Source organism: Lutibacter sp. (genome assembly GCF_021647475.1).
Classification (GTDB): Bacteria; Bacteroidota; Bacteroidia; order Flavobacteriales; family Flavobacteriaceae; genus Lutibacter.
Genome location: NZ_JAKIUR010000007.1, coordinates 1 through 57,671, shown reverse-complemented (window position 1 = coordinate 57,671; position 57,671 = coordinate 1). Strand labels below are relative to the sequence as shown.

Annotated in this window: 50 protein-coding genes and 2 tRNA genes (1 of these 52 running past the window's edge); 31 read left to right on the top strand and 21 right to left on the bottom strand. The window is 29.5% G+C overall.

The annotated features are described in order from the left end of the window. Positions 1-401: the 5' portion of a diaminopimelate epimerase gene (gene dapF / locus L3J60_RS02970; protein WP_291973996.1), read on the bottom strand. 379 nt of this gene lie to the left of the window's left edge; 401 of the gene's 780 nt are visible here — the first part of the coding sequence; its start codon is at positions 399-401; its stop codon lies beyond the left edge, outside the window. 160 nt (positions 402-561) lie between these two features. Here dapF and L3J60_RS02965 point away from each other — a divergent pair, with 160 nt between their 5' ends. The 3 genes from L3J60_RS02965 (at position 562) to L3J60_RS02955 (ending at position 4,522) form a co-directional block, all read left to right on the top strand. Continuing rightward, positions 562-1,968 (top strand): Do family serine endopeptidase, encoded by a 1,407-nt coding sequence (locus tag L3J60_RS02965; protein ID WP_291973995.1) that lies wholly within the window; start codon positions 562-564, stop codon positions 1,966-1,968. A gap of 129 nt (positions 1,969-2,097) precedes the next feature. After that, the gene (locus L3J60_RS02960; protein ID WP_291973994.1) at positions 2,098-3,543 is read left to right on the top strand and encodes a glyceraldehyde-3-phosphate dehydrogenase; all 1,446 of its coding nucleotides are present in this window, start codon (positions 2,098-2,100) and stop codon (positions 3,541-3,543) included. A 55-nt stretch (positions 3,544-3,598) separates the two neighbouring features. Beyond that, on the top strand, positions 3,599-4,522 hold the full coding sequence (locus L3J60_RS02955) for a DMT family transporter (protein WP_291973993.1): 924 nt from the start codon (positions 3,599-3,601) through the stop codon (positions 4,520-4,522). Between the two features lie 185 nt (positions 4,523-4,707). Here L3J60_RS02955 and L3J60_RS02950 read toward each other — a convergent pair whose 3' ends face one another. From L3J60_RS02950 to L3J60_RS02935, 4 genes are all read right to left on the bottom strand, one after another. Continuing rightward, a complete protein-coding gene (locus L3J60_RS02950) occupies positions 4,708-5,211 on the bottom strand; it encodes a DsrE/DsrF/DrsH-like family protein (protein WP_291973992.1) in 504 nt (167 codons plus the stop codon). 175 nt (positions 5,212-5,386) lie between these two features. Then, positions 5,387-5,698, bottom strand: a complete 312-nt coding sequence (locus L3J60_RS02945) for a TusE/DsrC/DsvC family sulfur relay protein (RefSeq protein ID WP_291973991.1) — start codon at positions 5,696-5,698, stop codon at positions 5,387-5,389. 20 nt (positions 5,699-5,718) lie between these two features. Beyond that, on the bottom strand, positions 5,719-6,399 hold the full coding sequence (locus L3J60_RS02940) for a DUF1641 domain-containing protein (RefSeq protein ID WP_291973990.1): 681 nt from the start codon (positions 6,397-6,399) through the stop codon (positions 5,719-5,721). A 17-nt stretch (positions 6,400-6,416) separates the two neighbouring features. Further along, on the bottom strand, positions 6,417-7,649 hold the full coding sequence (locus L3J60_RS02935; protein ID WP_291973989.1) for an FAD/NAD(P)-binding oxidoreductase: 1,233 nt from the start codon (positions 7,647-7,649) through the stop codon (positions 6,417-6,419). Between the two features lie 196 nt (positions 7,650-7,845). Here L3J60_RS02935 and ligA point away from each other — a divergent pair, with 196 nt between their 5' ends. Beyond that, complete coding sequence (gene ligA, locus L3J60_RS02930; protein WP_291974027.1) at positions 7,846-9,843, top strand: NAD-dependent DNA ligase LigA; 1,998 nt, start codon at positions 7,846-7,848, stop codon at positions 9,841-9,843. Here the strand turns inward: ligA and L3J60_RS02925 are convergent, their stop codons facing one another. The 8 genes from L3J60_RS02925 to L3J60_RS02890 form a co-directional block, all read right to left on the bottom strand. Further along, positions 9,844-10,494 (bottom strand): Crp/Fnr family transcriptional regulator, encoded by a 651-nt coding sequence (locus L3J60_RS02925; RefSeq protein WP_291973988.1) that lies wholly within the window; start codon positions 10,492-10,494, stop codon positions 9,844-9,846. A 101-nt stretch (positions 10,495-10,595) separates the two neighbouring features. Beyond that, on the bottom strand, positions 10,596-11,204 hold the full coding sequence (locus L3J60_RS02920; protein WP_291973987.1) for a rhodanese-like domain-containing protein: 609 nt from the start codon (positions 11,202-11,204) through the stop codon (positions 10,596-10,598). 24 nt (positions 11,205-11,228) lie between these two features. Then, positions 11,229-11,879 carry a rhodanese-like domain-containing protein gene (locus tag L3J60_RS02915; RefSeq protein ID WP_291973986.1) on the bottom strand — a complete coding sequence of 217 codons (651 nt, stop codon included), beginning with the start codon at positions 11,877-11,879 and terminating at the stop codon, positions 11,229-11,231. A gap of 12 nt (positions 11,880-11,891) precedes the next feature. Beyond that, the gene (locus L3J60_RS02910; protein WP_291973985.1) at positions 11,892-12,482 is read right to left on the bottom strand and encodes a DUF6691 family protein; all 591 of its coding nucleotides are present in this window, start codon (positions 12,480-12,482) and stop codon (positions 11,892-11,894) included. A gap of 21 nt (positions 12,483-12,503) precedes the next feature. Next, positions 12,504-13,034 carry a YeeE/YedE thiosulfate transporter family protein gene (locus tag L3J60_RS02905; RefSeq protein ID WP_291973984.1) on the bottom strand — a complete coding sequence of 177 codons (531 nt, stop codon included), beginning with the start codon at positions 13,032-13,034 and terminating at the stop codon, positions 12,504-12,506. A gap of 16 nt (positions 13,035-13,050) precedes the next feature. Then, positions 13,051-14,016, bottom strand: coding sequence for an NrfD/PsrC family molybdoenzyme membrane anchor subunit (gene nrfD, locus L3J60_RS02900; protein WP_291973983.1), 966 nt, complete (start codon positions 14,014-14,016; stop codon positions 13,051-13,053). A 10-nt stretch (positions 14,017-14,026) separates the two neighbouring features. After that, positions 14,027-14,566, bottom strand: coding sequence for a 4Fe-4S dicluster domain-containing protein (locus L3J60_RS02895; protein WP_291973982.1), 540 nt, complete (start codon positions 14,564-14,566; stop codon positions 14,027-14,029). Further along, positions 14,563-16,803: a molybdopterin-dependent oxidoreductase gene (locus L3J60_RS02890; RefSeq protein ID WP_291973981.1), complete on the bottom strand. Its 2,241-nt coding sequence runs from the start codon at positions 16,801-16,803 to the stop codon at positions 14,563-14,565. Before L3J60_RS02890 ends, L3J60_RS02895 begins: the two co-directional genes overlap by 4 nt. A gap of 249 nt (positions 16,804-17,052) precedes the next feature. Here L3J60_RS02890 and L3J60_RS02885 point away from each other — a divergent pair, with 249 nt between their 5' ends. Then, positions 17,053-18,948, top strand: coding sequence for a hypothetical protein (locus tag L3J60_RS02885; RefSeq protein ID WP_291973980.1), 1,896 nt, complete (start codon positions 17,053-17,055; stop codon positions 18,946-18,948). A 6-nt stretch (positions 18,949-18,954) separates the two neighbouring features. Then, the gene (locus L3J60_RS02880) at positions 18,955-19,614 is read left to right on the top strand and encodes a lysoplasmalogenase (protein WP_291973979.1); all 660 of its coding nucleotides are present in this window, start codon (positions 18,955-18,957) and stop codon (positions 19,612-19,614) included. Here the strand turns inward: L3J60_RS02880 and L3J60_RS02875 are convergent. After that, positions 19,611-21,152, bottom strand: a complete 1,542-nt coding sequence (locus L3J60_RS02875) for an SLC13 family permease (protein WP_291973978.1) — start codon at positions 21,150-21,152, stop codon at positions 19,611-19,613. The two genes, L3J60_RS02880 and L3J60_RS02875, sit on opposite strands and share 4 nt — an antisense overlap. A gap of 233 nt (positions 21,153-21,385) precedes the next feature. On the opposite strand from L3J60_RS02875, the gene citD reads away from it, so the two are divergent. The 5 genes from citD to L3J60_RS02850 are packed head-to-tail and all read left to right on the top strand — an operon-like array spanning position 21,386 to position 26,596. Then, complete coding sequence (gene citD, locus L3J60_RS02870; RefSeq protein ID WP_291973977.1) at positions 21,386-21,676, top strand: citrate lyase acyl carrier protein; 291 nt, start codon at positions 21,386-21,388, stop codon at positions 21,674-21,676. Between the two features lie 11 nt (positions 21,677-21,687). After that, complete coding sequence (locus L3J60_RS02865) at positions 21,688-22,566, top strand: aldolase/citrate lyase family protein (protein WP_291973976.1); 879 nt, start codon at positions 21,688-21,690, stop codon at positions 22,564-22,566. Positions 22,567-22,576: 10 nt separating this feature from the next. Next, complete coding sequence (gene citF, locus L3J60_RS02860; protein WP_291973975.1) at positions 22,577-24,136, top strand: citrate lyase subunit alpha; 1,560 nt, start codon at positions 22,577-22,579, stop codon at positions 24,134-24,136. Beyond that, positions 24,133-25,521: a triphosphoribosyl-dephospho-CoA synthase gene (locus tag L3J60_RS02855; protein WP_291973974.1), complete on the top strand. Its 1,389-nt coding sequence runs from the start codon at positions 24,133-24,135 to the stop codon at positions 25,519-25,521. The genes citF and L3J60_RS02855 overlap by 4 nt, the downstream gene beginning before the upstream one ends. Then, positions 25,511-26,596, top strand: a complete 1,086-nt coding sequence (locus L3J60_RS02850; protein ID WP_291973973.1) for a hypothetical protein — start codon at positions 25,511-25,513, stop codon at positions 26,594-26,596. The genes L3J60_RS02855 and L3J60_RS02850 overlap by 11 nt, the downstream gene beginning before the upstream one ends. 20 nt (positions 26,597-26,616) lie before the next feature. On the opposite strand, the gene L3J60_RS02845 is transcribed toward L3J60_RS02850, so the two are convergent. The 4 genes from L3J60_RS02845 to L3J60_RS02830 all read right to left on the bottom strand — a co-directional run bounded on the left by L3J60_RS02845 (position 26,617) and on the right by L3J60_RS02830 (position 29,419). Then, a tRNA-Lys gene (locus tag L3J60_RS02845) sits at positions 26,617-26,689 on the bottom strand. A gap of 7 nt (positions 26,690-26,696) precedes the next feature. Continuing rightward, positions 26,697-27,737, bottom strand: coding sequence for a GMP reductase (locus L3J60_RS02840; RefSeq protein WP_291973972.1), 1,041 nt, complete (start codon positions 27,735-27,737; stop codon positions 26,697-26,699). A gap of 13 nt (positions 27,738-27,750) precedes the next feature. Then, positions 27,751-28,659 carry a bifunctional UDP-sugar hydrolase/5'-nucleotidase gene (locus L3J60_RS02835; RefSeq protein WP_291973971.1) on the bottom strand — a complete coding sequence of 303 codons (909 nt, stop codon included), beginning with the start codon at positions 28,657-28,659 and terminating at the stop codon, positions 27,751-27,753. Between the two features lie 7 nt (positions 28,660-28,666). Further along, positions 28,667-29,419 (bottom strand): 5'-nucleotidase, encoded by a 753-nt coding sequence (locus L3J60_RS02830; protein ID WP_291973970.1) that lies wholly within the window; start codon positions 29,417-29,419, stop codon positions 28,667-28,669. A gap of 52 nt (positions 29,420-29,471) precedes the next feature. Here L3J60_RS02830 and L3J60_RS02825 point away from each other — a divergent pair, with 52 nt between their 5' ends. From L3J60_RS02825 to L3J60_RS02760, 14 genes are all read left to right on the top strand, one after another. Further along, on the top strand, positions 29,472-29,993 hold the full coding sequence (locus tag L3J60_RS02825) for a hypothetical protein (RefSeq protein WP_291973969.1): 522 nt from the start codon (positions 29,472-29,474) through the stop codon (positions 29,991-29,993). Further along, positions 29,993-30,868, top strand: coding sequence for a 4-hydroxy-tetrahydrodipicolinate synthase (gene dapA, locus L3J60_RS02820; RefSeq protein ID WP_291973968.1), 876 nt, complete (start codon positions 29,993-29,995; stop codon positions 30,866-30,868). The genes L3J60_RS02825 and dapA overlap by 1 nt, the downstream gene beginning before the upstream one ends. 32 nt (positions 30,869-30,900) lie before the next feature. Then, positions 30,901-31,422 (top strand): ferritin, encoded by a 522-nt coding sequence (locus tag L3J60_RS02815; RefSeq protein ID WP_291973967.1) that lies wholly within the window; start codon positions 30,901-30,903, stop codon positions 31,420-31,422. Positions 31,423-31,743: 321 nt separating this feature from the next. Further along, on the top strand, positions 31,744-32,571 hold the full coding sequence (gene bamD / locus L3J60_RS02810; RefSeq protein WP_291973966.1) for an outer membrane protein assembly factor BamD: 828 nt from the start codon (positions 31,744-31,746) through the stop codon (positions 32,569-32,571). After that, positions 32,561-32,887 carry a DNA-directed RNA polymerase subunit omega gene (locus L3J60_RS02805; RefSeq protein ID WP_291973965.1) on the top strand — a complete coding sequence of 109 codons (327 nt, stop codon included), beginning with the start codon at positions 32,561-32,563 and terminating at the stop codon, positions 32,885-32,887. Before bamD ends, L3J60_RS02805 begins: the two co-directional genes overlap by 11 nt. After that, positions 32,888-34,102 (top strand): bifunctional phosphopantothenoylcysteine decarboxylase/phosphopantothenate--cysteine ligase CoaBC, encoded by a 1,215-nt coding sequence (coaBC, locus tag L3J60_RS02800; protein WP_291973964.1) that lies wholly within the window; start codon positions 32,888-32,890, stop codon positions 34,100-34,102. Then, positions 34,095-34,985, top strand: a complete 891-nt coding sequence (locus tag L3J60_RS02795) for a DUF4835 family protein (RefSeq protein WP_291973963.1) — start codon at positions 34,095-34,097, stop codon at positions 34,983-34,985. Before coaBC ends, L3J60_RS02795 begins: the two co-directional genes overlap by 8 nt. A 23-nt stretch (positions 34,986-35,008) precedes the next feature. Then, positions 35,009-36,661: a DNA repair protein RecN gene (locus L3J60_RS02790; RefSeq protein WP_291973962.1), complete on the top strand. Its 1,653-nt coding sequence runs from the start codon at positions 35,009-35,011 to the stop codon at positions 36,659-36,661. A 49-nt stretch (positions 36,662-36,710) separates the two neighbouring features. Then, on the top strand, positions 36,711-37,571 hold the full coding sequence (locus L3J60_RS02785) for an SDR family oxidoreductase (protein WP_291973961.1): 861 nt from the start codon (positions 36,711-36,713) through the stop codon (positions 37,569-37,571). Between the two features lie 190 nt (positions 37,572-37,761). Beyond that, complete coding sequence (locus tag L3J60_RS02780) at positions 37,762-38,643, top strand: electron transfer flavoprotein subunit beta/FixA family protein (protein WP_291973960.1); 882 nt, start codon at positions 37,762-37,764, stop codon at positions 38,641-38,643. A 26-nt stretch (positions 38,644-38,669) separates the two neighbouring features. After that, positions 38,670-39,689 carry an electron transfer flavoprotein subunit alpha/FixB family protein gene (locus tag L3J60_RS02775; protein WP_291973959.1) on the top strand — a complete coding sequence of 340 codons (1,020 nt, stop codon included), beginning with the start codon at positions 38,670-38,672 and terminating at the stop codon, positions 39,687-39,689. A 54-nt stretch (positions 39,690-39,743) separates the two neighbouring features. Next, the gene (locus L3J60_RS02770) at positions 39,744-41,471 is read left to right on the top strand and encodes an acyl-CoA dehydrogenase family protein (protein WP_291973958.1); all 1,728 of its coding nucleotides are present in this window, start codon (positions 39,744-39,746) and stop codon (positions 41,469-41,471) included. Between the two features lie 87 nt (positions 41,472-41,558). Beyond that, entirely contained in the window at positions 41,559-43,352 is a 1,794-nt protein-coding gene (locus tag L3J60_RS02765) for a T9SS type A sorting domain-containing protein (RefSeq protein ID WP_291973957.1), read from the top strand. A gap of 70 nt (positions 43,353-43,422) precedes the next feature. After that, complete coding sequence (locus tag L3J60_RS02760) at positions 43,423-44,391, top strand: glycosyltransferase (RefSeq protein ID WP_291973956.1); 969 nt, start codon at positions 43,423-43,425, stop codon at positions 44,389-44,391. Between the two features lie 90 nt (positions 44,392-44,481). Here L3J60_RS02760 and L3J60_RS02755 read toward each other — a convergent pair whose 3' ends face one another. After that, positions 44,482-47,019, bottom strand: a complete 2,538-nt coding sequence (locus L3J60_RS02755) for an ATP-dependent Clp protease ATP-binding subunit (RefSeq protein WP_291973955.1) — start codon at positions 47,017-47,019, stop codon at positions 44,482-44,484. A gap of 257 nt (positions 47,020-47,276) precedes the next feature. Between L3J60_RS02755 and gyrA the strand changes: the two genes are divergently transcribed. Both gyrA and L3J60_RS02745 read left to right on the top strand, forming a co-directional pair. Then, a complete protein-coding gene (gene gyrA / locus L3J60_RS02750; protein WP_291973954.1) occupies positions 47,277-49,787 on the top strand; it encodes a DNA gyrase subunit A in 2,511 nt (836 codons plus the stop codon). 10 nt (positions 49,788-49,797) lie between these two features. Next, positions 49,798-51,081, top strand: coding sequence for a tetratricopeptide repeat protein (locus L3J60_RS02745; protein ID WP_291973953.1), 1,284 nt, complete (start codon positions 49,798-49,800; stop codon positions 51,079-51,081). Positions 51,082-51,124: 43 nt separating this feature from the next. Here L3J60_RS02745 and L3J60_RS02740 read toward each other — a convergent pair whose 3' ends face one another. Both L3J60_RS02740 and L3J60_RS02735 read right to left on the bottom strand, forming a co-directional pair. Then, positions 51,125-51,895 (bottom strand): C40 family peptidase, encoded by a 771-nt coding sequence (locus tag L3J60_RS02740; RefSeq protein WP_291973952.1) that lies wholly within the window; start codon positions 51,893-51,895, stop codon positions 51,125-51,127. A gap of 3 nt (positions 51,896-51,898) precedes the next feature. Then, positions 51,899-53,074, bottom strand: coding sequence for an acetyl-CoA C-acyltransferase (locus tag L3J60_RS02735; RefSeq protein ID WP_291974026.1), 1,176 nt, complete (start codon positions 53,072-53,074; stop codon positions 51,899-51,901). A gap of 151 nt (positions 53,075-53,225) precedes the next feature. Here L3J60_RS02735 and L3J60_RS02730 point away from each other — a divergent pair, with 151 nt between their 5' ends. The 4 genes from L3J60_RS02730 to L3J60_RS02715 all read left to right on the top strand — a co-directional run bounded on the left by L3J60_RS02730 (position 53,226) and on the right by L3J60_RS02715 (position 57,527). After that, positions 53,226-54,626, top strand: coding sequence for an FAD-dependent oxidoreductase (locus L3J60_RS02730; RefSeq protein WP_291973951.1), 1,401 nt, complete (start codon positions 53,226-53,228; stop codon positions 54,624-54,626). Between the two features lie 199 nt (positions 54,627-54,825). Next, complete coding sequence (locus tag L3J60_RS02725) at positions 54,826-56,880, top strand: HDIG domain-containing metalloprotein (protein ID WP_291973950.1); 2,055 nt, start codon at positions 54,826-54,828, stop codon at positions 56,878-56,880. Between the two features lie 102 nt (positions 56,881-56,982). Continuing rightward, positions 56,983-57,066, top strand: a tRNA-Ser gene (locus L3J60_RS02720). A 224-nt stretch (positions 57,067-57,290) separates the two neighbouring features. Continuing rightward, on the top strand, positions 57,291-57,527 hold the full coding sequence (locus L3J60_RS02715) for a GIY-YIG nuclease family protein (protein WP_291973949.1): 237 nt from the start codon (positions 57,291-57,293) through the stop codon (positions 57,525-57,527). Positions 57,528-57,671 lie beyond the last annotated feature (144 nt).

Sequence of the window (57,671 nt, the reverse complement as noted above, 5' to 3'; positions counted from 1 at the left end):
GTGTTTAAAAAAGTATGGTTATCAAACTCTTCAATAGTATCAATATCCATCATTTTTAAACTTATTAAACCTTTTTTTAAAGTAGCAGTATGTTCTCCATCTATCGCCTCAAAAGTGGTGCTAATTTCAATAATATTCAATTCTTTTGCAAAAGCAACAATACATCTTCCGCCGTTACCACACATAGTTCCTTCTTTTCCATTGGCATTAAAATATGTCATTTTAAAATCATAATTTATTGAATTTTCTAATAATATTAAGCCATCAGCTCCAATTCCAAATCTTCTATCACACAATTTGTTTATTAGAGATTGGTTATTTTTGGGAAATAATAAGGCTCTATTATCCATCATAATAAAATCATTTCCTGCACCTTGATATTTATAAAAATGTAAATTCATTATTGCAAATGTACTAAAATTAGTCCTAGTTTGTTTCAAAAATTAAAGCTGTAAAATTAAATGTTAAAATGAGTTAAATAAGCGTTAACAAAGCGTTAAAGTAATTTTTTAGTGTAAAATTAGTTATAATTTTGAATAGTAATTTAAAACATATTAAAAAATGAAAAAACTAATAAGTATTGTGTTGTTTTCAGCTTTAGGAGGTGCTATAACATTAAGTGCTTATAAATTATTTATTGAAAAACCTCAAATTGTTATTGAAAAATCGGTTAAAACAAAACCAGCTGTAGTTCAAACTACTTATGCTAATAATACAAGCAAATCGTTTGAAAATACTGATTTTACGGTAGCTGCTGAAAAAACTTTAAATGCAGTAGTTCATGTAAAAAACACATCAATACAAACCGTTAGAGATCCGTTTTCAGAATTTTTTTATGGACAAGGAAATGCAACTAAGAAATTTTCTCAAGTAGGTATGGGAAGTGGTGTAATAATTTCTCCAGATGGATATATTGTAACTAATAATCACGTAATTAGAAATGCAACAACCTTACAGGTTACTTTAAATGATAAAAAAATTTATAAAGCAAAAATTATTGGTGCAGATCCTACTAATGATATTGCTCTACTTAAAATAGATGCTAAAAACTTACCTCATATTGTATTTGGAGATTCTGATGCTGTAAAAGTTGGAGAATGGGTTTTAGCAGTAGGAAATCCATACAATTTAACTTCTACAGTTACGGCTGGTATTATTAGTGCAAAAGGAAGAGATTTGGACGGAAATGGAAATATTGATTCGTTTTTGCAAACAGATGCAGCTGTAAACCCTGGAAATAGTGGTGGAGCATTAGTAAATAGTAGAGGAGAACTGGTAGGCATAAACACGGCAATTTCTTCTCAAACAGGTTCTTTTATTGGCTACTCTTTTGCAATTCCTTCAAATATAGTTAAAAAAGTAGTTGAAGATTTAATGGAATATGGTAATGTGCAAAAAGCTGTTTTAGGAGTTATGGGAGGCGAATTAACCAATAATGCTGCTCAAAAGTTAGGAATTGATTTTACAGAAGGATTCTATATCTCTAATGTAAATGATGGTTCTGGAGCTAAAAAAGCAGGCTTAAAAAAGGGAGATATTATTACAAAGGTAAACACTGTTAAAATAAATTCATTTGCAGATTTAACAGGTTTTTTAAGAACAAAAAGACCAGAAGATACTGTTACAGTCACTTATTTGCGTGATGGAGAAGAAAATACCACCAATGTTAAATTATCTAAAAATGTAGTTAGTGCAATTTCTACACTTGGTTTAAGTTTAAAAAATTTAAATAAAAAAGAATTGAGTAAATTAAATATTGATAATGGAGTTAAAATTGATGGTATTACCAATAAAGAACTTTTGCATTATGGTGTTCAAAAAGGATATATTATAACTTCTATTAATAATCAAAAAGTAAGTTCTGTTGATGATGTAAATAACATTATTGCTAATAGAAATCACGACGAAGTACTGTACATTGAAATGAGAAATTTAAATGGGCAACAAGAACGATATATTTTTAGATAAATAAATTTTTATAAATAGATTTTTGTTTAAAATCCTTCTCAATATGAGGAGGATTTTTTTTACAAATAAGTGTTGCGAAAACGTTTGAAATTGGTACTTTTGCAACAAAATAACAACACAATTTAAAAAATGAAAGATAACAAGCTATACGAAAAAGAAGTCTCTTTTCAAGCAAAAAGACGAAGAGCAACTATAGAACTAATTCGGTTAATTAGTGATCTATGGTATGATGATACCGTTGAATTGGTTTTATTTAGAAATCAATTATTAGACAGAAATGTTAGTGAAATTTTAAACTTAATTGAATATGCAAGCGATTTTGTAGAAAAGCCAATATCTATTTTTGATACCGTGTTAATTGCTAATGAAATTAAGAAATATAAGTTAGCACCTTCTGAAATAGATTTAGGAAAATTAGTATATGAGTATCATTTAGGAAATAAAAAGCCAAAATTAAATGAATTTGTAGCTGAAAAATTAAATGCTGCTAAAAACGAAAATGGAAATGTACCAAAAGATGTAGTTTTATATGGATTCGGAAGAATAGGACGGTTGTTAGCCAGAGAGTTAATGACTCGTATGGGAAAAGGAAAATTATTACGATTAAGAGCTATTGTTGTTCGCGGAGAAATAAATAAGACTATTTTAGAAAAAAGAGCAGCCTTACTAAGAAATGATTCTGTTCATGGAGATTTCCATGGAACAGTTAACGTTGATACTAACAAAAATGCACTTATTATTAATGGAACAACAGTTTATGTAATTTCATCAAAAAATCCAGAAGATATTGATTATTCTTCTTATGGAATAGATGATGCACTTTTGATTGATAATACTGGGGCATTTAGAGATAAAGAAGCATTGGAACGGCATTTAAAGGCAAAGGGTGTTTCTAAAGTTTTATTGACAGCCCCAGGAGAAGGAATTCCTAATATTGTTTATGGAGTTAATGAAAATGAATATAATCCAGACGAAGTAAATATATTTTCAGCAGCTTCTTGTACTACCAATGCAATTACACCAATTTTAAAGGTTATGGAAGATAATTTTGGAGTAATTAATGGACATTTAGAAACTATTCATGCCTATACAAACGACCAAAATTTGGTGGATAATATGCATAAAAAATATAGAAGAGGTAGAGCAGCCGCTTTAAATATGGTAATTACTGAAACTGGGGCAGGAAAAGCAGTCTCTAAAGCATTACCCTCTTTTAAAGGCAAACTAACTTCGAGTGCAATACGGGTTCCCGTACCTAATGGTTCATTAGCAATTTTAAATTTACGTTTAGAAAATGCGGCAAGTAAAGAAACTGTTAACCAAATAATGAAAAAGAATGCTTTAGAAGGTAATTTGGTTGAACAAATTAAATATTCATTAAGTAACGAGTTGGTTTCTTCTGATATTGTAGGTACAGCATCTCCAGCCATTTTTGATAGTCATGCAACCATTTCAAGTAATGATGGTAAAAATGTAATTTTATATGTTTGGTACGATAATGAATATGGGTATAGTCATCAAGTTATGCGTTTGGCACGCTATGTTGCACAAGTAAAAAGATTCGCTTTTTATTAAAAATATAGCAACTTATATTGCTTAAATAGATAAATATTAAAATTATCTTTGTTAGATGAAATTTTCAGAAGCTACCAAAGGTTTTTTATTGGCATTTATTTCAGTTATTGCTGTTTCTAATGTATATATTTTTAGCAAAGCAGCCTTAATGGAAGTACAAATTGCTCAATTTGGAGTGTATTGGTTTGGCTTTGGATTACTTTGGATTTTAATTTTTGCATGGTTTAAAAAAACGTATTCTAAAATTAAAGATCTTTCATTAAGAAGTTATTTAATTTTAATTATTTTAGGAATAAATCAGGTTTTTGGAACTTATTTTTTCTTTAAAGCGTTATACACTATTTCGAACCCTTCTATAGTTTCTTTTATTGCTAATTTATCTCCAGTACTAGTTGTATTTTTAAGTTTTTTAATATTAAAAGAACGATTTAACAAGATTGAATTAGCAGGAATGCTATTGGCGTTATTTGGAGCTTTTATCATTAGTTATAAAGGAAATACAAATTTAAATACGATGTTTATAAATGGCACTCAGTTTATTTTGTATTCAAGTATTTTTGGAGCTACAAATGCAGTAATTGTTAAAAAAAATGTGGCGATTATTAATCCTATTATTTTAACAATAAGTAGGAGTTTTTTCTTATTGATTTTCTCCTTTTTTTTACTGAAATACTTGAATCTATCTTTAGAAATACCTGTGAGTGCATTAAAAAATATTTTTATCGGCTCAATTTTGGGACCATTTTTAACCGTAATAACAGGGTATATTTCCTTAAAATATATTCCGCTTTCTCATAAGGCAATAATAATGAGTACAAAAGGATTGTTTGTATTGTTTGGTTCTTATTTATACTTTGGAAATTTCCCAAAAACTATTGCTATAATTGGAGGGTTTATTACAATTATAGGTGTTTTATTAATTGCTTACGGAAAAATAAAAAAGAAACAAAAGTTGAAATATATAAATACTACTATGTAAAAAAGGCTATCTAAAAAGTCTTGAAAACTGTCATTCTAAACCTGCCAGTAGCAGGTGGGCTTGATTGAGAATCTCTTACTGATTACCAGTTGTTATGAGAACCTGAAACACCCCGATAGTCAGGGTAGATTGACGAAAATTCCACTTTTTAGATAGCCTTTTTTATAATAAATTTTATTAAAAAATTAGGTGAAAATTATTTGAGTTCTATCACCGTCACAAAGTTCATAGAATTGTCCAATAGTTATAATATCAGAAACTTCATCTGATAAGTCTTCTTTCTTTAATTTAAACATGTCAACAGCTAGTTTGCAAGCATAAATTGTACCACCACCAGCAGTAATCATTTCTAAGAATTCATCAACAGGAGGCATATCTAATGCTTCCATTTGTTTACGCATCATCCCAGAAACTGCAGATTCAACTCCAGGTAATCCACCAAGTACGGTAGGAAAAGGTAGCCCGCCAGGCATACGCATTGCTGGGTTTCCAGTGGTTGCGGTATGTAAATGATTCATTGTTTTTTTTGTAATGCCATCCAATCCAAAAAAGGTGAAAAACACATTGGTTTCAATACCTTCCATAACAGCACCATTTGCCATAACTAAAGTTGCATACACATCTTCTAAAGATCCTTTTGCACAAATCATGCAAACTTTTTCTAAAGGTTTTTTTTCTTGATTTTCCATAATAAAGAGTTATTTGTTAACTCGTTGTGCGTTTTTTTGATAAAAAAATGTATTGAGAACAACTGTTTTTAAATAAAAAACCTATTCTCGATACTAATTTTAAGCCTAAAAAGGCTAAAATTCACTCGAATTGACGAAATTTTATCAAAATGCACAATGGGTTATTTGTTAATAATTAAATGCAACTAGTTGGTTTTGGAATTCCTGCTATTTTTGATGAGAATTTTAAAGGTCCTTTAGGAAATAATTTATAAAGTTCTTTAATATCTACCACTCCAGATTTACCTACTTTTCTAATTGTCAATCCTTCTCCTGCTTTTGTTTTCTCACGTAAATAATTGATTACTTCAAAATGTTTATCGGTTAATTCAATACCTAGTTCTTTCGCAATTTCTTTTGCGATATCTTCGTTCCATTGATTCATATCTTCAAGATATCCATCATCTGTAACTTGTACTTGAGCGTTTGCTATTGTTTTTACTGCCATAATTTTAGTTATTTTATTGATTATTTTTCTTTTATTTTTACATCTTTAGATACGTTTTTCATAAAGGTAATGCCATATCCAAGTGCTTTTTTCATTTCTGGGCTATTCATTTCTTTTAGAACTCTCCAAACTGAATAAGAAGGTACACTTTCGGTTTCCATACTATTAAATGCTTTTATTGCATTTTGCATAGTACCTAAAACTTCTGGTTGTGTCATTTCCTTAATAACTGAAAGTATTGAAACTACATTATCTGCTAGTTCTTTAATGTCTTCTGGGGTAAAGCCTGTTATAATATTATCTATGACAGGACCAAGTTCTTTGAAGAATGAGAAGTAGCCTTTTTGATTATAAACTTGTAGTTGCTTAGTAAAATCAATAATAGCTTCATTTGCAATTGGACCTGCTTCTTTTGAGAAGTCAAAAGCCATTTCAAAAAGATTCATAACAGTTTTAAAATGTCCTATGTTTTTAAGTATAGTAACTACTAAATCTGTAACTTCTGCAGGATTTATTTCTACCTGTCTTTTATCTAATTCTTCAACGGTAGTGTCGTAAACATCTTTACCAATAATTGATAAATCACTAACTAAATCGTCAACTACAGTTGAGTTTAGTCTTTGCTGATTAACATATTCTAAAATTAAATCTAGTTTTTTGTCTAGCACATCTATTTGCGATTGTACATTTTGTTCTTTCATTACAGATCACTTATTAGTTATACACGTTGTTTTCCTGCCATGGTCATATCTGCTTCAATAGGAAGTTCTTTACCTTTTACTAATATGTGCCAATAAATCCAGCGGAATAATATTTTTCCATAATGGTTCATTTTTGTATTTTTTAGCAAACCGAAAGGCCCAATTCCAGGTAGTGGAAAGGTTCCTGGCAAAGGTTCTGTTATATAATTAAAATCGATTAAAGCACCTTTACCATAGCCTGTTTCAATATAGCAGTTTGCATGTCCATCAAATTTAGCTGGTAATTCTCTACCTTCCATTGCAGCAAGAATATTTTCCATTAAAATTTCTCCAGCAAAATGTGCTACAGAACCCGCTTTAGAAGTTGGTAAATTGGCGGCATCACCAATAACAAAAATATTTTCAAACTGATCAGATTGTAACGTGTATTTATTTGTTTTTACATAATTCATATCGTCACCTAAACCACTTCTTTCAATCATGTCAGAACCCATATTAACAGGTACAATAGTTAAAATATCAAATGGGATTTCACGTTCATCATAAGAAACAATTTTTTTATTCTCATTATCAACATGTTCTAAATAGAAATCTGGAACCACTTTAATATTTTTTTCTTCCAATAATTCTCCTAACATTTTTGAAGCTACGGGTTTTGTGAAAGCACCAGACATTAAGGTAACATAGGTTATATTTACTTTGTCTCTAATTCCTCGTTTGGTAAAATAAGCTTCTGCCAAACAAACAAATTCAATTGGAGCAACTGGGCATTTATAAGGTAATTCTGCAATACACATCACTAAATTTCCTCCTTTAAAATCTTTAAATCTTTTGTGTAATGCCAGTGCACCGTCAATGGTATAGAAATCAAAAATATCTTTATACCATAATTTATCTTTTAAACCTGTTGTTTCTGAAGGTCGTGTTTGTGTACCTGTTGCAATAATTAAAAAATCATAATTTAAAACTTTACCACCTTCTAAATAAACTTTGTTTTCCTCGCCAACAATTTTATCTATTGGGCTAAAAATTACTTCGGCTCCAGCAGGGAAAAAATCGTATTTTGGTTTGGTTACATCTTCTTTTTTATAAACACCAAATGGAATAAATAGAAACCCAGGTTGGTAATAATGTGTTTTATATTGGTCAACTATAGTTACTTTCCATTCTTCTTTATCTAATTCTTTGTATAATTTATTCAGCATCATAGTGCCTGCAGTACCTGCACCTAAAATTAGTAAGTTTTTCATATTTAGTTATTTGTATTTATTATTCTTTTATTTTACGCTGTAAAGTTACTAAGGTTACATATAGATTTATATGACAAATATCATATTGAAATGTAACTAAAGTTACGTTAATAAAGTATTTAAAGAAGCTATAATTTCAAATAAATATTGTAAAAAATAATGTTTATTTTTAGCGAAGAAAATTTATGATATGTCATTGAATATTGAAAATAGAATAAACCAATTAAGAGAAGAGCTTAGAACTCATAATTATAATTATTATGTGCTTGATAATGCAACTATTTCTGATTTTGAATTTGATACTAAATTGAAAGAATTAGAAAAGTTAGAAAATGAAAATCCTCAATTTTTTGATGCAAATTCTCCTACACAAAGGGTTGGAGGTGAAGTTACTAAAAACTTTAAAACAGTTACGCATAAAAACAGAATGTATTCTTTAGCAAATTCCTATTCATTAGAAGATTTAAAAGATTGGGAAACAAGAATTAGAAAATTGGTTGATGATGAAAATATTGAATATTCATGCGAGCTAAAATATGATGGTGCTTCTATAAATTTGGTATATGAAAAAAGAATTTTAGTTAGAGCAGAAACTCGTGGAGACGGCTTTCAAGGTGATGATGTTACTACAAATGTAAAAACTATAAAATCTATTCCATTAATATTAAAAAGTGATTTTGTTCCTAATTTTGAAATTCGTGGTGAAATTATTCTTCCTTTAAAAGGTTTTAATAAAATGAATGCCGAAAAAATGGAAGCAGGTGAAGATCCATATAGTAATCCAAGAAATACAGCAAGCGGTAGCTTAAAAATGCAAGATAGTGCCGAAGTTGCAAAGCGACCTTTAGATTGTTTATTATATCAAATTGTAGCGGATAAATTACCTTTTAATACTCATTTTGAAGCATTAAAAGAAGCAAAAAAAGCAGGATTTAAAGTGCCTAATACCATACAAGTTTGTAAATCTATAGATGAAGTTTTTAAATTTATAAATTCCTGGGAAGAAAAAAGACACAATTTACCTTATGAAACTGATGGAATTGTAATTAAAGTAAATTCTTTACAGCAACAAGATGAATTAGGCTTTACGGCAAAAACGCCACGTTGGGCAATTGCCTATAAGTTTAAAGCAGAGCAAGTAAGTACCATTTTAAACGAAATAACCTATCAAGTTGGTAGAACAGGTGCCATAACACCAGTTGCCAATTTAAAACCCGTACAATTAGCTGGAACCATTATAAAAAGAGCATCCTTGCATAATGCAGATCAAATTGCAAAGTTTGATATAAGAGTTGGTGATACGGTTTATGTTGAAAAAGGAGGCGAAATTATCCCTAAAATTGTAGGTGTAGATTTAACTAAAAGACCAATAAATTCTGTACCAACGGTGTATATAACATATTGTCCGGATTGTAATACGGAATTAGTTAGAACTGAAGGTGATGCCAAGCATTATTGTCCTAATTTCTATGGCTGTCCAACACAAATTACAGGTAGAATTCAACATTTTATTAGTAGAAAAGCTATGAATATTGATGGATTAGGAGCAGAAACTGTTGAGTTGTTATTTAAAGAAGGACTAATTAATAATTATGCCGATTTATATGAATTAGAAGCGTCACAAATAATTCCTTTAGAACGAATGGCAGAAAAATCAGCCGAAAATATTATTTTAGGAATAAAAGCTTCTAAAAAAGTACCTTTTGAAAAAGTTTTATTTGCCTTAGGAATCCGATTTGTTGGTGAAACTGTCGCTAAAAAATTAGCTAAACATTTTAAATCGATTGAAAATTTAAGTAAAGCTTCTTTTGATGAATTAATTAATGTGGATGAAATTGGAGATAGAATTGCTGAAAGTGTACTTGAGTTTTTTAGAAATTTGGTAAACATACAATTAGTAGAACGATTAAAATTCTATGGTGTTCAATTAGAAATTAAGGAAAGTGATTTAGAAAACACTTCCAATAAACTAGAAAATAAAGTATTTGTTGTCTCTGGGGTTTTTGAAAATTTCAGTAGAAATGAGTTAAAAAAATCAATTGAAGATAATGGAGGAAAAGTATCAAGCTCTATCTCTAAAAAAACGGATTATATTATAGCAGGCGATAAAATGGGACCAAGCAAAAAACAAAAAGCAGAAAACTTGGATATTCCACTAATTGATGAAATAACTTATAGTAAAATGATTGAATAACTAGAAATTAACGATTATTCTATTTCGTCTAATAGTTATTTTACCTTCATTTTCTAAATGTTTAAGCATTCTAGAAACCACCACTCTAGAGGTGTTTAAATCATCAGCAATTTCTTGATGCGTAATTTTCAGTACGCTATCTTTCATTATTTTTACCTTATCTGATAAAAATTTGTAAAGTCTATCATCTAATCTCATAAAAGCCAAACTATCAATAGCTTCTACCATTTCAATTAAACGAACGTGATAACTATCAATAATAAAATGTCGCCAAGTTTCGTATTTTTTTAACCACTCATCAATTTTATTTACAGGTATAAATATTGCTTCAGTTTCTTTTTCAGTTATAGCTTTTAAAATACTTTTTCGTTTGTTTATACAATTTACAAATGATATGGCACAAGTATCTCCTTTTTCTAAAAAATAAAGCGTTATTTCATCACCTTTTTTATCTTCTCTAATTACTTTAACGGCTCCATTTAAAATAAGTGGAATGTGAGTCATATTGTCTCCAATATTAATAATTAACTCACCACTTGTTAGTTCTCTATAAGTTCCTAATTCGCAAATTTCATTAATCAATTCTTTTTCAAAAATATGTGAGTAATAATCGGAAAGTTTTTCTTTGATGAATGCTTTTTCGGTTGTCATTAGTATAAAATTAGATGATTTACACAAAGATACGATATATCAAAAATAAAACTCTTGATAAATGTCAAGAGTTTTATTAAAATTTAATTTTTTATCAAAAATTAGCAACCTCCTTCAGCTACTTTCTTTTTCTTTTTGGTAAGTTTAATTACTTTTTTACGAACAATTTTTTTAGTTTTAATTCCTCCTGAACTTGCCTTTTTCATATAAGCTGCATAATTATATTGCTCTTTTTCTAAAGGATAATCACTTATGGAAAATTTATTGTTAATATAATTTGTTTTGACACATAATAATTTTACATTTTTATATCCCATTTGTGTTAATAGCATCCAAGCTCCACTAGCTTCACCAGGTTCTGAACCATACAAAACTATAGTTTTATGTTGTGTTTCAAGGTGCTTCAAATATTCCTTATTCTTTTTTTCTAATAAATTAGCTGTGTAAATGTTTTTAGAATTTTTTAAATGACCTTTACTATATTTAAAAGCATTTCTAATATCTATAAATGCTAAATTATTGATAGTAGTAGCAAAGATATCTTTTTGATAAAGTATATAATTTTGAGAAGCTATTGGTTTTAAGGTTAATTCTATATTTTTTTTGAAAATATTATTTGGTTTTTTAAAACTTAATACACCAATAAGTACAGCTAAAATAATAATTACTGCTGAAAATGAAATTCTTTTTGTTTTTTCTAATTCTTTCATGATTTTAAACTATTAAAATTTGTATTAGCAGCCACCTTCAGCAACTTTCTTTTTCTTTTTGGTAAGCTTAATCACTTTTTTAGGCTTTACTTTTGTTGTTGTAGTTTTGTTATTTCCAACACCAAAATACATACCTGCAGCTTTTCTAAAATCATATTGTTTAAAAGCTAATTCAGGCTCGGTTACTTTAGGTTCTTTAGGGTTAATAATAGTATTAAACCATTCATTTAATCCTCCTTTTAAAACATAAATGTGTTTGTATCCCATTCTATTACACAATTGCCAAGCTTGATCAGCATAGAAATTATCGTTTGAAAATAAAACAACATCATATTCATCTTGATTTAAATACGCTTCTGAATCTGAAGATAATACATCTTCTAAAGGAATGTTTACGGCATTTGGTAAGCTAAAAGAATCGTAATCTTCTTTTTTACGTACATCAATTAATAATAAGTTAGGATCTTGTTTTATTATTTTATCTGCAATTTGGTCTGTGGTAATATAACGTTCTGTACTCATTATGTTAAGTAGAAAAGATTCAGGTTTTATTCCTGAATTTTTTTCATATTTAGGTAATAAAACTAATCCACCAGCTAATATTATAAGTAAAGCAGCAAGTACTTTGTACTCCGTTTTTACTATTACTTTTTTTATTTTATAGGTCTTTGACATAATAATTAAATTTTAATAGAAAACTTTTTTAACTCTTTTTCGAATTACATCTACAACGTAAAAAGTAATTACTGCAAGAATAGCAAATAAGAATATAAACCAATAAGGAGAAATTCCTAATGAATCAGATATGGTAATTCGTCCCAAGTATGAACTATCAAATAAAGGCTCGATAAAATCATATAATTCTGAGAATATAAATATTCCTATAAAAATACCTAACATAGTTGCCATAGCATCAATTTTACCTATGGCGGCAGCACAAAGCGTTGTTCCTGGACAAAAACCTCCTAAAACAAAGCCTAGTCCCATAAATACGCCTCCTGTTATAGCACTCCAAGTATAAGTTGGTAAAACAAACAATTCTTCTATGTTTACAAGTTCTAAGTAATCCATATAATAAACACCTATCATAGCAACAAGTGCTGCGGTAAAAAATACCTTAAGCACAGCAAAGTCATATCCGTAAAAAGTACCTACTATTTTTCTTGAAGATGAAAATCCAGAAGCTTCTAAAGTAAAGCCAAAAACAATACCAATTAATATTGCAATTACAAAATTCCATTCTGGAGGAATTATACCGTTTGGAATCAATGGTCCCATATTATTTTATTTTTTAATTAATTAAATCCAGTTTTTTCTAAAAAAGTATGCAAAGGCATATCCGCTTCCAAATATGGAGATTACCGTAATAAAACCACCTAGTGATAATACTGCCATACCACTTAAACCAGCACCACTTGTACAACCTCTTGCTAATTGTGCTCCTAGACCAAAGAATACACCACCAAGTAATGCTACAATTAATCTTTTTTTGGAACTAATTTTAGGAGAGTGTTGTACATATAATTTAAGTCTTCCACTTAATGCTCCAGATAAAAAACCCCCAATGATTAAACCTAGTGCTTCGTAAACCAACCAAGTATTCATAGGCGAATCTCCTTTTTTAATAAATCTATCGTAATAGGCATTATTTTCAGCATGAGTTGGTGCTATGTCATCAACAATAGTAACTACAGTACTTTTAAAGGCACCACTGGCTCCGGGTCCTCTTCCTGTAATGTAAAAGGTAAATAGAATTAGTAATCCAAGTATTAATCCACCAAAATATGGATTCCAATATACATGGCTATTTTCTTCAATATGAACTTTCATTTTTTAATTTTTTTAATTAATATAAATATCTTGTTAACTGTCCAGCATTTACCATAACTATTCTAAATATCAACCCTCCAATTAAAATTAATATTGCAGGAGCAATTATAGGAACTTTAAATCCTATAATTTCAGATAATTCTAAAGTAAATGGGACAAGGAGTCCTAATATGATTACAAAAACAAAGAACATTACCGTATAGGAACCACCAAGTAATACTTCCATAGCTTCTAATTGAACCTGAGATCCTGCATACATACTCATAAACATATGAACAATTAAAGCTAATTCTATAAAAATAAGGGCTAAATCTATTTTACTTATTAAAGTGCGTTCAAAATGATTTTTAGTGAATAACAAAATCCCTGCAGCACCTGTAGATAACCCTGAGGTTAAAAATAAAGGGCCTAATATGGCAGTATTCCATAATGGTCTAGCATTAAATGCAGATAATAAAATACCTGTATAAATTCCTAAAACTAAAGTTAAAGGTATTAAAGCAATTGCCATTACTTTTCTGTTTTTAATTAAAAATTTCTCAAATGTTTCCAACTTCAAAAATTTTAATCGTTTAAACGTTTGTAATTTTGCTTCCAATTTCGGATAAGTTTCTCTATAATAACTAAATACCCAAAGTATAGAAATAGGTGTTGTAATTAAAAGCACCCAAGCTCCCCATGACATTGGAGACTGAATTCTGACTGTAGTATATAATTGCCAAACATAAAGTTTGTGTGTTAAGTCAAAAAATAAAGCTGCTAAACCAATTATTAGTGCTATTGGGGCAATAATTGGTGCGTATTTAACTGTTGCAGGCATTTCATCCTCTTTTTTAAGAAGATAAAATAAAGCTGCAAAAAACAAAACACCTGCTGCTAAACCTCCTAAAAATAAATATAAAGATATTTCCCAATGCCAAATTTGTAAATATGGGTCTATATTTGGAATATGTCTTCCACTCACGAAAATTTCTTCTTGCATAATTATAATTTTATTTAATTAAATAATATACGTTTGGACTTGTTCCTGCTTCAGGAGCCAAAACTTTGTGTTTTCTGGTTTGTAATAGGCTAGAAACCTCGCTTGTAGGATCGTCTAAATCGCCAAAATACATACATTTAGTAGGGCAAACTTCAACACAGGCAGGATTTTGACCTTTTTCTAATCTGTGATGGCAGAACGTACACTTATCCACATATCCACCTTCAGGGTGTTGATAACGAGCATCGTAAGGACAAGCTTCTATACAAGCACCACAGCCTATACATTCATCGTGAGTAACCAAAACAACACCGCCTTCTACAATATGACTTGCTCCAGTAGGGCAACAACGTACACAAGGTGCGTTATCACAATGATTACAGCGTTCAGATTTTAATTCTAATTCTACGTTAGGGTAAGTGCCGTCAACAGTTTCTGTAACCCAATCTCTACAATACCCCATTGGAACATTGTTTTCGGTTTGGCAAGCCACAACACAATCACTACAACCAACACATTTTAATGTGTCTATAACCATTGCATATCTCATACTTTACTATTTTTATGTGGATCTTCAGTTAATATTTTTACAAAATTGCCTCTAAGTGCTGTTCCTCCCATTAATGGATCAACAGGTATTTTAGACATCATTAGTGTATCACTTTCGCCTTTACCAAATGCTCTAGATAATTTTTTATTGGTATGTCCAAACCCATGGTACATATACACAGAATCATAACGAATTCTCTCAGTAACTCTCACTTTTATTGAAAAAGTTGAATCAATGCCATCTTGGTTTTGTAACCAAACGAGTTGGTCATTCTTTAAACCTATTATTCGAGCAATTTTAGGATTTACCCATAATTTATTTTCAGATTTTAATGCAAATAAATTTGGATTATTAGTAGTTCTACTAAAGGTATGCATAGGAGCTCTTCCATAATTTAATCTATAAAAACCTTGAGGAGGTTCAGGATGTGCTGTGTAAACAGGTATTGGATCAAAACCATTTGAAGCTAAATCATCAGAATAAAATTCTATTTTACCACTATTAGTTCCAAATTCAAAGTCTTCGCCATCTTCCATATATAAAGGTGTTTTTCTTTCAAATTTTTTGACACCTAATCTTTTCATTTCTTCTAAAGATGAACCAACTTGTTCTAATTGCCATTTAATTATATCTTCAAAATCGTCATACTGAAAGTAATCATGCAATCCTAAGCGTTCTCCTAATTGTTTGCACATCCACCAAGCTGGTTTTGAGTCGTATTTAGGTTTAGCAACAGGTTGTCTAAGTGCAAGTGAAGGTGTTCTTTTTGCTGCATTTCTTATGCCATCATAACGTTCTAAATAAGTACATTCAGGTAAAACTACATCAGCATAACCTGTAATTTCCATTGGCATAGTATCTACTACAGCAATAAATTCAACTGCATCCATTGCTTTTAAAATCATTTCACGTTTAGGAACCGTATTTATTAAATTGGTACCAGCAATAATCCATGCTTTAATTGGATGTTCATCATCTTCACCAGGTATTGAAGATTTAATTAATTCTGAAGTAATACCCATTTCAGCATAAGGATATTTCGCCCCTATTTCTTCCCAACCCCATTTTGGTTTTGGATAAGCTGGATGTGGAAATTTAGGAAGATCTACTTTTTCTTTAAAGTAAAATCCACCTCTTTTTCCCCAAGAACCTAATAATCCATTAAGCATTGCTATTGCACGCTCTCTTTGAGAATCATCACCATACCAAACAACGTGGCGTCCTGGGTGAACAATTACTGAAGGAGCGGCAGCAGCCATTAATCTAGCAGTTTCTCTAATTTTTTCTGGTTTTATGGTTGTAATTCCATACGCCCATTCAGGAGTAAGGTCTTTTACATGTTCTTTAAGTTCTTTAAAGCCATAACCATATTTTTCAATGTAAGCTTTATCGTATAATTTTTCTTCAATAATAACATGCATCCAAGCTAGTAATAAAGCAATATCAGTAGCGGGTTTAATTGCTAACCAATGTTGTGATTTACTTGCCGCAGTTGAAAGTCTAGGGTCAACAGTAATAATAGTGGCATTATTATCTATTGCATCAGACATTTCTTGCACTTGGCTATTGTGCATATTTTCACCAATATGAGAACCGATTAGCACTAAGCATTTGGTATCTCTAATATCAGTAGGTTCAGGAGAGCCAATCCAGGAACCAAGTGTTAATTCAAATCCAGTTTCTCTTGGTCCTCTACATTGGGCGTAAGCTGGTTCTGCAATAGTATCTGAGCCATAAGCTTTAAACAAATGTTCTAAATGGCTTCCTGGTGAACCGTGTTTTAATAAAGCAAAACTTTCTGCTCCGTATTTAGATTTTATAGCTGTCATTTTTGAAGCAATTAAATCTAAAGCTTCTTTCCAAGATGCTTTTCTAAAAGTTTGTTTACCATCAACAGTAGTTCTAATTAATGGTGTTTTTAAACGATCTTCGTCATTGTACATTCCAACTCCGCCTGTTCCTCTTGGGCATAAACGTCCGTAACAATGTGGGTCAGTTTCATTTCCTTTAATTTTAATAATTTCTCCTTCATCATTGGTATATGCCCATGCGGCACATTTCCAAAAACAAACCTCGCAGTAAGTAGCAGTTTTATTAAATTCACCAGCAACATTTTGTTTAACTAACTTATCTAAATAAGTATTAGCGCCAAACATATTAAGTGCTGATGTAGATGCTGCTACACCTCCTAAGCCTAGGGCAGAAATTTTAATAAATTTTCTTCTTGATGTAGTCATAAGTGTATTTATTTTTACAGGTGTAAAGTTATCTACAAACTAAGTATTTACATATGACAAATATCATATTCATAAATTTGCAAAGTAACTAAAGTTACGTAATCGTTTGATAATCAGTATTTAATATGTTACTTAAGTAACATAAAACACATAACAAGTTGATTGAATGGTATCTAAAATTAGTGAAATTTTATATGATAAAAAATAAAATGATTTAAATTATTGTAAATTTGCGTAATTAATTTTAGGATGAGAATAAAATATTTTAAAGTCTTTCTTTTTGGTGTATTAGCATTAACGATTTTTATTTTTTTAATATTAAAAAATGAAAAATTATTTTCAAATTTTGAAGTTGATAATACAAATTATATTAAAGTATTACCCCAAAGTAAAGAATCATGTTTGCAATGCCATCAAAATACCACTGGTTATTCTCAATATCACAATCCTAAATTAATTGGTTGTGCTAGTTGTCATCTAGGAAATACAGAATCTTCAAATAAAAATGAAGCTCATAAGGGAATGATTATAATTCCTGGTAACTTATCAGATGCTAAACAAACGTGTGGAAAATGCCATACTGAAGAATTACATAAAATTGAGAATTCTTTAATGACTACTAATAGTGGTATAGTTGCAGTAGATAAATATATTTTTGGTGAAGCAGATTCTCCAAATTATTATTATCATATAAAAGATGTAAAAAATTCGGCAGCAGATAAGCATATTAGAGATTTATGTGCGAATTGCCATTTAGGTACAGAAAAAACAACGTTTGGAGCAATTACAACTATTAGTAGAGGAGGAGGTTGTAATGCTTGTCATTTAAATTATTCTGAAAAGGCTGTTGAGGATTTACATAAATATTTAAAATCTGGTAAAAAAGAATTGCCAAAATTTCATCCATCAAATGATATTTTTATAACAGATAATCATTGCTTTGGATGCCATAGTAGATCAAGCAGAATTTCAACAAATTATGAAGGTTGGCAGGAAACGTTAATAGATGCCGATACTTTAAAAAATGATAAAAAATACAGAATTTTAGGAGGAAATAGAGTTTATACCAAAAAACAAGAAGATGTGCATCATTCAAAAGGAATGTTGTGTATTGATTGCCATTCATCACATGAAGTTATGGGTGATGGTAAAAAATATGCACACGAGGAACAAGCCGTAAAATTACAATGTGCCGATTGCCATTTTAAAGATAAACCCACTACTATTCCGTATGATTCTTTGGATGCTGAAAGTTTGAAAGTTTTTTTACATCGGAATTACACACATCAAAAAAATAGAATTTTAGTCGCTAAAAAAGATCATCATCCGTTAGTAAATACCTTTGTAGATTCCTTAGGTAATGCTTTTTTAATTGGTAAAGGTGATGGAAAATTACATAAATTATCACCTCGACCAGAAGTTTGTGCAAGAGATAACGTACATAGTGATGTTAGTTGCTCTAGTTGTCATTCCACTTGGACTTCACGTTGTATAGGTTGCCACACAGGTTTTGATAAAAATGAACCTCGTGCTTTTGATTTATTAGATAAAAAATATGGTAAAGGACAATGGAAAGAATATGTTGCTGAGTTTTCATCGTCATTGCCAACCATGGGAGTTAGAGAATCAAAAACTGAAAAACTAATTGAACCTGCAATTCCAGGAATGATTTTAACTATTGATAAAGGAAGTTATAAAGGTAAAAAAGAAGGAGAAGACGTTTCTTTCCATAGATTATATGCACCAAATTCGCCACATACTACTTCAAAAAAAGTAAGAGATTGTAAAAGTTGTCATACAAATTCAGCAGCCATTGGTTATGGAAATGGACAATTAAATTACACTATTAATAATGGAGTTGGAACTTGGAAGTTTTCACCAGATTATGCTTTAAATGAATATGATAGTTTACCAGAAGATGCCTGGATTCCGTTTTTAAAACCAGTAAAAAAAGGTATTGTAAACTCAACACGATTAGATTTTAGACCGTTTACAGTTAAAGAACAAAAGCAGCTTTTAACAGTTGGAGCTTGTTTGCAATGTCATAAAGATAATTCTAAAATAATGCAGCAAAGCTTAGTTGAAGGGATAAATCCATTATTGAAAAAATTAAGCAAAAAATGTATCTTGCCAACTTGGAATTAATTGATAATGAATAAAATTAAAGTTACTTTTTTTGTATTTGTATTAGCATCTATTTTAGATATTGTTGGAATTATTTTTTCAATACCAATACTTATCTATATTTTTAAACCATTAATTATATTTTCACTACTATTTTTATACGTGTTCTCTTTACCAAAAAGATTAAAGTGGTATGTAATGGCATTGGAACTTTCTTTTTTTGGTGATGTTTTGTTACTGTTTACTGGGAATCTGTTTTTTATTGCAGGATTAGTATCCTTTTTATTGGCACATATTTTATTTATTAAAATTGTAATTTCTAGAATTAAAACAGTTAATTTTTTAAAATTAGCTATTTCTGTAATTCCGTTTTTAGTTACTTTTATTTTGTTAATTTTTACATTGAAAGATTCACTTCACGAAATGTTATTACCCGTAATTATTTATGGGGTAATAATTTCAACATTTGGTACCGTTTCATTATTGGCTTATTTAAATAAGAAATCAAAAAAGTCGATGTTGATGCTTTTTGGAGCTATTTTCTTTATGATTTCCGATTCACTTTTGGCAATCAATAAGTTTTACAATCCAGCCCATATTCTCGAAGTTATTGTGATGGCAACTTATGTAATAGCTCAATATTTAATTTTTAAATCGATGATCCAAAAAAATGTGTTGCAAAGTTAGGGTTTTATTACTGCAATCGTTTGTGAAGCCCAATCTGGAAATTCATTGATATCAATATGAAAAATAACTTTTCCTAAGGTTAAGGTAGCAATTGAAATAACTATAATTGCTACTAAATTTATAAAAAAACCTACTTTAATCATATCTATCATTTTTATTTTTCCTGAACCAAATATGATTGCATTTGGTGGGGTAGCTATTGGAAACATAAAAGCCATGCTTGCTGCTAAAGTAATTGGTAACATTAATAATAAGGGGTTTAATTTAAGCTGAACTGCAAGTCCAGAAATGATAGGTAACATCATTTCTGTAGTTGCAGTATTAGATGTAAACTCAGTTAATAATGACATTATTCCAGTTAAAGCAACCACTATAGATGATGTTGAAAATGTGCCTGCATTTGCTAAAATAGTTCCAATATAGGTTGATAAACCGGAGTCAATAAACCCTTTAGCAAGTGCAAATCCTCCTCCAAATAAAAATACAATACGCCAAGGTATTTTTTTAATAATGTTCCAGGTTACTAAAGATTCATTTTTTTTAGAAGATGGAGTGACAAATAATAATGTAGCAATAAACATAGCAACAGTTCCGTCATTTAAAAATTTAGGATGTTTAAATAATAAACTCCAGCCAGGTGTGGTTATAAAACCTAAATCAATACTTTTTCGAAACACCCAAAGTAATGCCAATACAACAAATAATATGAATACTCTTTTTTGTTCTAGAGTTACTTTCCCTAGTTCGTTATGTTTTTCTTTAAAAAAAGATTTAGGAAGTTTTTTTAGTTGATGTTTGGGTTTAAAAATGAGATATAAAAAAAGCAAAATAAACCAAAACATGAAGATTGTAATTGGAAGGGCAAAAGTAATCCATTGTCCAAATGAAATTTCAGGAGCATTTGGGAAAATAATTTCATAAATTCTTAAAAAAGATAAGTTTGGAGGAGTTCCAACCAATGTGGCAATTCCACCTACAGAGCATGCGTATGCAATAGCTAGTAATAATCCTATGGAATAATTTTTCACCTTACTTTCACCGTGTATTTCTTCTAGTGATAAAATTACTGAAAATGCAATGGGCAACATCATCATAGCTGTTGCTGTATTTGACATCCACATGGATAAAAAAGCAGATGAAAACATAAATCCGAATAAAATCATAAACGGACTGCCGCCCATTATTGATAATATTTTTAGGGCAATCCTTTTATGTAAATTCCATTTTTCAATAGCTAAAGCCATAATAAAACCACCAATAAACAGAAATATTACATAATTTATATAACTATTTGATATTGTTTTCCCATCTAAAATGCCTAACATAGGAAAAAGTATTATTGGTAATAATGAAGTTAAACCAATAGGTAAGGCTTCAGTTACCCACCAAAATGCCATTAAAAAAGCAATTGCAGCAGTATAAGTAACTTCTGGTTTTTCAGGTTGAAGATGTACAAAAAAAATGATATAAAAAAAGACAATTAAACCCGTGATAATAAATTTAGGTTTAATAGCTTGATTAGATTTCTTCGAGGTCATACTTGATTTTTTATCTTTTTATCAGTACAGTAATATTTAAAGATATAAATAAAATTTTAAAGTTTTATACGGAAAGTCACATAAGAAGTTTTGACTTATAAAAATAGCGAAAACGATATAGTTTTAACAAGTTAATTAAATCACTGTTTTTATTGAGTTTTTTATTCCATTTTATTCTTTTTTCTATAAAAAAAAGCTAAACTTTGTAGTATTAAATTTTCAATTAAAAGAAAATGAAAATAATAAAAAAAGCACAGGCAGGATCGTTTGAATCAAGTGATATTTTAATACTTGCCGAAAAACCAAAAGACACAAAAGGAAGAGTAATTCAATTAAACTCTATTGTTGAAAAGCAATATGGTGATACGATTCTGAAAACAGTTAATGCCATATTAGATAAGTTTGAAGTTGCTGATATTCATTTAGTTATTCACGATAAAGGTGCGTTAACTCCTGTAATTGAAGCTCGTATGGAAACGGTATTATTAAGAGCTTCAAATAATCAAAAAGGAACCATGTATTAAATTTTGAAGTTATGAGACAGAAAAGAAGAACCATGCTGTATATCCCAGGAAATAATCCTGCTATGTTAATTCATGGAGGAACGTATGGAGCCGATAGCCTTTTGCTAGATCTTGAAGATAGTGTGGCGTTAGAGCAAAAAGACTCCGCACGAATTTTAGTTAAAAATGTACTAAAAAATATTAACTTTTATGATGCCGAGGTTTGTGTTAGAATTAATCATTTAGATACTCCTTTTGGTATAGAAGATTTAAAAGAAATTATTCCGTTAAAACCAGATGCAATTCGATATCCTAAAACAGAAACTATTGAAGATTTAAAAAGGTTAGTTACTGTTATGGAAGAAATTGAAGATCAGCATAATATTTTACATGATGAAATTAAGATTCATATTATGATTGAAACAGCGCTTGGGGTTCAAAATGTTTTTGAAATTGCAAAATTATGTCATCGGTTAGATGCCATAACCATTGGTGGGCAAGATTTAACTGCTGATATGAATATTAAAAGTACTAAAGATGGTTCAGGAATAGATTTAGCACGTAAAATGATTGTTATGGCTGCTAAAGCAAATAAAATTGACGCCATTGATACGGTTTTTGTAGATATTGATGATGAAGAAGGATTACGAAAAGAAACTGAAAAATCTAAAAATTTAGGGTTTACAGGCAAAGCAGTAATCAATCCAAGGCAAATTGATATTGTTCACGAAGTTTATACGCCTACGGAACAAGAAATTAGAAAAGCTTATAAAATTTATAAAGAATTTAAAAAGAAAAAAAAGGAAGGAATAGGCGTTTTTGCTGTGGATGGTAAAATGGTGGATGCACCAGTAATAGCAAGAGCAAAATACATACTTGAACTAGCACATATTAACCTTCAAGAAATATAAACTATAAGCAATGAAAAATTCTTTAAATCGAAATATTCCAGAGTTTATAAACGGTATTGGAAAAATAGCTCCTTTTACAGGAGCTTGGAATAAATTAAAAAAAGGTTGGATGGATGAACTTACAATATCTCCTCCCAACAAAGCTAAATTGCCACATCAAAAAAAGTTAACGGAAACTCTTAAAGAAGCCATTACTAAAACTTCTCCAAAAGATGGAATGACCGTTTCTTTCCATCATCATTTAAGAAATGGAGATTTTATTTTAGTGGAAACTATAAAAATATTGGCTGAATTAGGGATTAGAAATATAACGTTGGCCTCTTCATCTCTTAATGATAGTCATACGGAATTGATAAAATACATTAAAGATGGAACTATTACAAAAATTTGGACTTCTGGAATTCGAGGAAAATTAGGGAAAGCAATTTCGGAAGGAATTATGGAAAATCCTGTAATCATTCATTCACACGGAGGAAGAGTTAGAGCCATACATACCGGTAAAATTGCTATTGATTTATGTATTATTGCGGCTTCTGCTGCTGATGAAGAAGGTAATGCAACAGGTGCAATTGGAAAATCTGCATTTGGTTCTTTAGGTTATGCTAGAATAGATTCACGTTATTCAAAACAAGTTATTGTTGTAACGGATAATTTGGTTGAATTTCCTTGCTTTCCATTATCCATTCAGCAAAACTTTGTAGATTATGTAGTTAAAGTAGCTTCTATTGGTGATCCAACTAAAATTGCAAGTGGAACAACACGAATTACAAAATCGCCAATGGATTTAAGAATTGCAAAATTAGCGGCTGATGTTATTGAAAAATCGGGTTATTTTAAAAACGGATTCTCTTTTCAAGTAGGTGCAGGTGGAGCTTCATTAGCTGTTGCGAAATTCATTCGTAAAAAAATGGAAAATAAAGAGATTAAAGGAAGCTTTTTATTGGGTGGAGTAACTTCTTATGGTGTTGATATGCTTAACGAAGGCTTATTTAAAACTATTTTTGATGTCCAATCGTTTGATGCCGAGGTAAGCTCATCTTTATATAATAATAAAAATCATATTGAAATATCAGCTTCATTATATGCCAATCCGTATAACTGTGGTTGCATGACTAACAAATTAGATATTGTTGTTTTAGGAGCCTTAGAAGTTGATGTAGATTTTAATGTAAACGTAATTACAGGATCAAAAGGATATTTAAGAGGAGCCTCTGGTGGACATTGTGATACGGCTTCTGGAGCTGAATTAACAGTAGTTGTTTGTCCGTCTTTTAGAGGAAGAATATCAACCATTAATAAACGTGTTGATACTATTGTAACTCCCGGAGAATCGGTTGATGTTGTGGTAACTGAAAGAGGTATTTGTGTAAATCCTAATAAACCAGAATTAGCACAAATATTAGTAAAAGCAGGTTTAAATATTCGAAATATTGAAGATTTACAAAAAGAAGTTGAAAAAATTGTTGGTATTCCTAATCCAATTGAACGAACAGATAAAATTGTAGCATTAATTGAATATAGAGATGGAACGGCAATTGATGTTGTTAGACAATTAAAAACTGTTGAATGACACAAAATAAAGAAATTTTATCAAAAATACTTTTTGCTAAAGAAACTCGTAGAACACTTCGAAAAAAATTAGCTTTAAATAAATTTGCAACAATTAGCGTTTCTTTAAATATTGCGGGTTATCCTAAAAATAATGGTATTACCCAACTTTTTTTTAATTTTCTATTAGATGATTTTAAAATATTTTTGATTGCAAACAGGATAAACATTTCTATTAATAAAAAGTTTGAAATTTTAGATGAAGCAGGTGATTTTTATTGCAATAAAATAGAAGATAAAACTATTGATTTAATTCAGTTAAAACTAAAAACTGAAGAATTTGAGCAACATCATAAAGTGGGAAGATTAATTGATATTGATGTTTTTGATAAAAATGGAATTCCAATAAGCTCTAATAAAATTAAAAAATGCTTATTGTGTGAAAAACCAGCTACGGTTTGTATGCGTGAAAAAACACATAGTTATAAAGATTTACGAGAATTTTCTTTTGAAAATATGCAATTATATATAAACACTAAACAAAAAAAAGAAATATTACAGAACATCTGTGAAATGGCAAATAAGGCTATTTTATATGAAGTAGCGGTTACTCCAAAACCAGGTTTAGTCGATTTTGAAGATTCTGGTGTGCATTCGGATATGAATTATTTTACTTTTTTAAATTCAAGTGCTGCTATTTCACCTTTTTGGCTTGAGTTTGCAAAATTAGCATATAATTATAAAGGTGATTTAACAAAAGTATTACCTGAAATTAGAAAAATTGGAATTAAAGCTGAAGAAAAAATGCTTTTTGCTACTCATAATACAAATACACATAAGGGATTAATTTTTATTATGGGTTTATCTGTTTTTGCTAGTGTATATTCTTTGCATAAAAACAATTATATTTTTGATAGTTCATTATTTATTAAAACGCTGCAAAAAATCACGAAAGACATTGTTGAAAACGAATTAAAATCATTAAATAAAAAATCATTATCTCACGGAGAAAAAACTTTTCAAAAATTTGGAATAAAAGGTGCAGGAGCACGGTATCAAGCTCAAACGGGTTTTTCTGTAATTTTTGAAAAAGTCATACCGTTTTTAAGTGAACAATTAAAAAATAACAGACATCAAAATAAAGAAGAATTAAATGAAATATTAAAAAAAGCGTTATTATTATTAATAGCAAACGTTGACGATTCTAATGTGTTATACAGAAATTCTGCTGAAGCTGAAAATTTGAAAATAATGGCAAATTTAGTTTATCAAGGTAAAAAATATTATGCTGAATTATGTCTGTTTTGCAAAGAAAAAAACATATCTCCAGGTGGTGCAGCAGATTTGTTAGCATTATCACTTTTCTTATTTTTCATTCAAAATAAATATCATAAAAATGAACTTTGAAAATACAGATTTTAGGGCGGAGTTATTAGATTTAGAAAATCCATTTGATGTTAAATTAGTTGCTGAATTTTTATCAAAACACGGATTTGAATATAAACCTAATGAAGTTGATAAAACACTTATTTTATACAATTTAAATGATGAAATTATTGGAACAGGTTCTTTTAAACATCAAACTTTAAAGTTTGTTGTTGTAGATGAAAAATTTAGAGAAAGTACTGCTTTTCCATGGATAGTAACTACCTTGGGTAATAAAATATTAGAAAATTATAAACGTTGTTTTGTATATACAAGACCAAAAACAGCTTCTCTTTTTGAAGGGTTAGGATATAAAGAAATTGCTAGAGCAGAACCTTTATTTTCTGTTTTAGAATTTGGATATCAAACTATTGAAGATTATCAAAAGTTTCTTTTACAACATAAGAGAAAAACAAAAACTAACAAAATTGCAGCTATTGTGGTTAATTGTAATCCGTTTACCAATGGTCATTTATATTTAATTGAAAAAGCAGCTTCAGAAAATGAATTATTATATTTATTTGTAGTTGAAGAAGATTTATCTTCATTTCCTTATAAAATCCGTAGAGAAATAATTGAAGAAGGAATTTCTCACTTAAAAAATGTGGTTGTTCTGGCAACTGGACCTTATATTGTTTCAGGAGCAATTTTTCCAAATTATTTTTTGAAATCAGAATCATGGAATGAAATTTCTCAAAAACAAGCCGAGATTGATGTGTCTATTTTTGCCAAATATATAGTTCCAATTTTAAATATTACAAAACGATATGTAGGAACAGAAAATTATTGTGAGACAACCCGAGCATATAATACTGCTATGAAAGAAATATTACCTAAAAACGGTTGTGAGTTAATTGAAATTACAAGAAAATATGATGGTTTAAATGAAGAAAACGAACCAAATTATATTAGTGCCTCAAAAATACGAAAAGCGATAAAAGAAAATAAATTAGAAGAAGTTTTGCATTTGCTTCCTGATGCTACACAAAAATTTTTATTATCTGAAGATTCTTTATCCATAAGAAATAAAATAATAAATAGTGAAGGACGACACTAATAATTATTTTTTTAAAAAAGTCGGCCCCGTGGGTTTCGAACCCACGACAACCTGATTAAGAGTCAGGTGCTCTGCCAACTGAGCTAGAGGCCGAATTTTGTTATTTTGAGAACACTTGATTGTGTTGTTCTTGCACGCGGATAAAGGTAGTTCTTTTTGTTAATTCTTTCAACCTTTTTGCACCAACATAGGTACAAGTTGATCGTAATCCACCTAATATATCATGAACCGTTTTTTCTACAGCACCGCGGTATGGCAATTCAACCATTTTGCCTTCAGAAGCTCTATAATTTGCAACACCCCCAACATGTTTATTCATAGCAGTTTCTGAACTCATTCCATAAAACTGTTTGTATTTTTCACCATTTTTGGTAATTAATTTTCCGCCACTTTCTTCATGACCGGCAAGCATTCCACCTAGCATTACAAAATCTGCCCCACCACCAAAAGCTTTGGCAATATCACCAGGAATTTTACATCCACCATCTGAAACAATTTGTCCGCCTAATCCATGTGCTGCATCAGCACATTCTATAATTGCAGATAATTGCGGATAACCAACGCCAGTTTTAACGCGAGTAGTACAAACTGAACCTGGTCCAATGCCAACTTTTATAATGTCCGCACCAGCTAATAATAATTCTTCAACCATTTCACCTGTAACCACATTTCCTGCCATAATAATTTTATCAGCGTATAATTCTCTAGTTTTTTTTACAAAACGTACAAAATGTTCTGAATATCCATTAGCAACATCAATGCAAATAAATTTAATTTCAGGATGTAAATCAAAAATTTCTTTTAATTTTTTTGCATCATTTAAACCTGTACCCGTACTAACAGCAATATATTCTAATATACTTTTATCTGTATTTTTTAAAAAATTAGTCCATTCATTAATAGTATAATGTTTATGAATTGCGGTAAACATTTTATGTTTAGCTAATGCTGTAGCCATTTCAAAAGTACCAACTGTATCCATATTTGCAGCCATTATTGGCACGCCATTCCATTTTTGGTTACTGTGTAAAAATGAAAATTCTCTATCTAAAGTTACTTGAGATCTTGAACTTAATGTGGATCGTTTTGGACGAATCATTACATCTTTAAATCCTAATTTTAAGTCGTTTTCTATACGCATTTTACTATGTTATTTATACTATTATGGTTGTTCCTTTACTTGTTTTCTTTTTGTTATCATCAAAATAAAAATCAATTCTACCTAAATTTATGCCGTAACAGCCAACTTGGTTTACTAGCATGTTTTCTCCAGCTACATTTTTTGTAATGGTTGGTTTAGGTAAAAAAGTATGTGTATGGCCTCCAATAATTAAATCGATATCTTTGGTTTGTGAAGCTAATTTTAAATCGTCAATTTTATCAGATTTATAGTGATAACCCAAATGTGATAAGCAAATTACCAAATCGCAATGTTCTTCTTCTTTTAAAGTTTTACTTACATTTTTAGCAATTTCAACAGGGTTTAAATACTTAGTTTCTTTGTAGTTTTTTGGATCAACTAATCCTTCAAGTTCAATTCCTAAGCCAAAAACCCCAATTTTAATGCCATCTTTAACAAATATTTTATAGGGTTTTACATGATTGTTTAAAACGGTTTTACTAAAATCGTAATTAGCAGATACAAATGTGAAAGTAGCATTAGGTAATTGAGCATATAAACCATTTATACTATTATCAAAATCATGATTGCCTATGGTAGCAGCATCGTATTTTAATTGGCTCATTAATTTGAATTCTATTTCTCCGCCATAAATATTAAAGTAGGGCGTTCCTTGAAAAATATCGCCTGCATCTAACAATAAAGTATTCGGATTTTCTTGTCTAATTTTTTCAATTAAAGTTGAGCGTCTGGCAACGCCACCTAAATTAGGATAATCAATATCATCAGCAGGAAAAGGTTCTATATGGCTGTGTACATCATTGGTATGTAATATGGTAATGTGTTTTAAAGTATTTGTTGAAAACGATTGTAATGATAGTCCACCTAATGTTAAATAAGCAGTTGCTGCTGTAGATTGTTGTATAAATTTTCTTCTTTTCATTACCGTTTTAGTTTTTCATTACAAATCGTCCATCAAGGTTTGATTTTAAAGTATCGGTTTCTTTAAAATAATCAATAATTGCATTTCTCATTTTATAGTCTAATTCATATAAATGAACTGGGTTTTTGAAGAAATCCATGTGATCTCCTCCGTGTTGTAAATAATCTGAAGTTAATACAAAATAAGTTTTTTTGTCATTAATTGGTTTTCCATTTATTGAAAAATTGTATCCGTTTTTAGTAATACGAAGTCTAACTTGTTTAGATAAAGGATGTGCTTTTTTTTTGGTTATCAAATACTGAATTAGTTCTCTTAATTTTTTTGATGATAATTCAACTACCACTAAATTGTTTTCAAAAGGCATTAAGTTAAAAGCATTTTGCGTAGTTACATTTCCTTTAGGAATACCTGCTCTAATTCCTCGAAAATTAAACATGGCAAAATCTATGTTTTTCCCAGTTCTTTTTTTAAATACAAAATTTCCTTTTTTGTAGCATAAATCTGCCAATAAATTACCTAATGAACTTTCTAGCACTCCATCAGTTGCTACTAAATTTTTTGAAGTATAACATAAAACCGAATTCATTTCCTTTTCCATCTTATATTTGTAAGGAAGATAAGTTTTAACAATTGAAGAGTCAGAAGCTAATTTTTCAGTAATAGGAAGTAGTTTCCCTTCTATTTTTACTAATTGAAGCTTGTTTTTAGTACAACTAAATAGTAAAAAAATAGTAAAAAATGAAATAATAATTTTTTTCATTAAATAAATACTAATGTTTTAATTAATTTTGCGGATGAAAGTACAAATATAAATGATTTTTACAGGATTTAAACGAAAAACCAATCAAATTTTTATAAAGAATCATATTCAAGATTTTTTAAAAAGACAATCAGAAAACACACAACATAAAATTAAAAATATAATTATATTTGTTGATGATATTACTGCTGTTTCAAACTTTAAAAAAGAAATTTTTCATCAATTAAAAATTGAGGAAAACCAACTAAAAATAGTGGTTTATCAGCAAAAAAAAGCTAAAAATGAAGTAGAATACCATATTATTTCTCCTAAAAACTTTGGTTGGTATGGAAAGTTTAATCAAGAAAAATTTCCGTTTAGCTTAACAAAAAAATACGATTTGTTAATAAATTACAGTAAAGTTGATCACCTATATTTAAATCTGTTATTATTGCAAATGAATATTAGTTTTAAAATTGGATTTCCCTATTTTGATAATCGTTTTTATGATTTACTTGTAAATTGTGAATATCATAAAATTTCAATTTTTACTAACGAAATAAAAAAATATTTAACCATTTTAAATAAATTATAATGAAAGAATTTTTAGGAACAGGTGTTGCATTAGTTACACCTTTTAATGAAGATAAATCCGTTGACTATAAAGCTTTAGAAAATTTAGTGAATTATCAAATTGAAAATGGTATAAATTATTTAGTAGTGCTAGGCACAACAGGTGAACCTGCAACATTAACAAAAGATGAAAAAGAGCAAGTAAAAAATACTATTATTAAAACAACTAATGGAAGACTCCCTTTAGTTTTAGGGATAGGAGGTAATAATACACAAGCGGTAATTGATGAAATTAATACCACAGATTTATCTGCATTTTCTGCAATTTTATCGGTTTCTCCATATTACAATAAACCCACACAAGAAGGAATTTATCAGCATTTTAAAATGATTTCTGAACATTCTCCAAAGCCAATTATTGTTTATAACGTGCCAAGTAGAACCGGAAGCAATATTTTACCAAAAACTATTTTAAGATTGGCTAAAAATTGTGATAATATTATTGGCATTAAAGAAGCAGCAGGAGATATAGTACAGGCAATGACCATAATTAAAAATAAACCAACTGATTTTTTAGTAATTTCTGGTGATGATATGATTGCTTTACCTATGGTTTTAGCTGGTGGTTCAGGTGTTATTTCAGTTATTGGACAAGGCTTTCCAAAAGATTTTTCTCAACTTATTAAATTAGGTTTGGAAGGTAAAGTGAATAAAGCGTATAGCTTATATTACAAGTTAATGGACAGTATAAACTATATTTTTGAAGAAGGAAATCCTGCTGGTATAAAAGCACTTTTAGAAAAATTGAATATCACAAGTAAAAATGTGAGATTGCCTTTGGTTGAAGTTAGTAAAGAATTACATCAAAAAATAGCTAATTTTATAGAAAATTATTAGTAATTTTGATAGAAATTTAAAAAGAGAAAATTATGTTATCAGCAAGTATGGAAAAGGCTTTAAATAAGCAAATTAGAATTGAAGCAGAATCTTCACAAATATATTTAGCTATGGCTTCTTGGGCAGAAGCACAAGGTTTAGAAGGAATTTCTGAATTTATGTATGCTCAGTCAGATGAAGAAAGACAACATATGCTTAAGTTTTTTAAATATATAAATGAGCGTGGAGGGCATTCTCTAGTTTCGGATTTATCAAAACCAGATTCTGAATTTGGTTCTATTAAAGAAATGTTTGAGACACTTTTTGAACATGAAGTTTATGTTTCCAATACTATTAATGAATTGGTTCATATTGCACTAGAAGAAAAAGATTACGCAACACATAACTTTTTACAATGGTATGTTGCAGAGCAAATTGAAGAAGAAGCACAAGCACGAACCATTTTAGATAAAATTAAATTGATAGGCGAAGCTAAAAGCGGATTATATATGTTTGATAAAGATATTAAAAGGCTTAATGTTGAAACTTCAGTTTCACCAACTTCAAATAATTAACAAACAATTAAGATTATTAAACAATAATAATTGTTTATCCAAGTTATTTTTGTGGTTTAAGTAAGTAAAAAAAGTATTTTAACTCGTTGTGCATTTTGATAAAATTTCGTCAATTCGAGTGAATTTTAGCCTTTTTAGGCTTAAAATTAGTATCGAGAAAAGGTTTTTCATTTAAAAACAGTCGTTTTCGATACAGTTTTTTATCAAAAATTACCAGCCTTGCCGTCAGGCAGACCCGAACTGACGTAACAGTAAGTTTAAAAAGTAAAAATGCACAACGAGTTATTTTAATAATTCATAATAAATAACTAATTTTGCCAAATGCAAAAAATTAAAAATCTCATTTTTATTTTAGTGTTTACTACTACGCTTTTTTCGTGTGGTGAATATCAAAAAGTATTGAATAAAGGTAGTATTCAAGATCAATATAAAATGGCAACTAAGATGTACGAAGCTCAGAAGTACTCAAAAGCCATCACCTTATTTGAAAAAATTACACCTAGTTATAGAGGTAAACCACAAATGGAACGTATTCAATATATGGTTGCACAATCTCATTACAACACAAAACAATATAGTTTGGCAGCCTATTATTTTGATAAATTTGTAAAAAACTATCCAAAAAGTTCAAAAGTAGAAGAAGCAGCCTTTTTGTCTGCATATAGTTATTATAAAGCTTCACCTAGGTATAGTTTAGATCAAAAAGATACTAATGAAGCCTTAAATGCGATGCAAAATTTCATTTTTAAATATCCAACTTCAGATAAAGTTGAGGAAGCTAATAAAACCATAAAAGAACTTAACTTTAAATTAGAAAAAAAAGCATTTGAAATTGCAAAGCAATATTATACCATTCAAGATTATATTTCTGCTGTTACAGCTTTTGATAATTTTTTAGGTGATTATTTAGGAAGTTCCTTAAAAGAAGATGCTATGTATTATAAATTTAAAGCCGCTTACAAATTAGGAATAAATAGTTATATTACCAAAAAAGAGGAGCGATTAAAAAAAGCTATAAAAACAGAAGAACGATTAGAAAGAAATTTCCCAAAATCTTTATATTTAGTTGAAATTAAAAAGTTAAAAAAAGATTTAAAAAATCAATTAAAATCAGTTAAAACATTAAAAAAGCAAACTAATGGATTATAAAAACTCAAAAGCAGCAAGTACAACCATTACTTACGATAAAAACGAAATTGAAGCCCCAACAAATAATATTTATGAGGCTATTACAATTATTGCAAAAAGAGCAAAACAAATTAATGGTGATTTAAAAAGTGAACTCATTGAAAAATTAGAAGAATTTGCTACTTATACAGATAGTTTAGACGAAGTATTTGAAAATAAAGAGCAAATAGAAGTTTCTAAATTTTATGAGAAATTACCAAAAGCAACTGCAATAGCTGTTGAAGAATGGTTAGAAGGTAAAATTTATTATAGAAATCCAGAAGAAATTCAAGAGTAAATGTCTGTTTTAAGCGGTAAAAATATACTATTAGGCGTAACTGCCGGTATTGCTGCTTACAAAACGGCTCATTTAGTTCGTTTATTTATTAAATCTGGTGCTCAAGTTAAAGTTGTGATGACACCAGCTTCTAAAGATTTTGTTACACCGTTAACATTAGCTACACTCTCCAAAAATCCAGTATATTCTACTTTTTTTGATAAAAATGAAGAAGAAAATGAAGAATGGAATAGTCATGTAGAGTTAGGGCTTTGGGCAGATTATATGCTTATTGCACCAGCAACTGCAAATACTTTATCAAAAATGTCTAATGGTATATGTGATAACTTATTATTAGCAAGTTATCTATCTGCCAAATGCCCAGTATTTTTTGCACCTGCAATGGATTTAGATATGTATCAACATCCAGCAACTTCAAAAAGTATTACAAAACTTAAAAGTTTCGGAAATATTTTTATACCACCAGCCTCGGGTGAATTAGCAAGCGGTTTAGTAGGTGAAGGCAGAATGGAAGAACCTAAAAATATAGTAGCTTTTATGGAAAAAGATATTATTAAAGGTTTGCCTTTATACGGTAAAAAAGTATTAATTACGGCTGGTCCTACCTATGAAGCAATTGATCCCGTACGTTTTATTGGGAATCATTCTTCTGGTAAAATGGGTTTTGAACTGGCTAAAAAAGCAGCAAATTTAGGGGCTGAAGTTATTTTAATTTCCGGACCATCATCTGAAACAATTTCAAATTCATTAATTAAACGAATGGATGTGGTTACTGCGGAACAGATGTATAATGAGGCTCATAAATATTTTTATTTAGTAGATATTGCTATCTTATCTGCGGCGGTTTCTGATTATAAACCAAAAGAAATTGCAAAAAATAAAATAAAGAAAAACACACCTACCTTATCTTTAGAATTGATAAAAACTAAAGATATATTAGCTTCTTTGGGAGTCGTTAAAAAAAATCAGTTTTTAGTTGGTTTTGCCCTTGAAACAAATAACGAAATTGAAAATGCAATAGCCAAATTGAATAAGAAAAATTTAGATTTAATTGTGTTAAATTCATTGAATGATAAAGGAGCTGGATTTAAAAAAGAAACAAATAAGGTTACAATTATTGATAAATTCAAAAATATTTCGGAATTTGGTCTGAAATCTAAAGCAGAAGTTGCTTCTGATATTTTTAATGAAATTTTGAATAAATTGTATGCTTAAAAAAACACTTCAGATTTTAATAGTAATTCTTTTTTCTATTACAATAAATGCACAAGAGTTAAATTGCACAGTTACCGTTAACGCCGACAAAATTCCAGCATCTAATAAGCAAAAGTTTACCACGTTGCAAAATGATTTAACAGCGTTTATAAATCAAAAACACTGGACCAATTTTAACTATAAAGATCAGGAAAAAATACATTGTAATTTAAGTATCATAATTACAAAAGAATCTGGAGATAATTTTGATGCGTCTATTCAAATTCAATCTTCTCGTCCAGTTTATGATGCAACTTATTTATCACCTGTTTTTAATTTTAAAGACAAAGATTTTAATTTTCAATATACTGAATATCAACCCTTATTATTTAATAAAGATACTTACGAATCCAACCTAATTTCAGTAGTTACATTTTATGTTTATACCATAATAGGATTAGATGCAGATACGTTTAGTTTATATGGTGGAACACCTTATTTTAATAAAGCTCAAAACATTTTGGTTCAAGCACAACAAAGCGGTTATAAAGGATGGAACCAAAATGATGGTACAAGAACACGATTTACATTAATCGATAATATTTTATCACCAACGTATAAATTATTTCGTAATGCTTTATATCAATATCATTTAAAAGGTTTAGATATTTTGTCAACCAATAAAAAAACTGGTAAAAAAAATATTGCCGATGCTATTCAGAAATTGAAGAACATATACAACTCTAGACCTAATGCATTTTTACTTCGCATATTTATGGATGCTAAAGCCGATGAAATTGTTAATATATTTTCTGGCGGTCCATATTTTGATACTTCAACTTTAAAAGAAGATTTGCTAAAAATTTCTCCATTAAATGCAGCAAAGTGGAATAAAATTAAGTAAATTTATAATTCTAATTTACCTTTATGCTTGTAGCACTTTCTATTAAAAATTATGCTTTAATTGAAAATTTATCTGTTAATTTTAAAGATAAATTATCTATTATTACAGGAGAAACTGGAGCAGGAAAATCTGTTTTGTTAGGTGCTCTAGGATTGGTATTAGGAAAGCGATCAGACTCTACTTCCTTAAAAGATGCAGATAAAAAATGCATAATTGAAGCACAATTTTCTGTAAATAATTATGGCTTAGAACGTTTTTTTGAAGAAAATGATTTAGATTTTGAAAAAGAAACAATACTAAGACGCGAAATTTTACCTTCTGGTAAATCAAGAGCATTTATTAATGATACACCAACTACTTTAAATGTTTTACAAAGTTTAAGTGAACAATTAATAGATATACATTCGCAACATCAAACTTTGCAGTTAGCAGATGTTAATTTTCAATTTCATATCCTCGATGCTTTAGCAAAAAATACTGCTAAATTAACTTCTTATTCAAAAGGATTAAAATTGTATCATCAATTAAAAAAAGAATTAGAAATTTTGAAGCTAAATCAGGAAAAATCACAACAAAATTTCGAATATAATTCACATTTGTATCAGGAGTTGGTGCAGGCAAAATTAGAACTTGGAGAGCAAGAAGAAATTGAGCAGGAATTAGACAAATTAAATAATATTGAAGCTATTAAGCTCAATTTATCTGAAGCACAAAATAATACATTTATAGATGAAATTGGATTAATTTCTAGATTGAATTCCGTAACTTCTAATTTGGAAAAAATAAGTTTGTATTCAGAGGAATATAAAAAATTGTACGATAGAATTTTAAGTATAAAAATTGAATTTGATGATATATCAAACGAGCTGGTTTATTTAAATGAAAGTGTAAATTTTGAACCTTCAGAATTAGATAAACTAAATAATAGACTACAATTAATTTACAATTTGCAGCAAAAGCATACCGTAAAAACTATTGCCGAGTTATTAGAAATTCAGCTGAAACTTGAAAAAGAAGTAAACGTAGCCGAAAATTCATCTACTATTATTTCAGAAAAAGAGAACGAAATTAAAATAGTAGCAAAAAAATTAGATAATTTAGCTAAATTAATAAGTGATGCAAGGCAAAAAGCAATTCCTGTTTTTATAAAAAAAATAGATAATTTACTAGCTAATTTAGGAATGGAAAATACAAGGTTAAAGTGGAATTTATCTCATGTTAATCAATATTTTTCAAATGGAAAAGATGAATTGCAACTCTTAATTTCAGCAAATAAAGGTTTAAATTTTGGAACTCTTCAAAAAATTGCTTCAGGTGGTGAATTATCTAGAATTATGCTTTCAGTAAAATCCATTTTATCAGAATATTTAAAATTACCAACTATTATTTTTGATGAAATTGATGCTGGCGTTTCAGGTACAATATCACAAAAAGTAGCTACTATAATGCTAGAAATGAGTGAAAATATGCAAGTTATAGCTATTACGCACTTACCACAAATTGCAGCTAAAGGCAATCAACATTACAAGGTGTTTAAACAAGATGTTGACAATCAAATTATTACACAATTAAAAAGATTAACAAAAGAAGAACGTATTATTGAAATAGCAGAAATGTTAAGTGGAAAAAACACAACAACTACCGCTATTGAACACGCAAAACAATTGTTAAACTAGAATTGTTATATTTGCAAAAAATTAATAAACTATAAACTAAAAAAATAGTATGTATAATTTACTTAAAGGAAAAAAAGGAATTATTTTTGGAGCGTTAGATTCTAAATCGATTGCATGGAAAGTTGCTGAAAGAGCACATGAAGAAGGAGCAAAATTTGTTTTAACCAATGCACCAGTTGCAATGAGGCTTGGAACCATTGCAGAACTAGCTGAAAAAACAGGTTCGGAAATTATTCCTGCAGACGCTACTTCTATGTTAGATCTTGAAAATTTAGTAGATAAAGCTGTAGAAATATTAGGTGGAAAAATAGATTTTGTTTTACATTCAATTGGAATGTCAGTAAATGTTAGACGAGGAAATTTATATACACATCAAGATTATAACTTTACTAAAACAGGGTGGGATGTTTCTGCATTATCTTTTCATAGAGTAATGAGTGTTTTATATCAAAGAAATGCTATGAATGAATGGGGAAGTATTGTTGCTTTAACCTATATGGCTGCACAACGAGTTTTTCCTGATTATAATGATATGGCAGATAATAAAGCATATCTGGAATCTGTGGCTCGTAGTTTTGGTTATTTCTTTGGACGTGATCATAAAGTTAGAGTAAATACCATTTCTCAATCTCCAACGCCTACTACAGCTGGTAGTGGAGTTAAAGGTTTTGACGGATTTATTTCTTATGCTGAAAAAATGTCTCCGTTAGGAAACGCAACTGCACTAGAATGTGCCGATTATACCATTACTCTGTTTTCAGATTTAACCAAAAAGGTAACGCTTCAAAATTTATTTCACGATGGTGGTTTTTCAAATATGGGTGTTAGTAATGCCATAATGGATGAAATTATGAAAAACGAATCTACAGATGAAATGGTTGAAGAACCTAAGAAGAAAGGGAAAAAATAAAGAACAATTCTAAAAATATATAAAAGCGATGATTTATTAAATTATCGCTTTTTTTTATGCGATTAATCTATAGTATTTCCCATAAAAAGAATCAAATATCTTAAATTTTGAAGTATGAGCAATGTCATCGTTTACTTGCATAAAATCTACTATTTTTGAAAAGCTAAAATTTATAACATAATATTAAACAATGAGACCACTTAAAATTATAGTATTGGCAAAGCAAGTTCCTGATACCCGACATGTAGGACCAGATGCAATGAAGCCTGACGGTACAGTAAATAGAGTTAAACTTTCCACAGTATTTAATCCAGATGATTTACATGCACTTGAACTAGCCTTAAATATTAAAGATAGAATTCCCGGAACTGAAGTTACCATTTTAACTATGGGACCACCAAAAGCCGCAGATATTATTAGAGAAGGCTATTATAGAGGAGCCGATAAAGGGGTTATGATTTCTGATAGGCGTTTTGGTGGAGCAGATACTTTAGCTACAAGTTATACTTTAATGAAAGGAATTGAAAAATTAGCTCCATATGATTTAATTCTTGGAGGCAGGCAAGCAATTGATGGCGATACTGCTCAAGTTGGTCCTCAATGCGCTGAAAAATTAAACATTCCACAAGTAACCTATGTTGAAGAAATTTTGGAATTAAAAGATACTGAAATAATTGCAAAAAGAAGGCTAGAAAAAGGAACTGAAACAGTATCATCACCTTATCCTTGTTTAATAACTGTTCATGGTTCATCACCAGAATGCAGAAGAAGACAAGCAAAAAAAGTAATGAAATTCAAATATGCTAGAACTAAAACAGAATTAAGTTCAAGAAGTATTGATGAATTATTTATCAGACTAAATAAAGAAAAAACGTATTTAAATATTCCTGAATGGAATGTGGAAGATTTGAATGCAGATACTACCAGAATTGGTTTAGCAGGTTCTCCAACTAAAGTAAAAAGTATAAACAGTATTGTTTTAACAGCAAATGAAACAAAACATTTGACGGATTCTGATACAGATATAGAAGGAATGATTAAAGAATTAATAATTCATCACACCATAGGGTAGTGGTTATAATTTTAAAATAATTACAAATGAAAAGTGTATTTGTTTATTGTGAAGTAGAAAATCATAAAGTTGCAGAAATAAGTATTGAAATAGTTTCCGCAGGTAAAAAATTGGCTCAAAAATTGGGTTGTTCGTTGGAAACTATGGTTTTTGGCGAAAATTTAAGTGGAATTAAAAGTGAACTTTCAAAGTATGGAGTCGATAAAATTTATGTTGCAGATGATAAAAAATTAGAACCTTACAGAACATTGCCACATGCCGCTTTGGCTACACAAATTTTAAAGGAACAAGATCCTCAAATTGTTTTGTTCGGAGCAACATCTATTGGAAGAGATTTAGCTCCAAGGTTGGCTTCTGTATTAAATTGTGGTTTAACTGCCGATTGTACCATTCTTGATATTGGAGATCATTTTGTAAAAAAAGAGAAAAAAGAATACAAAGATTTACTTTATGCCATTCGTCCAGCATTTGGTGGTAGTATTATGGCAAATATTATCAATTGGGATATGCATCCTCAAATGGCAACCGTTCGTGAAGGTGTAATGAAAAAAGAAATTTTTGATGCTAATTATAATTCTGAAATGGTAAATATTAATGTTGATAAAATTTTAAATGAAGAAGATTTTGTAGTAAAAGTTATTGATCGTCATATTGAAGAATCTGATGTTAATTTAAAAGATGCTACCATAATTGTAGCTGGTGGTTATGGCGTTGGTTCTAAAGAAAATTTTAAACATTTAGAAGAATTAGCTAATTTATTAGGTGGTGAAGTGGGAGGTTCAAGAGCAGCAGTTGATGCAGGTTATATTAAACATAACCGTCAAATTGGACAAACAGGAACAACGGTCAGACCAAAGTTATACATAGCAGCAGGTATTTCCGGAGCCATTCAGCATACTGCCGGAATGCAAGATGCATCTATGATAATTTCAATAAATAAAGATCCGGAAGCTCCTATAAATAAACTGGCAGATTATGTAATTGAAGGCGATTTGGTTGAAGTTATTCCTAAAATGATTAAATATTACAAACAAAACGCAAAGTAAAATAAGAATATAAAGTAGAGTTGACAATAAAACTCGAATCAAAAAAATATAAAAATGGATAATTTTTTTCAAGATACACCCGATTTTAAATTTCATTTAAATCATCCTTTAGTACAAAAAATTGTTAAACTAAAAGAAAACGATTTTAAAGAGTCAGAAACTTTTGATTTTGCTCCTTTTAACCTTGAAGATGCAATTGATACCTATGAAAAAATATTAGAAATTGTAGGTGATATTTGTGCAAATACAATAGCAGAAAATGCTGAATCAGTAGATTCAGAAGGACCTCATATTGAAAACAATGCGGTTATTTATGCCAAAGGAACTTCTTCTGATTATAAAGCTTTATATGATGCTGGTTTAATTGGAATGTCGCTTCCAAGAAAATATGGCGGATTAAATTTTCCGTTACTTCCTTACGTAATGGCAGCAGAAATGGTGGCAAGAGCAGATGCAGGTTTTGCTAATATTTGGGGACTTCAAGATTGTGCTGAAACTATTAATGAATTTGGTTCAGAAGAACAGAGAGAAAAATATTTACCACGATTTAATCGTGATGGTACCACCGCAGCAATGGTTTTAACAGAACCAGATGCGGGCTCTGATTTACAATCCGTTCAATTAAAAGCAACTTTCGATAAAAAAGAAAACAGTTGGATATTAAATGGCGTAAAACGATTTATTACTAATGGTGATGCAGACCTAGCATTGGTTTTAGCAAGATCAGAAGAAAATACTACGGATGCCAGAGGTTTATCTATGTTTATTTATGATCGAAAAAATCATGCTGTTGAAGTTCGTCATTTAGAAAAAAAATTAGGAATAAAAGGTTCTCCAACATGTGAATTAGTTTTTAAAGATGCTCCAGCTGAATTGGTTGGTAAAGAACGTTTTGGGTTAATTAAATATGTAATGGCTTTAATGAATTCTGCTCGTTTAGGTGTTGGAGCTCAATCTGTTGGAATTGCCGATGCAGCTTATAGAGAAGCTTTAAAATATGCAGAAGAAAGAGCTCAATTTGGAAAAACTATTATAAATTTTCCTGCGGTATATGAAATGTTGACTAATATGAAAATTCGTTTAGATGCTCTTCGTTCCTTACTTTATGAAACAACTAGATTTGTTGATGTTTCTAAAGTTTATGGAGAAGTAATGAAAGAAAGGAAATTAGAGAAAGAAGAACGTATGGAAATGAAACATTATATGAAATTAGCAAATGTTTTTACTCCGCTTATTAAAATGACAGCTAGTGAAGCTTGTAATAAAATGGCGTATGATTCTTTACAAATTCATGGAGGTACAGGTTTTATGAAAGATTTTCCTATTGAACGAATTTATCGCGATGCTCGAATTACTTCTATTTATGAAGGAACAACTCAATTACAAATCATTGCAGCAATAAAAGGTGTAACTACAGGTGTTTTTTTAGAACAAATTAAAGTTTATGAAAGTGAAGTTTTGGAGGATAATAATGATTTAAAAAAAGTACTTCAAGAAATGACGAGTGATTATGAAGAAATAGTTGGTAAAGTAGAAGCTATTGAAAATACAGAATATTTAGATTTTCATGCAAGGCGATTGGTTGAAATGGCTGGAAATATAATTATGGGATATTTATTAATTATTGATGGACAAAGAGAATCTAAATTCATCAAGTCCGCTAAATTGTTTATCGATTTAATTCGTTCAGAAAATAAAGAACGCTTTAATTATATCAACAATTTTAACATTGAAAATCTTGAATTATATAAAATAGAAGAAACTGAAGTTTTAAAAAAATAACTTTACAAATACAGTATCTTGATAAATATCATACTTTTTTATAAAAAAAGTATAGAACTTTGGATGTTAACTTTAAAAAATATCTCAATGAAAAAAGTTCTACTTTTGGTATTTTTTTTAATACTGAATAACTCAATTTTTGCTCAAACACTTAATTATGCACCCACATGGCCTGATACTAATTGGACTATTACTGGTTCTTATGAATCAGGAAACTTATTGTTAAATCCAACTATTGCAGATTCAAATTTTAAATTTGATGATAGTCAAGTTGCACATGTTGGAGATAATATATTTTTAAATTCTCCTATTATAGATTTACAACCTGCATATAATGCTGGAGAAACTGGAATTAAATTTTCATTTAATGTAGCCTTTACTTTAACACCTTCTTCTTCAGAAACTATTAAATTTGAATGGTATGATGCTGATAACTTGGTTTGGAGTGAATTTCCTGGAGGCTCTTCGGCAGATCCTGGAAGCTCAGTTGGAGATTATCAAAATTGTACAAATTATTCTCCAGTAGTTGCTTATGCAGATATTTCTGGATTTACAGTAAATCAACAACAAAATTTTAGAATACGATTTAATTATAATGATGGCGGATTATCACAAGGAAAAGGTTTATGCATGGAAGCACCAACCGTAGTTTCTTTATCATGTAATGCACCTACAGGTTTATATGTAGATAGTATAAGTGATACTTCTGCAGCAATTGGATGGACAACCAATAACACACCGGTAGAAGCACAATGGAATGTAGAATATGGAGCTACAGGATTTACCATTGGCTCAGGAACAAATCAAGATGCTTATTCTAATCCTTGGGGAATTAACGGTTTTGCTCAACAAACTACCTATGATATTTATGTAAGAGCCGATTGTAGTGAAGGAGATGGAACATTAATGAGCGATTGGTCTTCTAAACTAACATTTACAACCAATGCAACGTGTAATTTACCTACTAATGGTATTGCTGGCGGAATTACTGCTACAACTGCTGATTTGAGTTGGAACATTGGAGGTAGTGAAACAGAATGGGATGTGCAATATGGATTACAAGGCTTTGTTCCTGGAAGTGGTAATGCCACAGGTTTTCACTCTACCAACAATACTTCAAATGGTATTAGCGGTTTATCTCCTAATACTACTTATTCTTTTTATGTGTCAGCTCATTGTGGCACTGGAAATGATAGTGGTTGGGCTGGACCTTTTAATTTTACAACTACTAATCCATTAATAGATTGGTGTAATTTACAATGGCCTGATAGTGGAACAATTACCTTAGGCTCATATATAAATGTATACTCACAAATTTATAAATCTGGTGTAACAGATGCTGTAGGTGCAGGTAATGGTATAAATGTTTGGATTGGATGGGGTACTTCAAATACAAACCCTAATACTTGGACTAATTGGGTACAAGCTAATTATAATAAAGACGTAGGAAATAATGATGAATATATTACTGAAGTGGGACATTTAATTACAACTGCAGGTACTTATTATTATGCCAGTAGGGTTCAATTAGATAATGGTGATTATAAATATGGAGGATATAATGCTAGTGGTGGTGGTTTTTGGGACGGAATTAATAATGTCTCAGGAGTTTTAACCGTGAATAGTGCATTAGGAATAGATGATCAAAAAATTGAAGGATTTAATTTTAAACCAAATCCAATAAAAGATAAAATAGATTTATCATATAAAACACCAATTTTAAATGTTGAAATCTATAATTTATTAGGTCAAAAGGTTTTTTCAGCCAAGCCAAATGCTGAAGAGGCTAATTTAAATATAAGTACTTTAAAAACAGGAATTTATATTTTAAAAATAAAAGTAAAAGATAAACAGGGCTCCTATAAAATTATTAAAGATTAAATTCTAGTAACAAAAAAGCTTCCAATTTGGAAGCTTTTTTGTTACTTTGAAAATATAAAATTTAACCTATTTGAAAATACAATTTTCCATAATTATTCCAGTTTACAACAGACCTCAAGAAATTGAAGAGTTGTTAAATAGTTTAACTAAACAATCTTATAAAAAAGAGTTTGAGGTTATTGTGGTAGAAGATGGTTCTACAAGAAGTTCAAAGGAAATTGTTGAAAAATATACTAAAAACTTAAATCTAAACTATTTTTTCAAACAGAATACTGGTGCAGGATTGAGTAGAAATTTTGGAATGCAACACGCAACAGGTAATTATTTTATCATTTTTGATTCCGATTGTATTATTCCAGAAAATTATTTAAAAGAAGTTGATTCAGTATTAAATCAAAATTATACGGATGCTTTTGGTGGTGCAGATGCTGCCCATAAATCGTTTACCGCTATTCAAAAAGCAATAAATTATAGTATGACTTCATTTTTAACTACTGGAGGTTTACGAGGAAATAAAAAATCAATTCATAAGTTTCAACCAAGAAGTTTTAATTTAGGAATTTCAAAAAAAGCATTTGAAATTACAAAAGGTTTTTCTGCTATGAGAATAGGAGAAGATATTGATTTAACATTTAGGTTATGGGAAAATAACTTTGAAACGCAGTTTATTGAAAAAGCCTTTGTGTATCATAAAAGGAGAGTTTCTTTTTCTCAATTTTTTAAGCAAGTTTTTGCTTTTGGAAAAGCAAGACCTTTTTTAAACAAGAAGTTTCCTAAAACTGCAAAATTATCTTTTTGGTTTCCTTCTGTTTTTATGTTGTTTTTATTGTTTTCAGTTATTTCAATATTCTTTGGAAATCTAATCTTTTCTAATTTTTTATGGGCTTATTTTATTCTTATTTTTTTAGATTCATTTTATAAAAATAAAAGTTTAGAAGTTGCTTTTTTGAGTATTGTTTCTACAATAATTCAGTTTGCAGGTTATGGTTCTGGATTTTTAGTTGGAGTTTTTTCTAAAAAGAAACAGCCTAAAAAGTGATAACTAATATAATATGATGAGATTCTGAAATAAATTCAGAATGACAACTTTTATTGCTTTTTAGATTAAGTATATTCTTAATATTGATTTCTAAACTTTATCTTTTCCTTTATCTTTGCTTACTTTTATGGTTAATTCATTTTTTTCTTTGTCTAAATCCATAAAAATAGAATCACCTTCATTTAATTTTGAAGTTACAATTTCTTCTGCCAAAGTATCTTCAATATATTTTTGAATAGCTCTTTTTAAAGGACGTGCTCCATATTGTTTATCAAAGCCTTTGTCAGCAATATAATCTTTAGCTTCATCAGAAAGTGTTAGAGAATATCCTAAATTATCAATTCGTTTTAATAGTTTACTTAATTCAATATCAATAATTAAATTAATATCTTCTTTTTCTAATGTGTTAAAAACAATAACATCATCAATTCTATTTAAAAATTCAGGAGCAAATGATTTTTTCAAAGCATTTTCAATTACACTTTTTGCAACAGAATTTGCCTGTGCTTTTTTAGACGATGTTCCAAACCCAACACCAGTTCCAAAATCTTTTAATTGACGAGATCCAATATTAGAAGTCATAATAATAATGGTATTTCTAAAATTAATTTTTCTTCCTAAACTATCTGTAATAAATCCGTCATCTAAAATTTGCAATAACATATTAAATACATCAGGATGTGCTTTTTCAATTTCATCTAATAATACAACGGCATAAGGTTTCCGTCTAATTTTTTCAGTTAATTGTCCACCTTCTTCGTAACCAATATATCCTGGAGGTGCACCAACTAAACGAGAAATAGCGAATTTTTCCATATATTCACTCATATCAATTCTAACCAAAGCATCTTCACTATCAAATAGTTCAGTTGCTAATACTTTAGCAAGTTGCGTTTTACCAACCCCAGTTTGACCTAAAAATATAAAGGAGCCAATTGGTTTATTTGGATCTTTTAATCCAATTCTATTACGTTGAATGGCTTTAACTACTTTAGAAACTGCTTCATCTTGACCAATTACTTTTCCTTTAATCAATTTTGGCAAATCATTTAAACGTTGGCTTTCAGCTTCAGCAACTCGGTTGACAGGAATACCAGTCATCATAGAAACTACTTCGGCAACATTTTCTTCGGTAACGGTTTCTCTGTGTAATTTTGAAGCTTCTTCCCATTTTATTTGTTCAGATGCTAATAAATTTTCCACTCGTTTTTCATCGTCACGTAATCTGGCAGCTTCTTCATATTTTTGTCCTGTTACTGCAGCCGTTTTATCTTTTCTTATGGTTTCTAATTGGTTTTCAAGTTTTAATACGGCTTTAGGAACAACAATATTTGTGATGTGAATTCGAGAACCAGCTTCATCCATAGCATCAATAGCTTTATCGGGTAAAAATCGGTCTGTCATATATCTATTAGTTAATTTTACACAGGCTTCAAGGGCATCATCGGTATAATCTACATTATGATGTTCTTCATATTTATCTTTTATGTTCTGTAAAATTTGAATAGTTTCTTCTACAGAAGTCGGTTCCACTATAATTTTTTGAAATCTTCGTTCTAAAGCACCATCTTTTTCAATACTAGTTCTATATTCATCTAAAGTTGTTGCTCCAATACATTGAATCTCACCACGAGCAAGAGCAGGTTTAAGCATGTTAGCTGCATCTAATGAGCCAGTTGCACCACCAGCACCAACAATAGTATGAATTTCATCAATAAATAAAATGATGTCCTCATTTTTTTCTAACTCGTTCATTAATGCTTTCATGCGTTCTTCAAATTGTCCACGGTATTTTGTGCCAGCAACTAAACTTGCTAAATCTAGAGATACAATTCTTTTGTTGAACAAAATCCGAGATACTTTTCGCTGAATTATTCTCAAAGCTAAACCTTCTGCAATGGCAGATTTACCAACACCAGGCTCACCAATTAACATTGGGTTATTCTTTTTTCTTCTACTTAGAATTTGAGAAACTCGTTCAATTTCTTTTTTTCTACCCACAACAGGATCTAATTTTCCTTCCTCAGCTAATCGAGTTAAATCTCGTCCAAAATTATCTAAAACGGGTGTTTTAGATTTTTTAGAAGTTACCTTACCAGACTTTTGTTGTTCAAACGGATTAGATTTTGGAGTCTCAAAATCTCCATCAGAAGGATTTTCTGCTTTTGGTATCTCTAATTCTTCATCTTCCATATATAATTGTTTAAATACAATTTTAACATCAGCATAACTTACTGTAAAATTTTGTAGCACTTTAGTTGTTGGATCATTTTCATTTCGTAAAATGCAAAGAAGTAAGTGTGCAGTATTTACAGATTCACTTTGGTATAATTTGGCTTCTAAAAAGGTTGTTTTGATTGCCTTTTCAGCCTGTTTAGTTAAATAAATATTTTTAGATTCTTGTTTTAAAAAAGAATCATTTATAGGATTTAAAGCTTCAATTTTTTTGCGTAAATGATCTAGATTAATATCTAAATATTTTAAAATTTCAATAGCTTTTCCTTCTCCTTTTCTTAAAAGCCCCAAAATCAGGTGCTCTGTACCAATAAAATTATGTCCCAAGCGTACTGCTTCCTCTTTACTAAATGCAAGTACATCTTTTACTTTTGGTGAAAAATTATCATCCATAGTTATCGTGTTTATATGGTAAAATTAGTTGATTTTTTTCGTTTTTTATTACAAAAATCACTCCACTTTTTTTTAACAAATAAATATCTATTAAAAAAAATAATATTAACAACTGGTTATCAGAGTTTTAAATACAATATTATTACTGAATTATTGTTGATAAAAATTATAAATTGAATGGCTATTTTAGGTTGTAAAAAACCTAAAAATTGTATATTGCTTTGTTAAAAAATCAAGAATAAATTAAATAAAAAATAATGTCAGACGGAGAAAAAATAATACCGATAAACATTGAAGATGAAATGAAATCTGCTTACATTGATTATTCAATGTCAGTAATTGTTTCAAGAGCATTACCCGATGTAAGAGATGGTTTAAAACCAGTGCACCGAAGGGTTTTGTTTGGAATGCATGAATTAGGAATTAAAGCAACTGGATCTTATAAAAAATCCGCAAGAATTGTTGGGGAAGTACTTGGTAAGTATCACCCTCATGGAGATACTTCGGTTTATGATGCTATGGTTAGAATGGCCCAAGATTGGAGCGTTCGTTATAAAATGGTAGATGGTCAGGGTAACTTTGGTTCTGTTGATGGGGATAGCCCTGCAGCAATGCGTTATACAGAGGTTAGAATGCAAAAAATATCAGAAGATATGTTATCTGATATTGAAAAAGACACTGTTGACCATACCTTAAATTTTGATGATACTTTATTGGAACCTACCGTTTTGCCAACCAGAATTCCTAATTTATTGGTTAATGGAGCTTCCGGTATTGCGGTTGGGATGGCGACCAATATGGCACCTCATAATTTAACTGAAGTTATTAATGGAACGTTAGCTTATATTGATAACAGAGAAATTGAAATTTCTGAGTTGATGCAATATATCAAAGCACCCGATTTCCCCACAGGAGGAACAATTTACGGTTACGATGGTGTAAAAGATGCATTTGAAACGGGTAGAGGTAGAATTGTTTTACGTGCAAAATCTAACATTGAAGAAGTTCACGGACGTGAATGTATTATTGTTACCGAAATTCCTTATCAGGTTAATAAAGCAGATATGATTAAAAAAACTGCGGAATTAGTAAATGATAAAAAAATTGAAGGAATTGCAAATATACGTGATGAGTCTGATAGAAAAGGAATGCGCATAGTTTATGTTTTAAAACGAGATGCTATTCCAAACATTGTATTAAATAAACTTTATAAATATACAGCATTACAAACTTCATTTAGTGTAAATAATATTGCATTAGTACATGGTCGTCCAGAACAATTAAATTTAAAACAACTTATTCATTATTTTGTTGAACACAGACACGATGTTGTAGTTAGAAGAACCAAATTTGAACTTAAAAAAGCTGAAGCTAGAGCTCATATTTTAGAAGGACTAATTATTGCTAGTGATAATATTGATGAAGTTATAAAAATTATTAGAGGATCTAAAAATGCAGATCAAGCTAAAGAAAGTTTAATTGAACGATTTAAACTAACTGAAATTCAATCGAAAGCAATTGTAGAAATGCGATTGAGACAATTAACTGGTCTTGAACAAGATAAGTTACATATTGAATTTGAAGAGTTAATTAAAACCATTGCAGATTTAAAAGATATTTTAGAAAGTGAACCAAGACGATTTGAAATTATAAAAGAAGAATTAGTAGCCGTTAGAGATAAATATGGTGATGAACGTAAATCTGTAATTGAATATGCAGGTGGAAGTTTTTCTATTGAAGATATGATTCCTAATACTAAAGTTGTAGTAACTATATCTCATGCAGGTTATGTTAAACGTACCAATTTAGATGAATATAAAGTTCAAAACAGAGGAGGAAAAGGACACAAAGGAGTGGCTACTAGAAACGAAGATTTCTTAGAAAAATTATTTATAGGTACCAATCATCAATATATGCTATTCTTTACCCAAAAAGGTAAAGTATTTTGGATGCGTGTTTATGAAATTCCTGAAGGAGGTAAAGGCTCAAAAGGAAGAGCAATTCAAAACTTAATTAATATTGAGCAAGATGATAGTGTAAAAGCATTTTTAGTAACAGAAGATTTAAAAAATGCAGACTATGTGAATAGCCATTATGTGATTATGGCAACTAAAAATGGTCAAGTTAAAAAAACACCTTTAGAACAATATTCTCGTCCAAGGACCAACGGTATCAATGCGATAACTATTAGAGAGGGTGATGAATTGTTAGAAGCTAAATTAACTACTGGCGATAGTCAAGTAATGTTAGCACTAAAATCAGGTAAATCTATTCGATTTGAAGAAAGTAAAACCAGACCAATGGGTAGAAATGCTTCAGGAGTTAGAGGAATTAGATTAGCAAATAACCAAGATGAAGTTATTGGTATGATTGCTGTAAATAATTTTGAAGATAATATTTTAGTGGTTTCTGAAAACGGATTTGGAAAACGTTCTAGCCTAGATGATTATAGAATAACTAATCGTGGGGGTAAAGGAGTAAAAACCATAAATGTTACTAAGAAAACAGGTAATTTAGTGGCTATTAAAAATGTTACTGATGACGATGATTTAATGATAATCAACAAATCAGGAATTACCATAAGATTAGCTATTCTTAACTTAAGAGTAATGGGTAGAGCTACACAAGGAGTTAAATTAATTAATTTAAAGAATAATGATTCCATAGCAGCAGTTGCAAAAGTGATGCACGAAGAAGAAGAAATAGATGAATTAGAAAATGGCACGGAAATTGAAAAAGATAATGAAACAAATACAAACGAAGAATAAACCAAATAAAATGAGAAAACAACTATTAGTTCTGTCAGTTTTACTTGTAAGTATGACAGTATTCGGACAAAAAAGTGAACTTAAAACTGCCGAAAAAGCAATTAAAGCAAATAATTTTACATCCGCAATGGCTGCTATAAATAAAGCAGAAGGAATGATTGCTAATGCAGATCAAAAAACAAAAGCTAAATTTTATTATTTAAAAGGAAAAGCATTATATCAAAATGGTGCAAATTCAGCAGATTTAGAAAAAGTAGGTGCAGCTTTTAATCAATTAATTAATTATGAAAAAGAAACTCATAAAGCTAAATACTCAAATGAAGTAGCTAAAATTATAAATGATTTAATTACTAAATTAGCAACAAATGCATCTACAGATTACAGTACTGCATTAAGTACAAAAAAATTAGAAGACTATGATAAAGCAGCTAAAGAATTTAATACAGTTTATGCCTTAAGTCCAAGAGATACTTCTTATTTAGATAACGCTGCTTTGGTTTACTTTTTTGCTAAAGATTATGATAATTCTATAAAATCATATAAAAAATTATTAGACTTAAACTATACTGGAATAGCAACTGTTTATACAGCTACTAACAAAGAAAATGGTAAAGTAGTTTCTTATAACGATAAAAAATCGAGAGATTTACAAGTAAAATTAGGTCTTGCTGAAAACCCTAAAACTGTTCAAAAAGAATCTAGAAGAGAAGCTGTATTTAAATATTTAGCTCAAAATTATGCAGCTAAAAAAATGGATGATAAAGCTTTAGAAATTATAACGGAAGGAAGAAAAGAGTTTCCGAAAAGTTATTCTTTATTAATTGATGAAGCTAATATTTATTATGCTAAAGGTGATGAAGCTAAATTTAAAGAAAAATTGGAAGAAGCAATTCAAATGAATCCAACTGAACCTACTTTATATTATAATGTTGGTGTAATGAATATGAATCAAGGTAAAACGGATGAAGCTATTGTAAATTTCAAAAAAGCAATTGAATTAAAACCAGATTATGCAGATGCTTATAATAATGTTGGAGCTGCTATTATTGATAAAACAAAACCAATAATTGAAGAAATGAATAAAAGCTTATCAGATTTTGATAAATATGATAAATTACAAGCAAAACAATTAGCTGTTTATAAAGAAGCATTACCTTTTTATGAAAAAGCTTATGAATATAATAAGACTAATATAAGCACGGTTCAAACTTTAATGGGATTATATGAAAATTTGGAGATGACTGAAAAAACTAAAGAATTGCAAGCTGTTTATGATAAGTTAAAACAACAATAAGTGTTTATTACAATAAAAAAAAGCTCACATTTGTGAGCTTTTTTTATATAATTTTTTTAATAACTCGGAGTTTATGAGTGTGTGTGTGGGTATCTAAATTAAAAATACCACTATGGTCAATTCTATCTACCCTTACTTTTCCATAGGCGTGAATAATATAATTATCTTTCATAATAATACCAACATGAGTAATTATACCTTCAACATTATCAAAAAATGCCAAATCACCAGGTTCGCTTTCTTCTATAAAACTCAAAACGTTTCCTTGGCTGGCTTGTTCAGCAGCATCTCTCATTAATTTATAGCCACATAATTTATAAACCATTTGGGTAAAACCAGAACAATCTATACCAAAAGGAGTTTTTCCTCCCCATAAGTATGGGGTATTTAAGTATTTGTAAGCAGTTTCAATTAGTAGTTTTTTTTGTTTTTTACCTGAAATTACTTCACCTTCATATAAAAAATTGGTGCTGTTTATTTTTAATTGTTGATTACTATAAAATGGTAAACTTGAACCAATAACTATGGTTCTGTAATTATTAGTGCTATTTGTTGCAAAATCTATTAGCTCTCCAACTAGTTTTGACTTGGTTTCATTTAAATTTTTATAGGTATCCTCTGTAATTTCTTCATATTGTTTATTATCTATCCAGCCTTCGTATTTATCAAAGGCTAATCGAATTTTACTCCAATTTTTTCGTATTTCCAATACTTTAAAATGTTCACCAAATAATAACTGCGAAACCATTTCACTGCAATCATTTGGTTCAATTCTAATAGGAACAATACTTAAATTACAAATTCCGTAATGCATATTTTATAAACGTTCAATTACCATTGCACCTGCACCACCACCACCGTTACAAATTGCTGCAGCACCATATTTTGCGTTATTTTGTTTTAAAATGGAAGATAAGGCTATAATTATTCTTGCTCCTGACATTCCTAAAGGATGCCCTAATGAAACCGCACCACCATTAACATTTACTTTATCTGGATTAATACCTAATATTTTAGTATTAACCAATCCAACAACGGCAAAGGCTTCATTAAATTCAAAATAATCAACATCATTAATATTAATATTTGCTTTTGTTAATGCTTTTGGAAGTGCTTTTGCTGGAGCAGTTGTAAACCATTCTGGTTCATGTGCTGCATCTGCGTAACCAATAATTTTTGCTATTGGTTTTAAATTCATCTCTACTGCTTTTTCTTTACTCATTAACACAAGTGCTGCTGCTCCATCGTTTAAAGTAGAAGCATTAGCTGCGGTTACGCTACCATCTTTATTAAAAACAGGACGTAGATTTGGAATTTTATCGAAATTTACATTTTTAAATTCTTCATCTTCTGAAAAAATAATTGGATCACCTTTTCTTTGAGGAATTTCTACAGGAACAACTTCATCATTAAATTTTCCTTTTTTCCATGCATCCGCAGATTTTTTATAAGAATTTATTGCAAAATTATCTTGATCTTCTCTAGTAAAATGATATTTAGTTGCACATAAATCACCACAAGTTCCCATATGTTTTTGGTCGTAAACATTTACAAGTCCATCCACTAACATGCCATCTGCCACTTTTATATCCCCTAATTTTACACCTTTTCTTCCTTTTAAATAGTGAGGAATACTACTCATATTTTCCATTCCGCCAGCAACTACTATTTCAGCATCGCCACATTTAATAGCTTGTGTAGCAATCATAATAGCTTTCATACCAGAAGCACAAACTTTATTTATTTGAGTACAAGGAACGGTGTTTGGAATTCCTGCAAATAGTGCAGCTTGACGAGCAGGAGCCTGGCCTAAACCAGCCGAAACTACATTACCCATAAATACTTCATCAACCAAATTTGGGTTTAAATCTATTTTATTTAAAGCACCTTTTATAGCAATTGCTCCTAATTTTGGAGCAGGAATACTTGCTAAACTACCCAAAAAACTTCCAATTGGTGTTCTGGCGACAGATACAATTACAACTTCCTTCATTTTATTTTTTTTATTAAATATTCTATTTGCGAATTTAACTAAAATTGAGCAATCTATTAAATTTTGAAAGCCATATTCTTTATATGTAATAAAGATTACAATATAAATTTTTAGATTCATTAATTTGGCTGAACTTTAAAATATATGAGTTATGCCATCAAAGTCAATTTATAAAAATCATTATGTAGCTATTATTGGAGGATCAATTTCTGGTTCAGAAGCCGCGAATATTCTTGCCCAAAGTGGTATTAAAGTTGTGGTTTTTGATATGAATAATCTACCTTATGGTAAAATAGAAGATGGATTACCTAGTTGGCATATTAATTTGAGAAATAGACAGATAAAAGAAATTAATAAAAAACTAGATCAAGAAAATGTTCATTTTGTTCCGAACACTAAAATAGGACGTGATATTGATTTTTTAGATTTAATTAATAATTGGGGCTTTTCAGCTATTATTTTAGCAAACGGTGCATGGAAAGATAGAGCATTTCCTGTAAAAGGAATTGAAAAGTTTAGAGATAAAGAACTTATTTATCAAAATGCTTTTATAAACTGGTTTAATCATAAACACGATTGTAAATACACTGGGAAAAACTATTTTATTAAAAATAATGCAGTTGTAGTTGGTGGCGGGTTGGCATCTTTAGATGTTATAAAAATTGTAATGATAGAATTAGTAAAAAAACAATTGTTTTTAAAAAAGAAAATTAAAATTGATTTATTTACTTTAGAAAAAGAGGGATTACAAAAAACTTTAGATAAATATAACGTTACCTTAGAAGATTTAGATATAAAAAAAGCACGATTAGTTTATAGAAGAACAGCAAAAGAAATGCCTTTAAAAGCTCCTAAAGATGATACTATTGAAAACATTGAAAAAGCTCATGAAGTTTCGCGTAAATTATTGGTAAAGTATCAAGAAAAATATTTATTTGATTTTATTCCGCAAAGTATTCCTTTAAGTTTTAATGAAAAAAATGGCAAATTAATTGGTGTAATTTTTCAAAAAGTAGCTACAATAGATGGCAAAATAACACCTATTCAAAATAGTACTTTTGAATTAAAAACTGAAACGTTAATTTCATCCATTGGTAGCGTTCCAGAACAAATAGATGGTTTGCTGTATGAAAACGGAAGTTTAAAAATGCGTAGTAAATCAGATTATCATATTGAAGGTTTTGATAATGTTTTTGCCATTGGAAATGCAGTAACTGGCAAAGGAAATATTCAGGAATCTAAACGGCATGGTAAAGAAATGACCTCATTAATTTTAAATAAAGATTTAACCAAAGACGCTTTAGATAAATGGGTAACTTTTTATAATAATGAAATAGAAAGTAAAGTTAGGAAACAACTTAGTGGAATGTTAAACGAAATTACAAATAAAGAAATTCCACCAGAAGATATAATTAAGGAAATTTTAAATAAAACCACAAAAATTCAGCAAAATTTAGGCTATAAATCCTATAATGATTGGATTTTAAAACACCTTCCAAATCGGCTTGAAGATGAACTTCCAAAAAATAAAACTAACTTAAAATGTTTATAATAGATTTATTAGTATTTTTGAATCGATAAAAAATACTATCTGATTGTCCGTAATTTTACAGAACGTCCGTCACCCTGAACTTGTTTCAGGGTCGTATTCAGTAAAACACGGGTTATCAAATGGAAATGAGATGCTGAAACGAGTTCAGCATGACATTGTTCTTTATTATTACTAATTACGGATATACAATAAATACTACGTGAAAAAACTTATAAACAAATTTTTGGTCAACCACTCTTTAATTTATAAACTATTTTTATATATAATAACTGTATTTTTAGTAGTTTATCTTTTTCCAAAAGGAGGACAGTTTAAATACGAATTTCAAAAGGGAAAACCATGGCAATACGAAAATTACTATGCACCATTTAATTTTTCTATTCAAAAAACAAAAGATGAAATAGCCAAAGATAAACAGCAAATTATTGCCACTTCAAAACAATTTTATAATTATAATGAGCAAACGGTAGTTGAAGTTAAAAATAATATAAATCAAAAAGTAGGTGAAGCGTTATTAAATTCTAATATATCTGAAAATAAAAAGAGAAATCTCATCAAAAAAACGCATGAAATTATAAATACTATTTATGAAATTGGCTATATAAATAAAGCAGATGATTCGCAATTGAATAGACCTGTTATAACCATAAAAAAAGGAAATAAAATACAGAATATTGAATCTACTAAATTATATAATTTATCAAAAATAAATGATTTAATTATTGCCAAATTAGGTGTAGAGCCTTTAACACAATATGAAAGTATAATACAATCTATTTTATTAGAAGAATTAAAGCCAAATGTTTTTTTTAACAAACAACTTACTGATAAAAATTTAGCTGAAAATTTAAGTAAAATCTCCTACACAAAAGGTTTAGTTGCTGTAAATCAAAGAATTATACTTAAAGGAGACATTGTTGAAGGTCAAAAATTAGCTATATTAAATTCATTAAAACAAGAATTTGAATCTCAAGTGTGGAGTAAATCAAATTATAATTGGATAGTTTTTGGATATACCATTTTAGTAGCATTAGCATTTTTAATGTTATTGCTTTTTTTAAGGAAATATCGTTTAGAAATTTTTGAAAATAATACAAAAGTTACTTTTATCTTTTTCAATGTTATTTTAATAGTTCTGCTAATCACCTTAGTAGTAAAATATGATGCAAAGTATGTTTATATTGTTCCTATTGTAACGCTGCCGTTAGTTTTAAAAGCCTTTTTTGATGCAAGGTTGGGTTTGTTTACTTATGTGTTAACGGTGCTTTTATTAGGCTTTATTGTACCTAACAGTTTCGAATTTATTTTTCTTCAAATCATAGCAGGGATTGTTACTATTTTAACAATTTCAGAATTGTATAAAAGAGCTAATCTATTTATTTCAGTTTTACAAATTACATTAGTATATTACATCGCTTATTTGGCATTTTCAATTATCCAAGAAGGAAATGCTAAATCAATAGTTTGGGATAAATTTATTTATTTTGCATTAAACGGCGGAGCAACTTTATTTGTGCTACCATTAATTTATATTTTTGAAAAATTATTTGGATTAGTATCTGATGAATCGTTAAAAGAACTATCTAACACCAACAATAAATTATTACGGGAATTAGCTGAAAAGGCACCAGGAACTTTTCAACATTCACTACAAGTAGCAAATTTAGCAGAAGCATCGGCCAATGAAGTACATGCAAATTCAATGTTGGTAAGAACAGGAGCTTTATATCACGACATTGGTAAAATGTTAAATCCAATGTATTTTACTGAAAATCAATCTACTAATGTAAATCCTCATAATGAATTAACACCAAAAGATAGTGCTAAAATTATTATAAATCATGTTATTAAAGGTATAGAATTAGCCAAAAAAAATCATTTACCAGATAGAATTATTGATTTTATTAGAACACATCACGGAACAACTTTAGTATATTATTTTTATAAAATGGAAGAAAAAGCAAATGGAGGAGAAGTAGATACTTCTTATTTTCAATACCCAGGACCAATTCCTTTTTCAAAAGAAACAGCTATTCTAATGATTTGTGATTCGGTAGAAGCAGCATCAAGAAGTTTAAAAGAACCTTCAGCACAAATTTTAGATGATTTGGTAGAAAAAATAGTAATAAAACAACTTGAAGGAGGTCAATTTATGAATGCTGATATTACTTTTAAGGAACTAAATACTATAAAAAAAGTATTAAAAAAGAAATTAAAAAACATTTATCATTTAAGAATTGAATATCCTGAATAATATTATAGAAATAATCTACAAAAAAAAATAAAAAATCTTGTTTAAGTGTAATTGTAATCTTACATTTGCACTCGCAAAAATAAGTTCATAGACATATTTTTAGGAGAGGTGCCAGAGTGGTAATGGAGCAGATTGCTAATCTGTCGACGGGTAACTGTCGCCAGGGTTCGAGTCCCTGTCTCTCCGCAATATTTAGGATAACTATCAGGGTTGTAGTATCTTGTCAAGCACGGCATAAACTACGCTCAGAGTATATTATCTATTTTGAAATATTCATTGTTGAAATAATATTATGAATAAGATAACCAATTCGGGGTGTAGCGTAGCCCGGTTATCGCGCCACGTTTGGGACGTGGAGGTCGTCACGCTTGAGGCGTGACCACCCAGTACAAGAAACTATGAATTGTTATGTGTACATATTGTATAGTGAAAAACGTTCTAAACATTATGTGGGTCAAACTGCAGATGTTAACAAAAGATTATCAAGACACAATCAGGGTTTAGTACCTTCAACAAAAGGAGGTAAACCTTGGAAGATAATTTTGCAACTCAAAGTTTCAAATAGAAATGAAGCTATAATTTTAGAAAATAAAATTAAAAAAAGAGGAGCAAAGAGATTTATAGAAGATAACCAATTCGGGGTGTAGCGTAGCCCGGTTATCGCGCCACGTTTGGGACGTGGAGGTCGTCACGCTTGAGGCGTGACCACCCAGTACAAGAAACTATGAATTGTTATGTGTACATATTGTATAGTGAAAAACGTTCTAAACATTATGTGGGTCAAACTGCAG

Excerpts from the sequence above, each read along its gene's own strand:
- L3J60_RS02965 (WP_291973995.1), top strand. The coding sequence starts at position 562 with ATGAAAAAACTAATAAGTATTGTGTTGTTTTCAGCTTTAGGAGGTGCT.
- L3J60_RS02960 (WP_291973994.1), top strand. The coding sequence starts at position 2,098 with ATGAAAGATAACAAGCTATACGAAAAAGAAGTCTCTTTTCAAGCAAAA.
- L3J60_RS02955 (WP_291973993.1), top strand. The coding sequence starts at position 3,599 with ATGAAATTTTCAGAAGCTACCAAAGGTTTTTTATTGGCATTTATTTCA.
- L3J60_RS02950 (WP_291973992.1), bottom strand. The coding sequence starts at position 5,211 with ATGGAAAATCAAGAAAAAAAACCTTTAGAAAAAGTTTGCATGATTTGT.
- L3J60_RS02945 (WP_291973991.1), bottom strand. The coding sequence starts at position 5,698 with ATGGCAGTAAAAACAATAGCAAACGCTCAAGTACAAGTTACAGATGAT.
- L3J60_RS02940 (WP_291973990.1), bottom strand. The coding sequence starts at position 6,399 with ATGAAAGAACAAAATGTACAATCGCAAATAGATGTGCTAGACAAAAAA.
- L3J60_RS02935 (WP_291973989.1), bottom strand. The coding sequence starts at position 7,649 with ATGAAAAACTTACTAATTTTAGGTGCAGGTACTGCAGGCACTATGATG.
- L3J60_RS02925 (WP_291973988.1), bottom strand. The coding sequence starts at position 10,494 with ATGACAACCGAAAAAGCATTCATCAAAGAAAAACTTTCCGATTATTAC.
- L3J60_RS02920 (WP_291973987.1), bottom strand. The coding sequence starts at position 11,204 with ATGAAAGAATTAGAAAAAACAAAAAGAATTTCATTTTCAGCAGTAATT.
- L3J60_RS02915 (WP_291973986.1), bottom strand. The coding sequence starts at position 11,879 with ATGTCAAAGACCTATAAAATAAAAAAAGTAATAGTAAAAACGGAGTAC.
- L3J60_RS02910 (WP_291973985.1), bottom strand. The coding sequence starts at position 12,482 with ATGGGACCATTGATTCCAAACGGTATAATTCCTCCAGAATGGAATTTT.
- L3J60_RS02905 (WP_291973984.1), bottom strand. The coding sequence starts at position 13,034 with ATGAAAGTTCATATTGAAGAAAATAGCCATGTATATTGGAATCCATAT.
- nrfD (WP_291973983.1), bottom strand. The coding sequence starts at position 14,016 with ATGCAAGAAGAAATTTTCGTGAGTGGAAGACATATTCCAAATATAGAC.
- L3J60_RS02895 (WP_291973982.1), bottom strand. The coding sequence starts at position 14,566 with ATGAGATATGCAATGGTTATAGACACATTAAAATGTGTTGGTTGTAGT.
- L3J60_RS02890 (WP_291973981.1), bottom strand. The coding sequence starts at position 16,803 with ATGACTACATCAAGAAGAAAATTTATTAAAATTTCTGCCCTAGGCTTA.
- L3J60_RS02885 (WP_291973980.1), top strand. The coding sequence starts at position 17,053 with ATGAGAATAAAATATTTTAAAGTCTTTCTTTTTGGTGTATTAGCATTA.
- L3J60_RS02880 (WP_291973979.1), top strand. The coding sequence starts at position 18,955 with ATGAATAAAATTAAAGTTACTTTTTTTGTATTTGTATTAGCATCTATT.
- L3J60_RS02875 (WP_291973978.1), bottom strand. The coding sequence starts at position 21,152 with ATGACCTCGAAGAAATCTAATCAAGCTATTAAACCTAAATTTATTATC.
- citD (WP_291973977.1), top strand. The coding sequence starts at position 21,386 with ATGAAAATAATAAAAAAAGCACAGGCAGGATCGTTTGAATCAAGTGAT.
- L3J60_RS02865 (WP_291973976.1), top strand. The coding sequence starts at position 21,688 with ATGAGACAGAAAAGAAGAACCATGCTGTATATCCCAGGAAATAATCCT.
- citF (WP_291973975.1), top strand. The coding sequence starts at position 22,577 with ATGAAAAATTCTTTAAATCGAAATATTCCAGAGTTTATAAACGGTATT.
- L3J60_RS02855 (WP_291973974.1), top strand. The coding sequence starts at position 24,133 with ATGACACAAAATAAAGAAATTTTATCAAAAATACTTTTTGCTAAAGAA.
- L3J60_RS02850 (WP_291973973.1), top strand. The coding sequence starts at position 25,511 with ATGAACTTTGAAAATACAGATTTTAGGGCGGAGTTATTAGATTTAGAA.
- L3J60_RS02840 (WP_291973972.1), bottom strand. The coding sequence starts at position 27,737 with ATGCGTATAGAAAACGACTTAAAATTAGGATTTAAAGATGTAATGATT.
- L3J60_RS02835 (WP_291973971.1), bottom strand. The coding sequence starts at position 28,659 with ATGAAAAGAAGAAAATTTATACAACAATCTACAGCAGCAACTGCTTAT.
- L3J60_RS02830 (WP_291973970.1), bottom strand. The coding sequence starts at position 29,419 with ATGAAAAAAATTATTATTTCATTTTTTACTATTTTTTTACTATTTAGT.
- L3J60_RS02825 (WP_291973969.1), top strand. The coding sequence starts at position 29,472 with ATGATTTTTACAGGATTTAAACGAAAAACCAATCAAATTTTTATAAAG.
- dapA (WP_291973968.1), top strand. The coding sequence starts at position 29,993 with ATGAAAGAATTTTTAGGAACAGGTGTTGCATTAGTTACACCTTTTAAT.
- L3J60_RS02815 (WP_291973967.1), top strand. The coding sequence starts at position 30,901 with ATGTTATCAGCAAGTATGGAAAAGGCTTTAAATAAGCAAATTAGAATT.
- bamD (WP_291973966.1), top strand. The coding sequence starts at position 31,744 with ATGCAAAAAATTAAAAATCTCATTTTTATTTTAGTGTTTACTACTACG.
- L3J60_RS02805 (WP_291973965.1), top strand. The coding sequence starts at position 32,561 with ATGGATTATAAAAACTCAAAAGCAGCAAGTACAACCATTACTTACGAT.
- coaBC (WP_291973964.1), top strand. The coding sequence starts at position 32,888 with ATGTCTGTTTTAAGCGGTAAAAATATACTATTAGGCGTAACTGCCGGT.
- L3J60_RS02795 (WP_291973963.1), top strand. The coding sequence starts at position 34,095 with ATGCTTAAAAAAACACTTCAGATTTTAATAGTAATTCTTTTTTCTATT.
- L3J60_RS02790 (WP_291973962.1), top strand. The coding sequence starts at position 35,009 with ATGCTTGTAGCACTTTCTATTAAAAATTATGCTTTAATTGAAAATTTA.
- L3J60_RS02785 (WP_291973961.1), top strand. The coding sequence starts at position 36,711 with ATGTATAATTTACTTAAAGGAAAAAAAGGAATTATTTTTGGAGCGTTA.
- L3J60_RS02780 (WP_291973960.1), top strand. The coding sequence starts at position 37,762 with ATGAGACCACTTAAAATTATAGTATTGGCAAAGCAAGTTCCTGATACC.
- L3J60_RS02775 (WP_291973959.1), top strand. The coding sequence starts at position 38,670 with ATGAAAAGTGTATTTGTTTATTGTGAAGTAGAAAATCATAAAGTTGCA.
- L3J60_RS02770 (WP_291973958.1), top strand. The coding sequence starts at position 39,744 with ATGGATAATTTTTTTCAAGATACACCCGATTTTAAATTTCATTTAAAT.
- L3J60_RS02765 (WP_291973957.1), top strand. The coding sequence starts at position 41,559 with ATGAAAAAAGTTCTACTTTTGGTATTTTTTTTAATACTGAATAACTCA.
- L3J60_RS02755 (WP_291973955.1), bottom strand. The coding sequence starts at position 47,019 with ATGGATGATAATTTTTCACCAAAAGTAAAAGATGTACTTGCATTTAGT.
- gyrA (WP_291973954.1), top strand. The coding sequence starts at position 47,277 with ATGTCAGACGGAGAAAAAATAATACCGATAAACATTGAAGATGAAATG.
- L3J60_RS02745 (WP_291973953.1), top strand. The coding sequence starts at position 49,798 with ATGAGAAAACAACTATTAGTTCTGTCAGTTTTACTTGTAAGTATGACA.
- L3J60_RS02740 (WP_291973952.1), bottom strand. The coding sequence starts at position 51,895 with ATGCATTACGGAATTTGTAATTTAAGTATTGTTCCTATTAGAATTGAA.
- L3J60_RS02735 (WP_291974026.1), bottom strand. The coding sequence starts at position 53,074 with ATGAAGGAAGTTGTAATTGTATCTGTCGCCAGAACACCAATTGGAAGT.
- L3J60_RS02730 (WP_291973951.1), top strand. The coding sequence starts at position 53,226 with ATGCCATCAAAGTCAATTTATAAAAATCATTATGTAGCTATTATTGGA.